Below are 57,671 nucleotides of genomic sequence, written 5' to 3'. Positions count from 1 at the left end.
GCTTCAAACTGAAAATCATCCCAAGCATCGAGGTGAACCGGACTATAGACGCCGCATCCAATGAAACGGGCTCCCCAATCCCAACCGAAATGATAAGCGGCTTTACGCGCATAAATTCGGTCTTCCCCAGGAATGACGATGTCTGTTTTCTCCGCCTGCTGACGCGCGACCAGTATAGCCGGCTTGAATCTGATCAACAGTTCATTCTTCTTCTCCCGGAGTACTGACTTTACGGCGACGCTCCACTGCCGGAACATATTGTCGGCAGTAAGCAATTCGACTCCGTTCAGGCTGACAGTCGCATACGTATCCAAGCCGTCAAGTACCAACTCGATATTTCTGCGCGACAACAACTCGGCGCTTGCATCAAAGCGGCATCGGTAAATCCAGGCAACGCTGTCAATCCAGCCAAGACGAGACTCGTTCGTACCGAAATAAGGGTCTGGAATTCTTCCTGCACGCAAGAGGTCGCGGTGTACCGTGCCGGGAACAATTGCCGGCCACCATTCGGTAGAATCCTGCTGACGGAATTCCCACTGTCCTCCCAGTGTCCAAACAAACTTACCCGGGCGGGCCAATGCCTCCGACAGGAACACCGTGCAGCAGACCAGGGCAAACGCGAACAGCTTCTTCATCCAAGGGCTTGTTTCAGCAACCGGATGAAGGAAGGGTCCGAAACCCCATCCGGGCGATCTTCCGTCAATGCGTGCGCGGCAGGCAGTCGTCGTACGCGCGATCGCTTTGCGGAAAGGTGAATTTCCTTCACGCCTGATTCTTCCACGAGCTGACGAGCATGGTCCGCGGAAACACCGGCACCTGCGAGAATGGCTATACGATCTCCTGCTGCCAGGACCAGCTCACGTATCAACGATCGCCCCTGCCAGGCACTATCGGCCTGACCGGAGGTCAGCAAGCGTGAAAAGCCGAGCGCGATGATTGCTTCCAGGCTCTGCATGGGGTCGGCGGCACGGTCGAATGCCCGGTGAAAAGTGACTGGCAATGGGTTGCAAAGCGTTAACAGCGCTTTACAGTTCTCCTCGTCGACCCGTCCGGATTCCGTCAAGGCTCCGAAGACGAATCCGTCGACGCCGGTTTCCTTGAGAATCCGGATATCGTGCATCATGGATTGAAACTCGGACTCCGTATAAAAAAAATCTCCCTCGCGCGGCCGGATCATGGCAAAGATCGGAAGACGCGTAATGGCACGAGCCTCCAGGGCAAAGCCGGGAGAGGGTGTCAAGCCTCCGGCAGAGAGTGCGGAACACAATTCAATACGGTCAGCACCACCTTCCGCGGCGGCGACCACGGATTCCAGGTTTCCCGCCGCTACTTCGATCAATACACTCATTACTTGTAAAATGATTTTCCGTCGAAGAGTTTGTTCTCTACACGGCCCGACTTGACCGCATAGTTAAAACCGGGCTGCAGGCAATAAGCGCCATATTCACCATGCTTGTTCAAGGCAAGGAAACCAACCTGGATGTTCTTCGACTTTTCCGGCTGATTCTTTACGATCCGTTCAACCGCGATTCGGCATGCGTCTTCGGGAGCATTCCCCTGCCGCATAAGCTCCACCACGAGGTGCGATCCGCAAATGCGGATGACCTCCTCTCCGACTCCCGTAGAAGTGGCAGCGCCGACTTCATTGTCAACAAACAGCCCGGCGCCAATGATGGGAGAATCTCCGACCCGACCATGGAGCTTGTACGCCATACCACTGGTCGTGCATGCGCCGGAAAGGTCACCTTTCGCATCCAGCGCGATCATGCCGATCGTATCATGATTTTCCCAATTGACAACCGGTTTGTATTCGGACGTCTTCAACCATTCCTCCCACGCCTTTTTTGATTCCGGCGTCAACAGTTCTTCCTTCTTGAATCCATGATCCAGGGCGAACTTCAGGGCGCCTTCTCCAACCAACATGACATGCGGGGTCTTCTCCATGACCAATCTGGCTACACTGATCGGATGCATGATATGTTCCAGGAATGCGACCGATCCGCAACCGGCGCGTTCGTCCATGATGCAGGCGTCGAGGGTAACACGTCCGTCGCGATCCGGCAAACCGCCGTAGCCGACGGATTGAACTTTCGGGTCCGCTTCGGGTACGCGCACCCCGGCTTCTACGGCATCGAGCGCTCGTCCGCCTCTCGACAAGACATCCCAGGCCGCGACATTCGCCGGAATACCATGATCCCAGGTTGAAAGTACGATGGGGCCATCAGCAGTTACCAATGGCGATGTGGCCCTGGCCCATGAACGACCGCCTGCCAGAAACGCGGCGGCAAACGAACTCAATTGAAGAAACCTGCGACGTGGAAGTGCCATGTGGAGTATTATTATTCAGCCTGAATTTCATCCGCAAACAACCAGGCAGGTCTGCCGGCACCTGCATTTCCATCCGGGATGACACCGGCATTGCGCGCGACGATGCGGACATACTGCGCAGCGGTCGGCGGAAACTTAATGGTGCACCAACGATCAACCGTTCCGGCAGTTTCCTTCGTCCAACTTCCAACCGGTGTGAAGTTCCTGCCATCCTGGCTGACGGACACTTCAACGGATATCGGATACCAGATCCAGGAACCACGATCTTCCAGAAAGTCAACCGCCACACGCCGGATTTCCTGCGCTACACCAAGATCGATTGTAGCATCCAGGTCGGTTCCCGAGAATCCAAGCCAGTCAGAACCGAACCACGGAATCGGGCCGGTTACTCCGTCCACCAATCGGAACGCGCCACCGTTGGCATATTCCTCCGCAGGCGGATTGGCAAGTTGTACTTTAGAGGCGGTTGCACGATTAAGTCGGTAAACCTGACTGGCAACACTGCCGATACGACGTCCTCCATCAAACATAGCAGCCTTAACGCCTGCTGATTGCCCAATCGGAATCGGACGCTCGTATAAAGGAGATCGCAAATCCGGATCTTTCCCATCCATCGAATAACGAATCTGTCCGGAAGGGTAACTTGAACTAAGGGATACCGCCAGTTGTGATCGTTCAAGTGGGAGTGATTCCAAACGAACATCACAGATCGCCTTACTGTAATTCACCTTGAGCAGGTCGAGTAATTTCATGTGGGACACTAACCTGCGAGAAAAATCCGCGAAGTCCTTTCCGGCTTTCGGCGACCAGGCAACCTCTGCGAGGGCGATCATGCGGGGAAGTGCCATGTACTCGACTTGCCTGAAATTCGGTATGTACTCTGTCCACAAGTTTCCCTGTGTTCCCAGAATGTACTTGCCTTCGCTTGCCGACAAAGCATCGGGAACCGGTTCGAAACGATAGACCATGTCAATTGGAAGGTAACCACCGATCGACAGGGGCTCACCCGGATTGTTGGATTGGTAATAATCGAGGTAACAATAGGCTGTAGGCGCCATGATCACATCATGTCCCTGACGAGCTGCATCCATACCACCTGCATAGCCACGCCATGACATCACCGTAGCGTCGGGAGCTAATCCACCTTCGAGGATTTCATCCCATCCAATGATCCGTTTTCCCTTTGTCGCGACGAATTTTTCCATCCGCTGAACAAACCAACTCTGCAAGGCATGTTCATCTGCAAGACCCAGCTCCTTCATGCGCGCCTGGCAACGCGGGCAGGATTTCCAGCGATCCTTCGGACATTCATCACCTCCGATATGGATGTATTTCCCCGGGAACAGGGCGCACACCTCGGTCAGCACATCCTGCAGGAAGGAAAACGTCTCTTCACGCGTACAGAACACATCCTGAAAAACGCCCCAGGTACGACCGGTTTCAAACGGACCGCCGGTGCAAGACAATTCCGGGTACGCGGCCAAAGCTGCAAGCGCATGTCCGGGCATTTCGATCTCCGGAATCACTTCGATGTGCCGTTGCGCTGCATAGGCGACCACTTCCCGAACATCATCCTGGGAATAATACCCTCCATAACGGATCGTATCGTACCGTTCCGGACTCTCGCTGTAATGTCCGATGCGCGTACCGTTCCGCCATGCGCTTACTACCTGCAACCTTGGATACTTCTTGATCTCGATCCTCCAACCCTGATCTTCGGTCAGGTGCCAGTGGAACCGGTTCATTTTATAGCGAGCCAGGTGATCCAGGTAACGGAAAATCTCCTGCTTAGTAAAAAAGTGCCTGCAAACATCGAGGTGCATTCCCCGCCAGCCGAAACGTGGCACATCTTCTATCTCCACTACCGGCACTTCAGCGCTGATCACTTTCCCGGCCGGCATCAACTGATACAGCGTCTGAAGGCCATAGAAAATACCGGCTGCAGCCCTGGCTTGAATGACCACTTCGCCTGTGGATACCGTCAGTCGATAGCCTTCATTTCCCAATGAAGCGTTTCCATCCAGCGACAGGTAGATTGAGTTGGGGCGGGAAGCTGCGGCTGTTTTTGAGACCGGACGAAAACCATACAGCTGTTCGATCAAGGTCGCAAACAATCCCGCTTCGGAGCCCAGTTTGGCATCCGTGAACAAGAGCTCGGTGTTCGCATTGAAGCGAAATACTCCCTCACCCCGTTTGATGGATTCCGGCCTGGGAACCAGCGGCAAGTCCGCTCCTTGAGCAAAGACAGTATGATCCATGAAGAAGATCCCGAGTGTCAGGATCAGACTAATCATCAACTTTCTGTTTTCCATTCGTTCCAGGCAAGAGAAGCTGCTCCCAGCAAGGCCGCATCGTTTTCGGGCAACCCGCTGGGCAATAGTTTCACTTTATGCTTATAGATATTGAGTAGGTTCTTTTCGAAACTGATCTGCGTGGGATTGAACAACAGCTCTCCTGCCGCTGCGATTCCGCCGAAAAGGAAAATGGCTTCCGGGCTGGTGATCGCAACCGCGTTCGCGAGCGCGAAACCCAGCATTTCTCCGGTGTAATTGAATGCGTAGAAAGCGTCTTCATCGCCGGCAAGCGCTAATTCATAGATCCCCCGAGCGTCGGGTTCGCCATCCGGATGTCTCTTTTCGGCTCCAGTACTGCGCATTATTTCCGCATAGGTCCTGACCAGGCCCGTCGAACTGCAATATTGTTCGAGGCATCCGCGTCGGCCGCAACCACAGGGACGGCCATGCTGGATCACGATGGTATGCCCGAGCTCACCGGCGAATCCGTCGTGACCGTAGACCACTTGCCCATTCACGACGACGCCGCTGCCCAAACCGGTTCCCAGGGTGATGAAGAGGTAATCTTTCATTCCCCTGGCTGCCCCATAATAAAGTTCACCCAATGCCGCAGCGTTGGCATCGTTGGTCAACACTGCCGGCAGGTTCATTCGATCCTGGAACAAACTTGCCAATGGAACAATTCCCTTCCAGAGGAGGTTCGGGGCAAACTCGATCGTACCTTTAAAGTAATTTCCGTTGGGCGCCCCTATTCCGATATGAACCGGAACAGTACCGGGAGTTTGTTTCAGCAGACCCTGAATGGATGCGGCAACTCCTTCCACGAGTCGTTCAGGCGTCGGATGATCGGTTGTCAGTATACTGGTCTTTGCCAGCAAACGCCCCTCGGCTGTTACCAGTCCGATGGCCGTGTTGGTCCCTCCTATATCGATCGCTGCAGCTACTCGTTGATTCATGGAATTCGGATCCGTCCGTAGGAACCCGGTGAAGTCACTTTGCCAAACATCCGAAAAATAGCGACAAGCTGGGAAAAGGCGATCAACCTGTATAAAAAAACGAGCGGGAATCCCTGAGGACTCCCGCTCGTTCAGTGTAGTTTCTGGAATTACTGAATTCGTTTGACGTTGACGGCATTGAGACCTTTACGTCCTTCGGTAACTTCGAATTCTACTCTGTCGTTCTCACGAACTTTGTCGATGAGTCCGCTGTGATGAACGAAGACATCCTTCTTCGATTCATCCGACACAATGAACCCAAAACCTTTGGATTCATTAAAAAATTTAACCGTTCCGGTTTCCATGAATTGGTATTTTACTCACCCTGAACACCATCGCCCGCGAACAGTGATCAGAGCATTGGGTTTTGTTCCTGATATGCGGGCTATCCAAAGGTAATATTCTTAGAATACCGCGCAAGTCAGCCCCCCTAAAAAACTCAATTTCCGGAGAGTAATTCCTTGACGAGCTGCGAAACGAGCTTATTATCGGCCTTTCCAGCCAGTTGTTTAGTGGCCACCCCCATGACCTTACCAAGTTCCCCTGGTCCGGTAGCGCCGACCTGCGCAATGATCGCCTGAAGAGCCGAGCGGACTTCCGCCTCACTCATCAGTGCCGGGAGATACCCCTCGATAACTGCGATCTCTTCACGCTCCGCGACGGCCAGGTCTTCCCTGCCCTGCTGTACGTAGATCTCGACAGACTCTTTTCGTTGCTTAACCAGTTTTTGCAACATCCTGACCTCATCGGCTTCAGCGATGGTTCCGCCACCGCCGGAAGTCTTTGCAAGCAGAATGGCCTGCTTGATCGCACGGAGCCCGCGCAATGCGGCATCGTCCTTAGCGAGCATAGCCGTTTTCAGATCGGCGGTTATTCTTTCTTCAAGTGCCATGATGAATGCTGTCAGGTTTTGTTGGGAATCCCAAAGTTAGAATTTCCACAGGAGACGATGATAAAGGCACGATAAATAAAAAAACCCTCCCTGGGGATGGGAGGGTTTTTACACTGGAAAAACTATTGAAGGAAAGCTACGCGGACGCGGAGTCGGGGTATCGGGGAAGCGGAGTGATCCGGGTCCGGAGTAGTGCGTTGAAAAATCTTAGTCGACGTTATCGTGCAGGAAGGAGTTGTTCGGGCGCAATTCCGATTTCTTACCTTCCTCCTCGCCCGTCAGGGTATATCGGGAGACATTCGATTCACTGGAATGCGGTATCGAATCAAGCTTCACATTACGACGACGGAAAGCCGGCTCACGCTCCAGGTCCGTCACGTTACCATTTCCGATCTTCATGCTGAGCGACTTCAGCTTCGCGATACGCTCCTTGGATTTACGGAGTTGATCGTCCATCGGGTCCTCGTACGGCGTATCGTTCAGGGCGTAGATTGAATTCACACGCTCTTCCTGCTTCTTCTCCGTTTGAGGAGCAGCTACAGCGGTTTCCTGCTGGGGCAATGCCGTCGGGAAATTGAACTCGAAGGTCAACTCACTGCCGGCTACCACCTGGTCAGCTTCCGATTTCAAAACCGGTTCCATGGAATCGATAACCGGAGTCTCTGCAGGTACGGCATCAGCGGTCAGGGGCTGGTCGAGGACATGAACGGTCTTGGCCGACTTGTGCTCGCGCTCGGTTTCGACACCTTGCTCTGCCCGGGTCTTGAAACCGGTGGCAATAATCGTAACACTCAGTTGCTCGCCCAGGCTTTCTTCATGGCAATTTCCCCAAATGATGTCGGCGGTTAAGCCGGCCTGATCCTGGATGTAATCCGTGATATCGCCGATCTCGTCCATGGTGACCTCCTTGGAACCGGATGCGATGTTCATGAGGATGTAACGGGCGCCCTTGATGTTGTTGTCGTTCAGCAAAGGCGAGGAAAGCGCCTGCTCGACTGCCTTGACGGCACGGTTATCACCTTCTGCGATGGCGGAACCCATGATCGCAACACCGGAATTCTGTACGGCTGTCTTCACGTCTTCGAAATCGACGTTGATGTATCCCGTCACGGTGATGATCTCCGCGATGCCTTTCGCCGCGGTGGTGAGAATGTTATCAGCGTTCGCGAATGCTTCGGAAAGGTTGAGGTTGCCGAACATTTCACGGAGTTTCTGGTTGCGGATGATGAGGATGGAATCGACACTCTTCTTGAGCTGCTCGATACCGTCATCAGCTTGTTGTTTCCGCTTCTTGCCTTCGAACTCGAACGGAATGGTGACGATCGCGACTGTCAGGATCCCCATCTCGCGTGCTGCCTGCGCGATGATCGGCGCGGCGCCCGTTCCGGTTCCTCCGCCCATGCCCGCGGTGATGAAAACCATCTTCGCGTTATTGAGCAACAGTCGACGGATATCCTCGATACTTTCGATCGCCGCATTACGGCCAACCTCCGGAATCGAACCGGCACCGCGGCCGTCCGTCAGACTTAGTCCCAGTTGGATCTTATTGGGAACGGGAGACATTTCCAGCGCTTGTGCATCGGTATTGCAGATGATGAACTCCACGCCCTTGATGCCCTGGCGATACATGTGGTTGACGGCATTGCTGCCGCCGCCGCCGACACCGATTACTTTGATGATGGAGGGCTGGTCACGAAGCAGATCGAATTCCATATGGTGTGTTTGTTAAGGTCGTTGATGTACTATATATAAAGAGGTATCAGGTAAGGGGCTGGTCGGAATCGTCCTCGTCGAAGATCTTCTCAAGAATGGACTTGATGAATCCGCGCTTGTTGTTGTCTTCGGTCGGCTGTGCCACTCTTGCTTTATCTTCCTTGGCCGACTTGCCGGCCATGTTCCTGGCACCCGTTTCGGTAACAGTTTGCTGGCTGGCCAACTGCGACTGGCGCTTGCGCTCCAGTTCGTGGAAACCTTTGATGACGAGGCCAACGCCGGTAGCGTACATCGGGCTCTTCAGTTCGTCGGCGCCTTTGGCCAGGTGTTCATTCGGGTAGCCGATGCGGGTATCCATGCCGGTCAGGTATTCAACCAGCTGCACGATATGCTTGAGTTGGGCACCGCCACCGGTGATCACGATCCCGCCGATGAGTTTCTTTTCATAGCCGGAGCTTCGGATCTCCTGGTACACCAGCTCGATGATCTCTTCCATCCGGGCCTGGATGATACTTGCCAGGTTCTTCAGGGAGATCTCCTTGGGCTCGCGGCCGCGCAGTCCGGGAATCGATACGATCTCGTTTTCCTGGTTCTTATCGGCCAGTGCCGAACCGAATTTCACCTTCAGCAGTTCAGCCTGATTCTTCAGGATCGCGCAACCCTCCTTGATATCTTCGGTAATGACATTGCCCCCGAACGGGATCACGGCAGTATGCCGGATGACGCCATCCTGGAAGATGGCGATATCGGTCGTACCGCCGCCGATGTCGACGAGCACTACGCCGGCTTCCTTCTCTTCCTCAGTCAAAACCGCTTCCGAGGAGGCCAACGGCTCCAGAAAGAGGCCCTCCGTCGTGAGGCCGGCACGCTTTACACACTTGTAGATGTTTTTCGCAGCGGTTACCTGCCCGGTAATGATGTGGCAGTTCGCTTCCAAACGCACACCCGACATGCCGATAGGATTCTTGATCCCGATCTCGTTGTCCACGATGTACTCCTGTGGAATGACGTGGATGATCTCCTCACCCGGCGGCATGGCCAGTTTGTACATGTCGGCTACGATGGCATCGATGTCCGCCTGCGTGATCTCGTCGTCCGAACTGGAGCGCGTCCGCATGCCATGGTGTTGGAGGCTTTTGATATGTTGACCAGCAATACCGACGAATACGTTATGGATATCCACATCCGAACGGCCGGAAGCTTCCTCAATGGATTTCTTGATCGAAGCGATGGTATTGACGATGTTCGTCACCACCCCGCGGGTCACGCCAAGCGACTCGGACTTTCCGTAACCCAGGATGTCGATCTTCCCGAATTCATTGCGACGGCCGACAATCGTACAAATTTTGGTTGTACCGATGTCAAGTCCTACTACGATCTCGTTTTCCATTGTGCTGGCCAATATCATTTTAATGCCGTTGGTGTCCCCTTTGTTTGCTACCGTCCCCTTTAATCACGCTTGCGGTCAGTGCGCGGCAACGACCTGGTCGTGGTATTTAAGGTTGATGGTCTTGTATTCCCCCCACCCCTTTTTATTCAACGCTTCGCGGTAGAACCAGCGAAGATTTCGAAACTTCACATCCAACCGGCTGGCGTCACCCAGCAGGATCGTGTGGTTGCCCACCCGTGGGACCAGCTCGATGTCACCGTTCAGATTCACATAGAGTTGTTCCGTCTGCGAAAGCCAGAACGGGTCTCCCTGAAGGAACTGTGCCACCCGGAAGACTTCATCGATCCTTGACCGCTTGATCGACGTGTCGGCCCGCTGCTCTTCCGAATATTGAAGGATGTTTCTTTCCGCTTCCCGATCGAACAAGTAACCGTTTGCAACAGGCACCCGGGCGGTATATTGACCCGAGAGTGGCATGAAAGTCCCTTGTTCGTCGATGTAGAAGCTTTCGCCTAATTGATTGATCACGCGTACGATCGGTGTACGTTGAATCACCTCGACATACAGCTTCCCATCAATGGATGAAAATACCTCGGCTGTTTTCACGAAGGGGTTGTTGCGAATGATACTTTCCAACAAAGCCGTGTTAATTGCATGCAAGGATTTTCCCTCAACCGCTCCGTACTTGTCCCGGATCATCGCTTCTACATCATCGACTTCCACGAAACTGTGACCGATCGTATCCGTAATGTGTACATGAACACCGGTACAGGCCATCGAATCCTGTCGTGAGCCGGTGAATCCGACTGATACGACGAATACGATTCCGAGGGCGGACCAGCCGCTGATGCGGCCTGCACGTTTCCAGTCAATGGATTGAAATCGCTTCCACATAGGCTATAGCTTATTGAGCATATCACGCAATGGTGCCACCAGTTGATCAATATCACCGGCGCCAAGCGTTAACAGTACTTCGGGTTGTTCTTTCTTAACCAAATCTAGTGCTTCATGCTTGCTGACGATCCGTCGGGCCGGAATGGTCATGCGGTCCAGGATCATTTTAGCATTCACCCCCTCAATAGGAAGTTCGCGTGCCGGATAGATCTCCAATAGCAGTAATTCATCCAGCAACGAGAGACTTTCGGCAAAGCCATCAACGAAATCCCGGGTCCTGCTGTACAGGTGGGGTTGAAAGATGCCCGTGATCTTTTTCCCGGGATACAATTCTCTGGCCGACAGAATGCAAGCCTTCAATTCTTCCGGATGATGGGCATAATCGTCGATATAGACGTGTCGGTCCGTGTCGACCTGGTAGTCGAACCGGCGGAGCACACCGGTGTAGGACTCAAGTCCTTTTCGAACTTTCTCTTCCGGCAAGTCCAGTATCCGCGCTACGGTTGTAGCTGCAACTGCGTTTTCGACATTGTGATAACCGGGCAATCGGGTCCACAGGTTCTTCCATTCGGCCCCTAAGCCCGAATAGGTGAAGGTGTATCGATGCGAATCGATACGAATATCCTTTCCGGAGATCAGCGAAGCTTCCCGGATCGCATACGGCACCACCCTGCCGTCGGACGGCAAGGGCAAGCCTTTTCGGTGAATGACCCAGCCACCGGTCTTGACCTGCGCAGCGAATTGCCGATAGGTTTTCACCATTTCCTCCGCATTCCCATAAATATCGAGGTGATCGGGATCCATGGAAGTAACTATGGCGATATCAGGATAGAGGGTCAAAAAGGAGCGATCATACTCATCCGCCTCAACGACCACATAGTGAAGACCTTTATAGGGCTCGCCGATCAGCAGATTGTTGTGGTAATTCTTGGCGATTCCTCCGAGGAAGGCCGTACAGGGAATCCCTGCCGACCGCAACAAATGGGCAACCATGGAAGATGTGGTTGTCTTTCCATGGGTACCTGCTACTGCGATGGTGAAACTGTGTTTCGTGATAAGGCCCAGTACCTGAGAGCGCTTCATGACCGAGAATCCGTTGTTGCGGAACCAGTTCAGCTCTTCATGTTCTTTCGGGATCGCTGGTGTAAAAACAACCAGGGTAGTCGATGGATCGCGAAAATGCTCCGGTATCGCAGCAACCGAATCCTGATAGCGGACCAACATACCCTCGCGCTCCAGTTCCTCGGTCAGCGGCGTGCTGGTCCGGTCATAGCCGCCTACCTGCTTTTCCTCTGCACGGAAAAAGCGTGCAAGGGCAGACATTCCGATGCCTCCGATGCCGACGAAATAGACGCTTTTTATATTGGCAAACTCCACGATCAGGATCCTTTCGATGCGATTGATTTCACTTCCGCTGCGATCCGCTTTGCCGCATCCGGCAAGGCAAGTACGGCAATCCGTTCCGACAGGAGGCGACGCCTTTCCCCATCGGAAAGCAAGGTCAGGGCTTCCCTGACCAGCGATTCCCGCGCATCCTGGTCACGCACCAACACCGCGGCATCGTGCTTCACCAGGGCCATGGCGTTCTTGGTCTGATGATCTTCCGCTACGTTGGGCGAAGGCACAAGAATCGCGGCTTTTCCGGTTAGCGTTAGCTCCGATACAGAACTAGCTCCCGCCCTGGAGACGACCAGGTCGGCAGCCGCGTAGGCCAGGTCCATCCGCGCGATGAAGTCGAACGCCTTGATGCCTTGCTGCTCGAACTGTTTGGCGCATGCCTGCGCGCGACTGAAGAAGGATTTCCCGGTTTGCCAGATAAGCTGAACCTTCGCCCCCGCAAGACGTTCCAGATCATTTTCCAGCGTTTCATTGATGGTCCGGGCACCGAGGCTTCCACCTATGGCCAGTAACACCGGCTTATCCGGTGACAATCCGAAAAATTGCAAAGCTTCCGACCGCTTCCCTTCGATATATTGTATATCGGGCCGGACCGGATTGCCGGTCAGCAGGATCTTATCGGACGGGAAGTATTTTTCCATTCCCTCGTAGGCCACACATATTTTATTCACACGCTTCGCCAGCCATCGGTTCGTGAGACCGGCGAAGGAATTTTGCTCTTGTATCAAGGCGGGTATGCCCATCCGGGTCGCCATGAACAACAACGGCCCGCTGGCATATCCGCCTACTCCCACTGCAACATCCGGACGGAATTCACGAATGATCTTCCGCGCCTTCAGCAGGCTTTGCAACACCTTCCACGGCAAGGTCAGGTTTGAAACGCTCAGGCTGCGCTGGATGCCGCGAATCGGCAAACCGACGATCTTAAACCCTGCTGCCGGTACTTTTTCCATCTCCATCCGTCCTTCCGCTCCAACGAAGAGTATCTCGGTCGACGAATCCGCTTCCTTGAGCGCTTTGGCGATCGAGACCGCGGGGAATATATGCCCGCCGGTCCCGCCTCCGCTGATGATCACCCGCAACTCATCATGCCGTGGCAAGCTCGTCCCCTCCTTCCAACTTTTCCTTTTCGACCTGGCGACTAACACTTAGTACGATACCTACTGCCACACTGGTAAAGATGATGGAGGTACCGCCCATACTGACCAGGGGCAAGGGTTGTCCGGTGACCGGAAACAGGTTCACGGCAACGGCCATGTTGATCATGGCCTGGAATACCAGGGTGAACGTGCATCCGACTGCGACCAGCGTACCGAATGCCATTGGACTATGGTGCAGGAAGCGGACCACCCGGTAGAATAACAGCAAATACAAAAACACGATCAACACGCCACCGATCAACCCGTACTCTTCAATGATGATCGCATAGATGAAATCCGAATAGGGATGCGGCAGGAAATTCCGCTGAACGGAATTACCCGGGAATTTGCCGACAATCCCCCCGGTGGCAATGGCGATCTTGGACTGGTCGGCCTGGTAGTTGTCTTTGTGTTCCTCATCACTGAATCGCTCGATGCGGGCCATCCACGTGTCGATCCTTCCCTTATTCCCGGTCGCAATGGCGATCAGCAGATAAAGTCCGAATCCGGCAATTCCGAGTCCGATCAGCGAGAAGATGAACTTCAACCGGATCCTTCCGATGAACATCAGAAACAAGCAGGAAGCAAAGAGCACGGCGGCTGTACTGAAATTGGCCGGCAGGATCAATCCGCATACCAACAGCACCGGAAGCACGACAGGAAGAAAGGCCGTCCGGAAACTGGTGATCTCATCCTGCTTCTTCGACAATACGCGGGCGACGTACATGATCAACGCGATCTTGGCGAAGTCGGAAGTCTGGAAGGTGATGTTGATTCCCGGAATCGTCAACCAACGGCTGGCTTCGTTCAGATTCGTGCCCAGCGCGAGTGTCAGGATGAGCAAAGGCACTGCGATAATCAGCGCGAATTGCGATACCCTCGAATAGACAGTATACTTCAACAGATGCGCCGCATACATCAGGCCGATACCGAACAACAGCATGGCCAGGTGCTTGAAGAGATAGTACTCCGTATTTCCGTCCTTATACCGGTAGGCAAGGCTGCCGGCACTGCTGTATACTGCCAGCAGCGAGAAGATCGAGAGGATAAAAACGACCAACCAGATCGTCCGGTCCCCACGGAAGTACTTATCAAGCCAGGTGGATTGCATCAGGTAAGATGTATTCGGTGAAATGAATGGTGATCAAAGTGCGCGAACGGCCTTCTTGAACTGACGGCCACGGTCCTCGTAGTTCTCGAAGAGATCGAAGCTGGCACAGGCAGGCGACAACAGCACCGCATCGCCTTTCTTGGCCATCCGATAGGAAGCTTGCACAGCCTCGTCAGCGGAAAGCGCTTCCACTACCGGAACTACTTCCTTGAAGGTCTTGACGATCTTCTTATTCTCTTTGCCAAGGCAAACGATCCCCTTCACTTTCTCGCGAACAAGTTCGAGCAGGGATTCGTAATCGTTGCCTTTGTCCACGCCGCCCAGTATCAGGACGACCGGTTTGGTCATCGACTCCAGGGCGTACCAGGTGGAATTGATGTTCGTCGCTTTCGAATCGTTGATGAACTCGATACCGTGAACGGTGGTAACGTGTTCGAGACGATGTTCGACGTTCCGGAAATCCGACAGGCTTTCGCGAACGGTTTCCTTTCGGATTTCCAATACGCGGGCGGCGATGCCGGCGGCCATGGAGTTGTAGAGATTGTGTTTCCCTTGCAGGGCGAGCTCGTGGATGAACATAGAAAAGTGGTCTTGGTTGATGTGTATGGTTAGTGTGTTTCCGTTTTCAAGAAAGGCGCCCTGCTCCACCGTCGATTTGATGGAGAATGGAAGCAGCCGGGCCTGGAAGCCGACCGTCTCCATATATTCCCGGGTAATCGGATCGTCCGCACAGTAAATGAAACAGTCGTCGGGATGCTGATTCATGGTGATCCTGAACTTGGAGCGGACATAATTCTCCAGCTTGTATTCGTAGCGGTCCAGGTGATCCGGTGTGATATTGGTCAGGATGGCGATGTGGCAGCGGAAATCGCGGATGCCGTCGAGCTGAAAGCTGCTCAACTCCAGAACGTAATAGTCGAAGTCATTCTCCGCAACCTGAAGCGCGAAGCTCTTGCCCACATTTCCGCCGAGGCCCACATTGAAACCGGCCTTCTTCAACATGTGATACATGAGCATGGTGGTGGTCGTCTTCCCGTTGGTGCCGGTAATGCCGATGATCTTCGCACGCGTATAACGACCGGCGAATTCGATCTCGCTGATGACCGGAATACCCGCCGCATGCAATTTCTTGATGAGCTCCGCCTTGTCAGGAATACCGGGACTTTTCACCACTTCGTTCGCATTCAGAATCAGTGATTCCGTATGGTGCCCGGATTCGAAAGGGATCTCATTCTGCTCCAGCATCCGGCGGTACTCCTCTTTGATCACGCCCATGTCGGAGACAAACACATCCAACCCCTTCCGGATAGCCAGAATGGCGGCACCGACACCGCTTTCAGCGGCGCCCAGCACCACCAGTCGCTTACGACCGGATGCGTTGTTCGAGTTGGGGTGTATTTCCGACATGATGACGGTCAGCGGAGTTTGAGTGTTACCATCGTGACGATCGCGAGCATGATCCCGACGATCCAGAAGCGCGAAACGATTTTTGCTTCGTGATAACCAAGTTTCTGATAGTGATGATGCAAAGGCGACATCCGGAAAATCCGTCGGCCTTCACCATATTTCTTCTTCGTGTATTTGAAATAGCTTACCTGCATGACCACCGACAGGTTCTCAACCAGGAAAATGCCGCAGAGGATCGGTATCAGCAGTTCTTTCCGGATCGCAATCGCGAACGTGGCGATGATCCCGCCGAGCGCCAGGCTTCCCGTGTCGCCCATGAAGACTTGTGCCGGATAGGCATTGTACCAGAGGAATCCCACACAGGCACCGACCATCGCCGCACCAAAGACGACCAACTCCCCGGTGTAGGGGATGTACATGATGTTCAGGTAATTCGCGAAAACGGTGTTACCCGATACGTAAGCAAGAATGCCCAGAGTTGCGCCGATGATAGCCGAGGTGCCGGTCGCCAGTCCGTCAATGCCGTCCGTAATGTTGGCGCCATTGGAAACTGCGGTGATGATCAGGATCACGAATGGAATGAAGATCAACCAGGCGAGGTTCCGGTAGCCCGGCCCCGTCCACTTCAGCAATGCGGAATAATCGAATTCGTGGTTCTTGATGAACGGAATGGTGGTCTTCGTCGATTTGACCGGATCCTTCGCATACAGTGCCGCTTCGCTTTGGCGGATATCTTCAATAACATTCGAAGTCTTATGCTCCACGGTCAGCTGTTGCTCGCGGATGCGCTCCTTCACGACGACATTCGGATTGAAGTACAAGGTCAAACCCACAATGAGCCCGAGTCCGACCTGTCCCAATACTTTGAACCGACCGGCAAGGCCTTCCTTGTCCTTCTTGAAAACCTTGATGTAATCATCTATGAATCCGATAAGTCCCAGCCAAACAGTGGTCACGATCATCAGAATTACATAGACATTCAACAGGCGAGCGAAGAGGAGGGTCGGGATCAGGATAGCAGCGATAATGATCAAACCACCCATCGTCGGTGTACCCTGCTTTTCCTTTTGACCGTCCAGGCCAAGGTCGCGTACGGTTTCCCCTACTTGCTTGCGATGCAACAACCGGATGATGCGCTTGCCGAATACCAGGGAGATCATCAACGAAAGGATTACCGCAAGGGCAGCCCGGAAGGAGATGTATTGAAACACACCCGCCCCCGGGAGATCGAACATGCGATCAAGATAGCCAAACAGGTAGTAGAGCATGTTCAGTTTCCGGATTTAAAAAGCTCTTCGATTACTTTCTTGTCATCGAACGGATGACGCACTCCCTTGATCTCCTGGTACTTTTCGTGACCCTTGCCCGCGACCAGGATGATATCTCCAGACCGCGCGAGTGTGACCGCTGTTTTAATAGCTTCTTTGCGATCGGCAATGCTGAGCGATTTGCGGCTGTCGGTCGGTGGAATGCCGCGTTCCATTTGCCGGATGATCTCGGCCGGATCCTCCGACCTCGGATTATCGCTGGTCAGGATGACCTGGTCGCTCAACTCACAGGCGATCCTCGCCATCACCGGACGCTTCGCTGCGTCGCGATCACCGCCACACCCGACGATCGTAATGACGCGCCCTTGTCCGGCCATGACATCGTGAATGGTGCTGAGCACATTCTGCAGCGCATCCGGCGTGTGTGCATAGTCGATTACACCGATCACATTGGCCGGTGACGCGACATAATCGAATCGTCCTTCTACCGGCGCCAGCAGACTCAGGGCGGTCAGGACTTCCATTTTGCTTTCTCCGAGTTGTACGGCTGCAGCGTAGGTAGCGGTCAGGTTGTAGGCGTTGAAACTGCCGACCAGGCGACACAGCACCTCCTGTCCGTCGATGTTCAGGAGCAGTCCGGAAAACTGATTCTCCATCAACCGCGCTTTATAGTCGGCCATCGTCCGCAGCGCATAGGTAAATTTCCGTGCACGCGTATTCTGCAACATCACTGAACCATTTCGGTCATCGGCATTGACAAGCGCGAATGCATCGGATGAAAGCTGGTCGAAGAAGCCTTTCTTGGCTTTGAGGTACTCCTCGAACGTCTTATGATAATCGAGATGGTCGTGTGTGATATTGGTGAAGACACCGCCCGCGAAACGCAGCCCGGCGATGCGTTTTTGCGCGACCGCATGCGAACTCACTTCCATGAACGCGTGCGTACAACCCTCGTCGACCATCGCGGATAGCAGCGCATTCAACTGAATCGGGTCGGGAGTCGTATGGGTTGACGGAATAACCTGGTCGTTGATCTGGTTGCGGACAGTCGACAACAAGCCGACACCATAGCCCAGACGGCGAAACAGTTGAAACAACAAGGTGACGGTGGTGGTCTTGCCGTTCGTTCCGGTTACGCCGACCAGCTTCAGTTTTTCAGAAGGATTGCCGAAGAAATTGGCCGCGATCTGTCCCAAGGCCAGGGCACTGTCCTGCACCCGTACATAGGTTACGCCGGCGACACGCTGCTCCGGAAGTGTTTCACAAACGATGGCGGCTGCACCCTGTTCCACGACACTGGAGATAAAGCCATGCCCGTCTGCCTGCGTTCCGCGCACTGCTACAAAGAGCGATCCGTTCCGCGCCTTTCGCGAATCGAAACAGACATCCACGATCTCGGTATCGGTGGAACCGAAGACATCGAGTATGCCGGCTTTGTAGAGTATGTCCTTCAGCGGCTTCATCAACCCAGTTCAATGACGATTTGTTGACCTTTCCGAACAGGCGTACCCGCGCCAATGGATTGCCGTGTTACACTTCCTTTTCCAGTCACACGAACGAGTAGTCCGGAAGACTCCAGTAAATACAACGCATCCTTAAGACCCATACCGATCACATTCGGTACGGCGCCCTGCGCCACACGACGGGGTTGTAACTCCACCTCATCCTTCCCCCTTGTTGCGCTGACCCACGCCGCCTCTTCAGACGCCGCGTGGTAGCTTACGCCCAATCCCGCCAATACTTGCCGCGTATCCTTTTGCGCACCGGCCCTGACATAAGGAACAGGCGTATATACATTCGAATCAACCGGCACATCGCCATTGTGCAGATCAAGCCGGGAACTGTAGACCTTGTCGGCGATCTCCTTGAAGATCGGCGCGGCGACTGCGCCACCATAGTAAAGACTATTCGAAGGGGCGTTGACGATCACGATGCAACTGTACGCGGGCTTGTCTGCCGGGAAGTACCCGACAAAAGACGCCTGGTATTGGGCATTCCCTTTGTTATACCCGAAGCGACTGTGCGCGATCTGGGCGGTACCGGTTTTTCCCGCGATGCGATAGGGAGAATCCTTCAGCACGTCGCCCGTTCCGTTCTGGACAACGCCCTCGAGCATGATGTGCGCTTTCTGAAGCGCCTCGGCTGAAGCGATCGAGTCACGCATCACTTCCGTTTCGAAGGATTTGACCAATTGGCCGCGATGGCGAATCTCTTTCACCAGCAGCGGCTTGACCATTCGGCCATTGTTAGCGACCGCGTTGTAGAAGGTTAGTGTCTGCAAGGGGGTGATCAGGCACTCGTACCCGATCGACATCCAGGGCAACGAAATGCCGGACCAGCCTTTTTCATTCGCGTTCCGGATGAAGGGAGCACCTTCGCCGTCGATCTGCAGGCCGAGTTTTTCCCCCAGCCCGAAGCTTCGAAGGCGATTCACAAACTCCTGCGGTCGCTTGGCATAGTTGGAAAAGATGATCCGGGAAACGCCGACGTTGGATGAATGTTCGAAGATCTCCTGGACACTCATCCGGCTGCGGCGCGGCGCATGCGCATCACGCATGGTCCCGTTCTTACGGGAATAGACATAAACACCATTGCCGACTTCGACCGTATCCTGGAGGTCGACCAACTGATCTTCAAATGCCACCAACAGGGAAGCCAGTTTGAAGGTGGAGCCGGGCTCGGCAGCTTCCGCGATGGCATAATTGAAGTCTTCCACATAATCACCGCCTTCCGTACGCGAGAGGTTGGCGATCGCCCGGATCTCCCCGGTAGCCACCTCCATCAGTACCGCACAACCGTGATCAGCCTTGTTGAGTTCCAGGTGGCGGCGCAAGGAACTCTCCGCAACATCCTGGATGTTGACGTCGATCGTAGTGTGAACATCATTTCCGTCGTGCGGCTCGATTTCATCCTTGTCCGTTACGGGCATCCAATCACCGCTGGAGATGCGCTGCATCAACCGTTTCCCGCTGACGCCCTTCAGGTAATCATCAAACGCTGCTTCGATGCCGACCGGCTTCACATTGCGAAGCGTCCCAATCGTCCGTGCGGCAAGGTCGAGGTACGGCAGCACACGGACATTCCGCTGCTCCACCAGCAATCCACCTTTATTGCGACCCATGCGAAAAATCGGGAGCGCCTTTACCCGTTGCAGGTCACGATAGCCGACATTTCTCCGAATTAAAAAGTAACGGGCGCCTTCGGCGCGTGCGCGTTTGAGGTCTTGTTTGTAATCGGCACGGGAGCGGTCACCGAAAATGGCCGCCAAACCCATGGCCAGCGAATCGATCTTGGCATCGAACAGCTCCTGCGTCAGACCGTCGGCACGTGTGTCCATGCGGACATCGTAGATCGGCGTGGACATGGCCAGCATCTTGCCGTCGCTACCATAGATATTGCCGCGGGAAGCCTCGATCTGCTGATACTTGAGCGACTGGCTACGGGCGAGGTCCTTCCATTGTTCGCCTTCCACGAACTGGATCCGTACGATCTGCCCGATGATGACCAGACCGAATACGATCAGCAACAGGAACGCGAGGTTGATCCTCCAGAAAATGTCGCGCTTCTTGCTCATACGGCTCGTCCCGATCAGTCGTTCTTTGAAGGTTGTTGATTGATCACAATTTTTCCGGGAGGATCCACCGGTTCCTTAAGACCCATATGCTCCACGGCTTTCGCCACTTCGGAAGGACGGCTGCGGTACATCAATTCAGAACTGGTCGAGATGTATTCGGCATTGAGCTCCCGGATATCCTTCTTCGTCTTTCCGATTTCCCGAACGACCCGCTCAGCGTAATAGCTGTTCGCGATGTATCCGATGGTCAGCAAGGTCACAAAGCCAATGAACGGCATCGCGTGCACGACCTGGTCGCGGTCGAACATGCCGAATACGTTCATCATCTTGAAAAAGCGCCGGGACGACTTTCGGGTGCGCGGTTTACGCTCTCCGGCCTCCGGCTCATCCTCTACTTCTGCACTTTTTCTGAGTTTGTTCTCAGCCATTTTGATCAGTTCGTATTGCGATCCGGAGTCGCGCACTGCGCGCCCGGGGATTTCGTTCCAATTCTTCCGCCGAAGGTTCCAGCGGCTTCCGGGTCAGCGCCCGAAAAGGCGTTTGCGGTATGTTTCCGTAAACATCCTTCTCCACTTCTCCTTCGAATTGTCCGTCCGCGATAAAACGCTTCACCAGCCGGTCTTCAAGAGAGTGGTACGTGATGAACACCAGTCGGCCTTTTGGAGCAAGGAGCTTAGGCGACTGCTCCAGCAGGTCACGCAGCGAAGCGAGCTCGTCGTTCACTTCAATGCGCAAGGCCTGAAACACACGGGCCAGGTATTGCGACTCCCGTGCCCGGTCGGCTACCGTCAACACCACCTCGCGCAATTGCCCGGTTGTCGTCAACGGCTGCAGGTTGCGTGCCGCCAGGATCTTCCTGACCAACTGTCGCGCGTTCTGGATCTCGCCATAATCCGAGAACACCTTGAGTAAGCGGTCTTCCGGATACCGGTTCACGACATCGGCAGCGGTAAGCTCCGATGCGTTCGCCATGCGCATGTCCAGCGGCCCGTCGAAACGGATGGAAAATCCCCGCTCACCCGAATCAAACTGATGAGAAGAAACTCCCAGATCGGCCAGCAATCCGTTCACCGGTAGCGCTCCGTAGTAACGGAGAAACCGCCAGGCATACCGGTAATTGTGCCGGACCCACACGACCCGCGGGTCGTCCGGCAGATTCGCACCCGCCGCTTCATCACGATCGAAAACAAACAACTTCCCTTTCGCCCCAAGCCTGCGCAGGATCTCCCGCGTATGGCCTCCTCCTCCCAAAGTGGCGTCGACATAAATGCCGTCCGCCAGTATATCCAGCGCGTCAACGCTTTCCTTCAACAGTACCGGCTCATGGTAAGAGGTCGCGCTCATCTCCGCCTTTCCGTTTTCCCAGCACCTCTTCCGCCAACTGGCCGTAATCACCGCTTTCTTTCAGCATTTTCTTGTACTCCTCTTCCGACCACACTTCAATCCGGTTGCCATACGCGAACAGGACGATGTCCTTCCGTATGCCCGCATATTCCGTCAACCCCTTCGGCAACAGCAAACGGCTCGTACCGTCCACTTCCAACTCCGTCGCACCGCGGTGAAACTGACGGGCCAACTCCCGGTGCTTGCGCACGAACAGACTGAGATCGTTCACCTCGGCGACGATGCGATCCCACTCTTTGCGGGTGTACATCACCAGGTGTTTCTCAAAGCCTCGATGAATCACAAAGCGCTTCTGCTCTTTGGCCGGAACCTGCTTCTTCAAGCCGGCCGGCAACAGAAATCGCCCTTTATCATCTACTGTACATGGGAATTCCCCGATGAACCCCGCCATGCGCCGCGTTTTTCGTTGCGCTAATGTAATCCAATTTTTCCCACTTCCTACCATTTTTTACCACTTTGTTGAAAAATTCTCCCACCCGGTTGAAAGACCGCCACGGACGCGACGTTCCTTCGCAGGAACCGCGTGGAGGCAACACCCCTGCGGTAATTGTCTTACATTTGGGATATGCAGTACGAGATCAAACGCGACGGCGATTTCCAGTACATCGAAGAAGGACAAGGCAAACCGCTTGTCCTCTTGCACGGCCTGTTCGGCGCACTCAGCAACTGGGTTGACGTGGTGGGACACTTCTCCCAGCGCTACCGCGTCATCATTCCCTTAATGCCGATCTATACGCTCCCGGTGCTCAATACCAATGTGAAAGCACTGGCCGAATTCGTACACGACTTCCTCGTCCACAAACAGCTCAAAGACGTGATCCTGATCGGCAACTCGCTCGGCGGACACGTTACACTGGTCTTTGTGAAGCGCCACGCGGAACTGGTGAAAGCCATGGTGCTGACCGGAAGCTCCGGCCTCTACGAAAACGCCATGGGTGGCAGTTTCCCGAAGCGCGAAGACTACAACTTCATAAAAGCGAAAGTCGAATATACCTTCTACGACCCGAATACCGCCACCAAGGAACTGGTCGACGAAGTGTTCAGCATCGTCAACGACAAAGGCAAGCTGGTTCGCATCCTCTCGCTGGCAAAGTCCGCTATCCGGCATAACATGAGCGAAGACATCAGCGCCATGCGACTGCCGACCTGCCTCATTTGGGGAAAACAGGACAACATCACACCGCCCGAAGTCGCCGAAGAATTCAAACGGCTGCTCCCCGACAGCGAACTGCATTGGATCGACCAATGCGGACATGCCCCGATGATGGAGCAGCCCGTTGATTTCAACCGTATCCTCGATGACTGGCTGAAGCGCCGAGGTTTCTGACCCCAACAATCCCGCTCACGATGCGCCGCCTGATACTGCTCCTGCCGGCCGGGCTATTTTGTCTGCAACTCTGTGCGCAGACGACACCCCCTGCTCCTCCCGCCAAAAAAAACAAGGACCACCGGTTCTATGCCGGCTTCAGCCTTGCGTTCGGACTCCCACAAGCTGAATTCCGGGACAACCTGAATTCCATCGGTATCGGTATCGACGGCATGTTCGCCTGGCAGCCCAGCCACCGTATTCCAGTGGCACTCGGGTTCGATGTGGGCTACATGGCCTACGCCATGCATACCCAACGGCAAACACTGTATGCCGAAGTGAAATCGGGAAACACGGTCATCAGCACCTTGGAAATACCCCTCCGGGTTGAAACGGCCAGTTCGATCGTCGACCCGCAAGTGCTCCTGCGTTTCATCGCTCCCACGAAAAAAGTGGTTCCGTTCGTCGACGCGATCTTCGGCTTCACCTACTTCCGGACCGGGACCAGCATCTACGACGAATCATCCCGTCGGCAGTTGTCGAGTGCGGAGGACGGGCTGATCACGCGCGACACCAACCTCGACGACTGGACCATGAACTACGGCTGCGCATTGGGATTGCAATACGAACTGAAACCCACACTCGCCATCCACGTCCGCTGCGCTTATATCTTCGGCGGTGAGGCCCAATACTACTCCGGCAAACAAGCCGAAAGCTGGGACATCAACCTCACCACCACGCCGACCGATCCCAATAACATCTCCGCGAACGAGCTTGATGTGAATGCAACACCTTACGAGTCCCGAACCGACATGATCAACATCAAGGCGGGCGTAACCTTGAAATTCGACTGATGGCCGGCTATACGATCCGCGATGCGGAATTTATTGTAAGCAACACTTCCGTTGCGAAATGCCCGGCTGCGGACCGGCCCGAGTTCGCATTCATTGGCCGTTCCAATGTTGGTAAATCTTCCCTGATCAACATGCTGACGGTGCGTAAAGGCCTGGCCAAGACCTCTGCTACACCGGGAAAAACGCAGCTCATCAACCACTTCCTGGTCAACAACGCCTGGTACCTGGTCGACCTCCCGGGGTACGGTTACGCGCGCACATCGCAATCCACGAAAGCGGGATGGGATAAGATGATCCGCGATTACCTGCTTAAACGCGAAAACCTGATGACGGTCTTCGTCTTGGTCGACGTCCGGCACGAACCTCAGAAGATCGATGTGGAATTCATCAACTGGCTGGGCGAACAGGGAGTACCGTTCTGCATTGTCTTTACCAAAGCTGACAAACTCTCCAAACAACAGGTCATCCGTTCCGTTGAATCCTACAAAAGGACGCTGCGGACAACCTGGGAAGAACTCCCGATGCTATTTATCACCTCCGCTCAAATGCGGAACGGTCGGGAAGAGATCCTGGATTACATCCTCTCCGTCGCCGCGGATTTCAAGCCGTCACGCAAACCCTGATCAGGATTTGGGCTTTGCAAAAAGTCCGGCCTTATCTCCGAACTCCTTCGCGAAATCACGGATCATCTTCGACAACTCGGCATCGTTCGTGGCACGCATATAGGTGTCGGCCATCGTTGCAAAGTTTTCATAAAAGAACCGCTTCATGTCATCCACCAGCATGTCCTTCGTCCAAAGGTCAATGCGTAGTGTGGCTTTCTCGGCAGGGTCCCAAAGCGACAGCAAAGTGGCGTGACAATTTTTCTTCCCTTCTACGCCGCTGTCGGTTGCCTGCCATTCAATGGTATGCGGGATGAAGTCGTTATCAACGGTAATATCGAAGTGTATCGCGGATTTTTTCATGTTTGTTTGATTGCAGGGTTGCCCTTTCAGGGTTTATGCGGCTTATAGCCCGACTCCTGGTATACCCGGTTGAGGTCTTTTTCTTCCAGCAGTTGTCTGATGCTCACGTCAGGATGACGCTCCATGTAAGATTCGACGATGCGCCATCCGATATACAACGCTATGTTACCGGGCGACTCCTTAGGGAAACCGCCTGTACTCGGACCTTCTCCGGCATATTTCAACAGCACATTCGGGTCAGCACTGAACAACAATTTCTGGTCAATGAAGAAACTCCAGACCTGTTGTTCATTGTTGCCGCACCATTCCAGTTGCGCACCTGAGTAACCACTTAGCAAACTGTCGGGCGTTTCCGGCAATAGAGCATGCAACGCGTACTGTATGCGGCCTTGCGATACCATCCTTTCGATCAGTTTTGCATTGGACTCGTCGATCCCGTAATCACTCATCAACCAGCCTTTCATCGCATCCGGCACCATGTACTCCGGACGCATTTTGCGACGCAGATAATTGGGCAGCGGAGGCTGTAACGTATTATACAAGGGATAGTCGGGCCCCAGATACAAGTCCAGCGAAATCCCAAGCCAGGAGGAATCGCAAACGATGGGGTACGAGAATCCGGAAACCAGTGTCGCTACCTGTGGCACCGCGGCATCCGGCAGATAATAACGGTAGTGCCTGAATGCGTCCGTGAGTCCGGCATTCAAGGGATCCAGCTCCGGAAAAGCAGAACGGCAATCCCGCTCCAACCGTCGGAAATTGGTATCAGAAACGAACTCCCGGAACCGCGCTGCGGTCACTTCGGGATCTGGTCCACCCAGTCGGGTGATCTGGTAGGCGAACAGATCGAAAAGACTACCATACCGCATCCGCAAGGAGTCGAGCCCCACCTCCAGGCTTGAAGTATCGATGGAGAACATATCCGCTTCGAATCGCATGACCCGGATATCCAGGGGAATCGTACTCACGTCGATACGCTCCCGGCGATCGGACCGACAACCGCCGATCCACAGCAGGATGTAGAAAACGAGCAGCAGCGGGAGGGGCCGGGAAGCGGTTTTTTTACCTAACATTGTGACGAATAACAACGCAAAGATGAAAAAGATATTCCGTTTCACGTTTCTTCTCCTCTTCCCGATCCTCACTGTGCAGGCACAATCCTCGGATCCGACATTTCACTTCGGCATGAAGATCTGCCCCAATATGGCCTGGCTCAAGAGCGACACGAAAGGCATCGAATCCGACGGGTCTGTAACCCGATTCTCCTATGGCCTGATAACCGAGTTCCGGATCGCCGAAAACTATGCATTCGCCACCGGTATCGACATCGCCTATCGGGGCGGTAAGCTGAAAGGTGAAACCAGTACGGTCCTGAACGACACCACGACCACTATTGTGTCCGAATCCACCCTGAAGCTTCAATACATCGAACTTCCCCTTACCCTGAAACTAAAGACGAATGAAATCGGCCACCTGCGTTACTACCTGCAGGTAGGTGTCGCTCCGGGCTTCAGCCTTCGCGCCAGGGCTGATGGCAAGTCAACCACCCAAATCCGTTCGACGGGCTATCAGGCCAATTCGACTGCCGAATTCGAAGACCAGGATGTCAAGGACGACATCAACAACATCAACCTCAGCATGGTGATCGGCGCAGGTGTGGAATACAACCTGAGTGGCACTACCAATTTCTTCGGCGGAATCGTCTTCAATAACGGCTTCACCGACGTGTCAGATTCAAAGGACGCCAAATACGTCTCCAACTTCCTCGGCCTGAACCTCGGCGTGCTGTTCTGAGGATACCCGGGAAAGTCCCTACCTTTACCGCCTCTTCCGTTATCGGGAGAGGCGTTTTTTATGCCCCTGCGGATTGCCCTGGCCCAACTGGATGTCGTCATCGGCGACTTTGAAAAAAATGTCGCCCGCATGCGCGAGTACCTGGAACGTGCCAAAGCCGCCGGTGCCGATCTCGTAGTCTTCCCGGAACTGGCGATCTGCGGCTATCCGCCGCGTGACTTTTTAGAGTTCCGCGACTTCATCGAACGCGGACATGCAGCCGCGATGCAACTCGTCGGTGACTGCACCGACCTTGCCGCGATCATCGGACTGCCCACCGTTAATCCGAAGGCGGAAGGAAAAAACCTCTTCAACAGCGCCTGGGTGATCCAGGATGGCAAGGTCACGGCCACTGTGCACAAAGCCCTATTGCCGACCTATGACATCTTTGATGAATACCGCTACTTCGAACCGGCCCGGGAATTCCAAACCGTGACTGTTGCGGGTAAAAAGATCGCGCTCACGATTTGTGAGGACCTGTGGAACGTGGAAGACGACCCGATGTATGTCTCCTGCCCCATGGATGCGCTGATCAGGGAAAAGCCCGACCTGATGGTCAACATCGCCGCTTCACCGTTTTCCTACGATCATGCCGAACAGCGAAAGGCGATCCTGTTGCGCAATGTGAAGCAGTATGGAATTCCGTTGGTGTATGTCAATCACGTCGGCGCACAGACGGAGATCATCTTCGACGGCGGCTCGCTGGCAATGGATCGGACAGGAACCATCGTTTCGGAAGCAGCCTACTTCGAAGAAGACCTGCTGTTGGTTTCACTTGAAAACGATGGGCAACTCACGGCAACTAAAGCAACCGACATAACACGGTCAGCCCCGAAGGAGAAGATCGAACGCATCTACCGGGCCCTGGTACTGGGTATACGCGATTATTTCAGGAAACAAGGTTTTCGAACTGCTACGCTGGGACTTTCGGGCGGCATTGATTCCGCTGTCGTGACCTGCCTTGCAGCCGATGCCCTTGGTCCCGAAAACGTGAAAGTACTGCTGATGCCTTCCGGATTCTCATCAGAAGGATCGGTCACCGATTCCCTCGAATTGATCCGGGCTAACGGCGTGAACCACGAAACGATTCCCATCCAATCGATCTTTGATGCTTATCTGGCCGCACTCCAACCGGCCTTTTCCGGATTACCGTTCAATGTCGCGGAAGAAAACATCCAGGCGCGCATACGAGGCGGATTACTCATGGCCCAATCCAACAAGTTCGGCTCGATCCTGTTGAATACCTCCAACAAGAGTGAGATTGCGGTGGGATACGGAACACTTTACGGAGATCTGTGCGGCGGAATATCGGTCATCGGCGACGTCTATAAAACGGATGTCTTCAAGCTTGCCCGTTTCCTCAACCGCGATCAAGTACGCATTCCGGAAGCAATCATCAACAAGCCTCCTTCCGCAGAATTACGGCCCAACCAGAAAGACAGCGACTCGCTTCCCGAATACGACATCCTCGATCCCATTCTCTTCCAATACATCGAAAAGCGAATGAGTCCCTCAGCTTTGGTTGAGATGGGGAACGATCCCGCCCTGGTAGCCCGCATCCTCAAGCTGGTCAACACCAACGAATACAAACGCTACCAGACACCACCCATTCTACGGGTCTCCCCGAAAGCTTTTGGCATGGGAAGACGACTGCCGATCGTCGGTAAGTACTTGTCATAACGGAAAGACGCGTGTCCGACTTTTCGCTACGAACTTTCGCTTCCGGCCTTACTGTCAATCTCAATTTTCCATTCTTTAAAGCAAGGTTCGATATTGGCTTAAGTTGACCATCGGACTCAGGATATTTTAAAACCGAACAATTCACTCCCCCCTGTTCAACTCTTCGCTAAGTGCCAAACGAATCCTTGGTATAAGCGAATTACCTTTGATGAAAATCTCACCTATGTTAAACAAACTGTTGCTATCCCTGACTCTTCTTTTTCTTTCCATTAACCTACGCGCTCAATCCGACTTCCGCGAAGGCGATAACGTGGTCTCGTTCGGGGTCGGCCTTGGCAGTGCGCTGGGTAGCTTTTCGTCCAATTCGCGCACACCCGGCCTCAGTGTACAGTTCGAACACGGCCAGTGGGAGGTCGGCGGTCCCGGAACGGTATCGATCGGTGGTTACCTCGGGTACAAAGGATTCAAGAATTCCGGAACGTTCCCCTACAATGGCGGTAGCTGGCGCTATGACCAGCACTGGCGCTATATCATCCTCGGCTTGCGCAGCGCTTATCACTACCACGGCTTTGAAGTAAAAAACCTGGACCCCTATGGTGGCCTCATGCTCTCCTACGACATCCTGGATTACTCCTACAGCGACAACCTCCCGAATGTGGAATATGATTACGGTGGCACATACTCCAGCACCCTTTCGCTGACCCTTTACCTCGGTTCACGCTATTACTTTGATTCCAACTGGTCCGCCTTCGCAGAATTAGGCTGGGGCGTTTCCTTCCTGACCGTCGGCATGGCTTACAAGCTATAAGGATAGATTACTAAAAAAAGAAACGGCCACGCAGTGCGTGGCCGTTTCTTTTCTTGGATAGATCCTGTTCAGTTGACGGTCCAGGTTTCTTTTCCGCGCAGCAGCGCGTCAAGGTCACCTGCACCACGCTTGCTGAGCATGGTGTCGATCTGTTCGATCATCTTATCCTCGTAGCAGGGGCGATCTTCGACATAGAAGACGCCGAACGGACGCGGCAAGTGCTTTTCAGACATCGTTCTCGGGTTGTCAAAGAAGCGGGAAAGTATACCGGCTTTCACCCGATCCCGCTCGTCGTGGATCCAGCAATCGTTGACCGAATTTCCTTCCGCCAGGTTCACGACGACCGGCGTAAATCCATCCAACTTGATACCCAATTCGTTGTTCTCCCCGAAGACCAATGGCTTGCCACTCTCCATGAAGAGCGTCTCCTTCTTCTTGCTGGCCTTTTCCGTGAACACTTCGAATGCTCCGTCGTTGAATACGTTGCAATTCTGATAGATCTCCACGAACGAAGCACCCTTGTGCTCGTTCGCCTGCCGCAGCACCGATTGAAGGTGCTTGGGATCACGGTCCATCGAGCGCGCCACAAAGGTCGCATCGGCACCCATGCACAATGCGATCGGGTTGAACGGATGGTCAACCGAACCCATCGGCGTGGACTTGGTGATCTTGCCTTCCTCCGAGGTCGGAGAATACTGGCCCTTGGTCAGACCGTAGATCTCGTTGTTGAAGAGCAGAACGTTTACATTGAAGTTGCGGCGCAACAGGTGGATCGTATGGTTACCGCCGATCGAAAGACCGTCGCCGTCGCCGGTAACGATCCAGATGCTGAGCTCCGGACGGGCCGCTTTCAGGCCACTGGCGATCGCCGTCGCGCGACCGTGAATGGAGTGCATGCCGTACGTTTCCATGTAGTAAGGGAAACGGGACGAACAGCCGATGCCGGAAACGAACACGATGTTCTCGCGCGGGATCCCAAGGTCGGGAATAACCGACTGCGCCTGCTTCAGGATCGAGTAGTCGCCGCAACCGGGACACCAACGGACTTCCTGGTCGGTGACGAGTTCTTTCGACGTATATTTTTCTATGGTGGGGTTATTATTCTCCATGATGATGATTTCCTTTTTATGATCAACCGGTGATTACTTGAGGGTCTCCTCGATCTTCTTGAGAATCTCTTCCGCGGTGAACGGCATACCCTGGATCTTGTTGAATCCGACAGCCGGCACCAGGTACTTGTCGCGGATCATCTTGATGAGCTGACCCGTATTCATCTCCGGGATGATCACCTGGTCAAACGCATACAGCAATTCGCCCAGGTTCTTCGGGAACGGACGGATATGACGGAGGTGGGCATAGGATACGTCCAGCCCCTTCTCACGCGCCTGGAGCACCGCGCTCTTGATGGCGCCGTAGGTGGAGCCCCAACCGAGCATCAAGAGCTTACCCTTGGCGTTACCGATCTCGGGTTTGATCTCCGGAATATAGTCGGCGATCTTTTCCACTTTCGCTTCGCGCATACGGACCATGAATTCATGGTTGGCTGCGTCGTAACTGATGTTACCGGTTTCGTGCTGTTTCTCGAGACCGCCGATGCGGTGCTCGAGTCCCTTGGTTCCGGGAATTGCCCAGGGGCGTGCAAGCCGCTCGTCGCGCTTGTAGGGGAGGAATTTGTCTCCGTTGTTTTTCTCCGTAGCAAACTTCACCGGAATGGCAGGAAGGTCTGCCGCCTTCGGGAATTTCCAGGGCTCGGCGCCGTTGGCGATGTATCCGTCGGTCAACAGGATCACCGGCGTCATGTGTTGCACGGCGATCCGGCAAGCCTCATACGCCATGTCGAAGCAATCGGATGGCGTCGCAGCGGCGATGACCGGAATCGGACTCTCACCGTTCCGTCCGTAAACCGCCTGCAAGAGGTCACTCTGCTCGGTCTTCGTCGGGAGGCCCGTCGAAGGACCTCCGCGTTGTACGTTCACGATCACCAGGGGCAACTCGAGCATGAGCGCAAGTCCCATGGCTTCGGTCTTGAGCGCGATACCGGGCCCGGAGGAAGTCGTCACCGACAAGGCTCCGCCGAAGCTGGCGCCGATCGCCGACGCAATGGCTGCGATCTCGTCTTCCGCCTGGAAAGTCTTTACGTTATAATTCTTGTGCCGGGATAGTTCGTGCAGAATATCCGAAGCAGGGGTGATCGGATAAGAACCCAGGAACAAGGGCAAACCGCTCTTCTCCGCAGCCGCGATCAATCCGATCGCGACAGCCTGGTTACCCATGATGTTCCGGTAGGTGCCGGAAGCGATCTTGGCCGGATTAATCGTGTAGCGGGTGGTGAACTCTTCCCGCGTCTCTCCGAAGTTGTAGCCGGCCTTCAACACTTTCACGTTCGCGTCGCGGATCTCAGGCTTCTTCGAAAACTTGTCTTCGATGAACTTCAGCGTATGCTCCATGTTCCGGTTGTACATCCAGTACAGGAAGCCCAACACGAACATGTTCTTCGCTCGGTCGATCTCCTTCACGCCCAGTCCGCTTCCTTCGAGCGCCGTACGCGTCATCTTCGTTACATCCAGCTTGATCACACGGAAAGAATCCACCGTACCGTCTTCCAGCGGATTCTTGTCGTCGTATCCGGCAAGACGCAGATTCTTCGGATCAAAACCGTCCGTATTCACGATGATGGTTCCGCTCTTGCGCAGGAAGCGCAGGTTGGCTTTCAACGCGGCCGCGTTCATCGCAACCAGTACGTCGCAATAATCACCCGGCGTGAAGATCTCGACACTGCCGAAGTGTAACTGGAATCCTGAAACTCCGGCAAGCGTACCCTGAGGGGCACGGATCTCTGCCGGGAAGTCGGGGAAGGTGCTCAGGTCGTTCCCGAACAGCGCCGCGGTATTGGTGAACTGGGTACCCGTCAACTGCATCCCGTCACCGGAGTCTCCGGCAAACTTGATGATGACGTTCTCCAGCACTTCATTCTGACGTTCCATAGATGGTTGGGGAGAAGTAGTTGAATTCATACAAATATAGGGATTTTTCGGCCTTTTCCTGGAAGCCAAAGATCCCTGAAAAGCCACACCTGCCACATGACAGGGGTCACATCCAGCCCTTTTCGAACAGGTCCCGGGTATGATAGGAAATGATCACATCCGCCCCGGCTCGGGCGAATGCGTGCATATTTTCTACAACAATCCGCTGTTCGTCGATAAATCCGGCTTTGGCAGCCGCTTTGACCATCGAATATTCGGCCGAAACGTTGTAACAGGCCAGCGGCAGGCGGCTGCTCTCCCGGACAGACCGGATGACATCCAGATAAGCCAGTGCCGGCTTGACCATCAGCATATCCGCCCCTTCCGCCTCGTCCAACAGGGCTTCCCGAACCGACTCGCGCCCGTTGCGGAAATCCATCTGGTACGACTTGCGATCCCCTTTCCCGGGCGCAGAATCGGCGGCCTCGCGGAACGGACCGTAATACGCGGATGCGAACTTCACGGAATAGGACATGATCGGTGTGTCGGAAAAACCGTTCGCATCGAGTTTGCTTCGGATCGCCGCGACCCGGCCATCCATCATGTCGCTGGGAGCAACCATGTCTGCTCCGCATTCGGCGTGCTTCAACGCCATGCGTGCCAGCACTTCGAGGGACGGATCGTTTTGGACGTAATCATGCTCGATGAGCCCGCAATGCCCGTGCGTGGTATACGCGCAAAGGCAGACGTCGGTGATGACATACAACTGCTCCCCGAAAGCTCCTTTCAACGCACGTACCGCTTCGGCCACCACACTATGGTCGTGATAAGCTGAATGGGCGTCTTCCGCCTTTGCTTCGCCTACGCCGAACAACAGGACTTTGTCGATTCCGAGTTTCAATCCCGCTTCCACGTCACGTACCAACTCATCCACCGAGAAGCGATGGATGCCCGGCATGGCTTCGATGGCCTGTCGATTCTTGCTTCCCGGAATGACGAAATACGGATAGATGAACTGATGCTTGGACAAGCGGGTCTCCGAGACCATCTCGCGGATGATCGGGTTCTTACGAAGTCGGCGGGGACGTATGGTGAGCATGCGAAGGAGTGGTTTTCAGAATGGAGCGTTGATCCAGATGCTTCGCGTATCAAGCCTGCGCGCTTAGGCCAAAGACGGCACGGGACAAGCCCGCTTCATCGAATGCGTCGGGCAAGTGCGGATGTTGAACACCTTGTTCGCGCAAGGCGGATCGCGTGGCATGCCCCATCGCAATTACTTTGACGGAGGCTGGTAATGTATTTTTGGCGAAGTATGCTTCGACATTCGAAGGACTGGTAAACACATAGATGGAGGCTGGATCCACCGGGGTATCGTTTTTCAGTATCGTCTCGTAAACCACGAGATCGATGGCTTGTCCCTTTTTCACCAACTGCTGCTGGACGGAACGCAAACTGCCTTTCGCTTGTGGGAACAACACACGCGCATCCCCGATCAAAGCGGCAAACTGCTTCCCGGTCAAACGCGTGTCCGTCGAACCACCGATGAAATCGGCCCGATGCCCGAACTTGCGCAATGCTTCCGCAGTCGACTTCCCCACGCAGGCGAAACGTCGACCGTCGACCGTCGGCCGTTGCCGGAAGAAATGCTGTACCGCCTGCTTGCTGGAAAAGAAGATCCACTCCGAATCGGGAAGTGATCCGATTGTTACCGGGTTCGTTTCAATTAATGCCCGGCCATCGACCGTGAATTGACGCGCTTCCAGTATGCGTCGCAAATATGATTCGTGGGTCAGATCCCGGCTGACGAATACTCGTTGCGGTGCAATGCCTTTTATGCGTTGCACAGCCGTAGCGGCCATGGTCTCCGGATGCCTGGATTCGACCGTGACGCCGACGGGACTTTGATCCCAGGACTCCGCCCGGGAGGTGACGAGGCGATAACGTCCTTCTTCTTCGAGTGGTACTGCGTAGGCGCCTACCGGCATATGACAGCCGCCTTCAAACAGGCGCAACACTTCCCGTTCAAGCGCGATGCAGGCTTGAACATCGGGATGGTGCAAGGCTTGCAGGGAGCGATGTAATTCATGGTCTTCAGCCCGAATCTGCAAGGCCAGAACGCCTTGCGCCGGAGCGGGAACAAATTCCGACGGATCCAGCCGCTCGACGTGGAGGTCGGACAAGTCGAGCTCCAGTCGCTCTAAACCCGCCGCGGCCATCAGGATCGCGTCATACTGCCCGTCGCGCAATTTCTGAACGCGGGTAGGAACGTTGCCGCGAAGATCTTCGAGGATCAGGTCGGGGCGAAATGCGAGCAACTGCGACTTTCTGCGTGCAGCGGAAGTGCCGACACGCGCCTGTTTTCGCAACGAGAACTTTTTCCGGTTATCGACGGCTTCCTTCCGGATCAACAAGCGCTCCGATGGATCTTCACGACCCGAAACGGCTGCGATGATCAGGCCCGCCGGCTGTTCGGTGGGCAGGTCCTTGTGCGAATGCACGGCAAGGTCGGTCTCACCGTTCAGCAATGCTTCTTCGATCTCTTTGGTGAAAAACCCCTTGCCTTCGAGCTTGTCGAAGCTGAGGTGCTGGATGCGGTCACCCTGAGTCTTGATGATCTTCAACTCACTGTCGAGACCGATATCCTTCAGCAAGGATTGAACGAATCGAGCTTGCCAGAGCGCGAGTTCGCTTCCCCGGGTACCGATGATCAAAGGATTACGCATAATTGGAAATTCCGGACAGACCGGCGATAAAGATAATCGGGGCGTGCGAATATACCGCCGTCCCGTTGCTCACTGCTTGTTCAGCAGGATCTCCTTGGCCATGACCATCGGGACGCTGATGTATTTCTTTTCAAGGTAGTCGATCACCTTGTCCAATACTTCCCGTGAATGCTCGTCGAGGCCTTCGATGTCTTTGGCAAAAATATCGGATACCGCTTTCTGACGGATCTCGCGGATCTTGTCGGGTACTTCCCGCATCCGGATCTCCAGTGAACGCGTGCGGTGCAGGTCGTCGAAACTGCGGATCGACTCTTCGATGATCCGCTCTGCGTGCAGGAATTCGCCCTGCCGTTCGCTGAGGTTGCGCTCCGCTTCGGCCTTGAGTTCTGCGATGTCGATCAGGTGTACCGGGAACGAGCGGATCACTTCCGCTTCGATATCGGCCGGAATCGCGAGGTCGACCAGGACTTTTTCCGTCAGCTCACCTTGCAGCAGCCGCTCGTAAACGCCCATGGTAATCACCGGATCGGCGGAGCCGGTGCAGGAGATCAGGACGTCGAAGCCGCCCTTATAATTCGAAAGCCCGCTCAGCGCGTATGCCTCCGCTGTGACTGTGGATGTGCGGACCAGCTTGGCAAGCTTTTCAGCATTGGACAACGTCCGGTTAAAAAAGACAAAGCGATGAAATCCCTGCTTGAGCAGGTACTTCACCAGGTTTGTATTCGTTTCTCCGGTTCCGACTACCAGGATGCGCGCGTCTTTGGACAGTTTGCGCTCCCGCAGTTTGCGTTCCGCCAGAGACACGACGGAAACAGGGTTGTTGGCGATCTTCGTTTCCGTGTATACCCGCTTCGCAGTGGTGATCGTCGATTTCACCAGCAGGCGGATCAGGTCGCCGGTCAGGCCTTCTTCCTGCGCTTTCTCATACGACTTGCGGACCTGGGTAATGATTTCCCGCTCACCGACTACCAGGGAGTCCAGGGAAGAAGCTACGCGGTAAATATGCCGAAGAGCGTGTTCACCTTCGTACACCTGTCCATGCCGCAGGGCAAACTCGAGCTCTTCATCGCTCCAGTCGGGTCGGAAGTACTGAAAGAACCTCCGCAGGAAACTTTTGTCGCAGGCAGTCGGGCTGGAAAAGATGAACTCGATCCGGTTACAGGTGGCGAGGTAAAGCAGTTCGTCGATATCAACCGAAAACTTGAGGAATGCGAGGCGTTCCTTCCGGTTCTCCTCATGTAAGAAGAATCGGTTGAGCTCCTTGAGGGGAGTGTTCTTATGCGTGAACGAAATGACCTTCAGGGACTGCAATTCGACTGCTGGTTTTTCCGGCTGCAAAGGTCGGAAAGCGGCCCTCTCCCCTGTCATATTTGTGTCACGAAGGATTTGGTTAACCTGCATGGCGGTAAAGAAACATGGATGGTGAAAGCCGGGACATGACATGCATCACCCGACTTGCAGAGAAGGGTCATCAAAACTGAAGTACAATTCTGAATTCCGTCTGATGTTTGGCAATCAGCAAGATGAAGTTCATGCAAACCACCCGGATCAGGTCATGGAATTGTCATGCTTTCACTCCAGCCCGGTCAAGCGTCCGATTTTATCCTCCAGCCAGCGAATATCGGCCACGCGCCGGTTCTGCGAGATCTCCTGCAGAAGACCCTTCAAGGCAATCGGGTCATCCTGCTTGCGCAAGGTGCGCGAGGCGAACGAGATGAAGTTGCGGTAAATCAGGCGTTGGTAATCCGACACTTTTCTATTACGCGAAAGGAAGGTCCGGAACGCCGATGCATGGTAATCGAAGAGTTCTTCCTCCCCCAATTCGAAATAGACCTTGAGCAGGATCGCGCGCACATCCAGTTGATAGTAGAGGTCGCTGAACTCCACCTGCTGGAAAATCCGGATGGCCGCATGGTACTGTCCCGTATGAAAGAAGTAGTTACCCAGGTTATAGCGCTGTGCATTCGACCGTTCCTTTTCCGGCAACCGCCTCAGTTCACGGTCAAGGAATGCGCGGACCCAATCGTATTCCTTCAGGCGCAAGCCGATCGTCACGATGTTCTTGAACTCGCCTGGAGCCAGCCCGGTCTCGTCTAGCAGTTCCGTTTGCGAGAGATACAACTGATAGATACCGAACAACTCTCCGATAAAGGCACTGGCGCCGGTATTGATCTGTTTCACGCAGTAATTCTTCAGGTAACGGTAGAACTCCTCCTGCTGAGCGACACTGAATCGACCCGACCACTGACTGACGAGTTCTTTCAGGCGTTGAAAATGTGCGGGGGTCTCCGGTTCCGTGAGCGTATCGTAGATGGTGGAGTAGATCGCGATCGCCGGGTCGTGCCGAAAGGGCTCCTCCTGCGCCATTTGCCGGACCTTTTCCATTGCCCTTAATTCTCCCCGCACTTGCATGACATTCCGCGCATTGATCAACTCACACGCGAGCTGAAGTTTTCTGGCAAGATAGAAGGCATCGAGTGGGTCCAGCACAGTCGAGAAATCCAGCTCTCCCTTTCGACCCGCGCCCCGGCTCGCTCGTTCCAGGCGCAGACTGCCGAATGCATGTTGCCAAAACCCGCTATAGGGGTGGATCACATCGAGTTGCTCTGTCGCAGGGAATTTCAGCTCTTCATATCCAGCCGCTTTGTCCGCCTCCAAAGCGATCCAATTCTCCATCCGCAGCCAGGCCATCATTTCAGGATGACGACGCAGCCGGCGCACCGCAAGCCAATCTCCGATCCAACCCACCAGATCCGATTCCGCCCGCCGGTCTTCCGGCTGTTCACCACGCTTCCGGGGCGATTTTTCCCGTTTTTTATAGACGCTCCATAATTCATCGGCGCCACTCCGCTTCAGGTCACGCTCCAGCCACCGCTTTTCAGTGGCCGTCAAGGCGTCGATCAATTCCTGTAGCTTGGATTCCATGCGTAATTATACACAACTATTGTATAGTTATAAACTTGTATTTCAATATTTTATACTTATTTTACAAGAATATAATACTGTAATTATACCAAAAAATGAAATTGCATGCACCTGGCGACTCCAATACATTCGTATCGGGTTAATCCGCCCTCTAAAATTTAACCCCGATAATCAACTACCTTACTTTATCCCGCAGCGCCATGAAACGAATTCTACTCTTCCTGTCCGCCTTACTCGGCCTCATCAACAGCGCACAATCGTCCCACATCATGGGTGGCGAATTGACCTATGATTGGCTCGGAGGAAACGATTACCGTGTCCGCTACACCTTCTATCGGGATTGCGCGGGTATTCCGGCACCTAATTCGGTAGTCATTACCTACGGCTCCGTTGGTTGTGGCGCTACCGGCCTCTCTGCGACGCTTTATCCTACACCGGCTTCACCGGTTCTGGTGGCGCCTGTTTGTCCTTCCGCGATCACAACCTGTCAGGGCGGATTATCCACCGGTATCGAGCAATGGTCCTACGAAGGAACCGTACTGCTGTTCCCTTGTCCGGACTGGGTGATCGAATACACCGAGTGTTGCCGTAACGCATCGATCACGAACCTGGTGAACGCCTCTTCCGAAAATGGGTACTTCAGCGCGTTTCTGAACAACGTGGCCACGCCATTCAACAACCTGGCTCGTTTCGCCAACGCACCGGTTCCTTTCCTCTACACCGGACTTACCAACCAGATCAACAACGGCGCATACGATCTCGACAACGACTCCATCGTAGTCACACTCGCTCCTGCATTATCGGGCCCTGGCACATCGATCCTCTACAACCCGGGCTTCTCTGCCACCACACCCATCATGAGCTCGCCGGCGATGACGGTGGACCCCGCGAATGGCAACATGGTGGTCACTCCTACGCAACAGGATGTGGACGTAGTCGTCTATCAAGTTCAGGAATACCGGAACGGTGTGTTGATCGGCGCCTTCAACCGCGACATCCAGGTCACCATCGTCAACAGCGCCAGTAATCTGCTCCCCGCCCTTTCCGGAATCAACGGTACCCCGTCTTTCAACACCACCGCATGCGCGGGTGATACCGTGCGTTTTTGGATCTATTCCTCGGACCCCAATGCATCCGACAGCACCACGATCAGTTTCTCCGGCAACGCCGCTTCCCTGATCACGTCCTCTTCTTCCGGTGGCGCGCAGGATTCCGTCGAGATCGAGCTGATCACCGATGGTTCGCTCGTCAGCCCACAACCTTACCTCTTGTACGCTACCGTACGCGATAACGCCTGTCCGTATAACGGCCTGCAGACCTACGCCTACACGATCTATGTCAACGGCTGCGGCACCGACGTATGGCCCGGCGATGCAAACAACGACCTCAATTGCAACCTCTACGACATCCTTCCGATCGGCGTAGGCTTCGGCAGCAGCGGTCCGGTACGTAGCGGCGCATCGCTTTCCTGGGTTGCACAACCGGCAACCGACTGGAGCCAGAACTTCGTTTCCGGCATGAACTACAAGTATGCCGATACCGATGGCGATGGTACCATCACCTGGAGCGACACCACCGCGATCGGTCTTAATTACGGACTCAACCACCCTGCCCGCCTCGCACCGCCGACTACTTCAACCGCTATCGGCAACCTTTTCCTGGTAGCGAGTGAAGACACCGTCGGTCCCAGCGGACAAATGCAGGTTGCGGTACAACTCGGCCAAGGCTCGCAGCCGGTTCCGGGCATCTACGGTGTAGCCTTCCGGCTCTCCTTCAATCCGATGGTGGTGGATGCTGCACAATCCAACTTCGCTTTCCTGCCCACCTCCGGTATGGGAACCGTGGGAACGAACCTCCTCACGTTCGTTCGCCCGAATTGGTCGGCCGGCTACGTCGACGCTGTGGCCGTACGCATGGACCACACCAACGCTTCGAGTGATACCACGATCGCTTTGTTCGATGTGGTTATCATCGATAACGTCAGCGCCCGTACTGTTTGCAACTTCGAACTGACCGGTGTTCGCGCCATCACCCAGGCCGGCATCTATCAGCAATTGACCACCTATGCCGACAGCGTGGACGTCAATTCCATCCCGACCGGCGTTTCATCGCCTGCCGCGCTTGCTTCCATCCGTCTCTACCCGAACCCCGCCAACACGCGCCTCAACTGGACTGGCAAGGAAACGGTGAGCAGTATCACCATCGCCGATCATTTGGGCCGCACCGTATCGTACCAGGAAATCGGAGACAACAGCCGCAGCATTTCCCTCGAGACCATTCCGGCGGGATATTACTTCGTCACCCTTCAGACACAATCCGGCGCGACCACACGCCCCCTCTGCATTCAACGATAGTTTTTTAGTTCCATGTTTCCTGTTGGTAAACCGTCCGGCGTTCCCCGGGCGGTTTTTTTTATGAAGAGTGGGTGGGAGTGAATAGTAAACAGTGAATAGTGAATAGCGAATAGCGAATAGCGAATAGCGAATAGCGAAAAATTTTCTAATTACATGTAATAGTTAGAACTTCACCTGACAGACAGGGTTGGTTAAAAGTTATTTCCGGTCTGACGGATTTTTAAGGATCCGTCGCCCGGAATAACTTTTAACCGGTTGCTAATTTATCGAGCATTTTACTTTGCGCCAAGGGTATGCTGTCCAGGAATGTCTCCATTGGTGTTTTACCAAAGCAGTATTTTCCGGTGTGTGTCCTTTCACAGTTGTACTCTTCTATCCACTGATCCAGATCCTTCTGTAATTCCTCCAGCGATCCAAAGACCTTTTTCGGAAGGCAACCGCATAAAACTCGTTCTGGATTGTCCGATGGAAGCGTTCGCAGATGCCGTTGGTTTGAGGATGCCGGGCCTTGGTACGGCTATGATCGATATCCTCCAGTGTCAGATAAAGACTGTACTCATGACTCTCCCGCTTGCCGTTGTACTCTGTACCCCGGTCTGTGAGTACCCGAAGCAGCGGCAAGCCATGCTCCTCAAAGAATGGTAGCACCTTGTCGTTGAGCATATCGGCTGCCGTCAAGGCGTTCTTACGGTCATACAATTTGGCAAAGGCTACTTTGCTGTAGGTGTCGATGAAGGTTTGCTGGTAAATCCGGCCTACACCCTTGATATTGCCCACATAATACGTGTCCTGGGCTCCAAGGTAACCGGGGTGTTCGGTTTCAATCTCGCCAATGGCTTCCTGCTGTTCCCGTTTCTTTTCCATGGCAACCAGTTGCGCTTCGGTGAGAATCAGTCCGTCTTGAGCCACTTTCGCCTCCAAAGCGCTCAGACGCTTGGCAAAGGTCTCCAGATCATGCCGCATCCAGATATACCGTACCCCGGCCGGTGAAACAGAAATCCCCTTCTTACGCAACTCGTTCGATGCACGAAGCTGACCGTAGGCCGGATAGTCGGTGGCCATCTGTACGATGGCGTTCTCCCAGGCTATATCCATCCGATTGGCCAGTATCGGCTTCTTCCGACTGATCTCCTGCAGAGCCGTCTCCCCACCAGTATCGTACAACTCTTTGATCCGATAGAAACTATCCCGTGAATAGCCCATCACTTTGCACGCCTGGGATACATTACCCAATTGTTCGGCTAACTTCAACAAGCCTAACTTGGTTTTGATTAACTTAGCTTCTGTATTCATTGTCTGACAGTTTAGGGGTTATTGTTATGTTTCGTATCCTAAAGATAACCCTTATCTGTCAGATTAAATACTAACTAGTACAAATTACAAATTACTAGTTACCAATTACCAGTTACAAATCCCAATTACACCTTCTGCCAATTTTCGGTATACCTGAAGACAATTAATTGTATTCCTTGAATTCCCGTCTTGCTTTACACCCCATAAATAAAAAAGAGGCCAGTCTGTTTGACCAACCTCTTTACTATTTTACTATTCGCTATTCGCTGTTTACTGTTCACTGTTTACTATTCACTAACCTCACAAATCATCATACTCATAAATATCATCCAGCGGCGTACGCGCCGGCATTTCGCATACAGGTTTGATAATTCCATCCTTTAAGCCGTACACCCAGCCGTGCAGGTTGGGGCGATTGTCGCTCTTCCACGCTTTCTGGATGATGGAGGTCTTCGCAAGGTTCATGACCTGCTCCCGGACATTCAGCTCCACCATCAGGTCGGTTTTCGCTTCTTCATCCGTTACAGCATCTACCAGTTCCCGGTGGAATCGGTAAACATCCTTGATGTTCCGCAACCATTTGTTGATGATACCCATGTTATGGTGCGTCATCGCCGCCTTCACGCCTCCACAACCGTAATGTCCGCACACGATGATGTGCTGCACTTTCAGGTGCGTAACGGCATAGTCCAGTACAGTTAGCAGATTCAGGTCGGTATGGACCACCATGTTGGCAACGTTGCGGTGCACGAAGATTTCGCCCGGCTGGGTGCCGGTAATCTCGTTGGCGGGTACCCGGCTATCGCTGCAGCCGATCCATAAAAATTCCGGGGTTTGCAGATTCGCCAGGCGGCGAAAGAAATCCGGGTCTTCCTGGACTTTTTCCAGAGCCCAGGCTTTGTTCTCGAGCAGCAGCTTTTCGTATGATTTCATGACGGGTAATGGTTAATGGTTAATGATCATCCGGCACCGGAATGGCCGCCGAAAATCCCTGATCCTTGAAATTGCTTCGTTTCAGTTCGACACGAATATTACGCAAGGGAGCGTGCAGCATGAAATCCTCTATCACCTCGACCACATCCCGGTCGATGAAATCCGCACGCGACGCGTCGATATAGATGAAACTATCATCGGGCACTTCTTCCAGTTTGCGTTTGATGATCGGCTTGTTCAGAAACGAGACATCTTTCCGGAGCCGGAAAAGGTAACGGTTCTCGTCGTTCACGACAAAGACTGCTGAACGGAAATTGGAACGCATCACGAAAAACAATCCGATGCAACAGCCGATCAGGATACCAACCAACAGATCGGTGAGCAGGATGGCCAGGACTGTTACGAGAAAGGGTACGAACTGGTCCCAGCCATTTTGATACAGGGAGCGGAAGATGGAAGGTTTTGCAAGCTTATAACCGGTATAGATCAGAATCGCCGCCAGGGAGGCTTTGGGGATCATGTTCAACAACTCCGGAATCAAGGCCACACTCAGCAACAGGAAAACTCCATGAAAGATGGCCGCCCATTTGGTCCTGGCACCTGCGTTGATATTGGCAGATGTGCGTACGATCACGGAAGTCAACGGTAAACCGCCCAACATCCCACTCACGATGTTTCCAACCCCCTGCGCTTTCAATTCACGGTTGGTGGGGGTCACGCGCTTATAAGGGTCCAGTTCGTCGGACGCTTCGATACACAACAAGGACTCCAGGCTGGCTACGATCGCGAGCGTAACCCCGGTAATCCAAACATCCACATTCGTCAGGAACTGTACATCCGGGAAAATGAAAAAGGAAAAGAAGCCGCTCATGGAAGTAGCGACCGGGATTTCCACCAAGTGCTGGCTCTGCAAGGCGAGCTCGGGGAACTGCCGGGTTCCCCATAGATGCAACCAGGTCCCGATCAATACCACTACCAGCGGCGCGGGTAAAATCCGGAATAGTCCACCGCGATTCCCCAGGAATTTCTCCCAAAGGATCTGCACCAGCAACGAAACAATACCGATCAAGGCCGCCCAGGGGAGGATGTATCCGACTGACTGAATAAGATCGGAAAAGGTGTTGTTCCCGTCGTGCGAAAAGGACTCATCCCCTTCGAAGTCCGCATCGTATCCAACCAGGTGCGGAAGCTGCTTGAGGATCAGGATCAACCCGATGGCTGCCAACATTCCTTTGATGACTGAGGAGGGAATGTAATCACCCAATACACCGGCCTTCAACATACCCAGAAGCAACTGAATAACTCCCCCGATCACGACAGACAACAGAAAAGCCTCATAAACCGGCATCTTTCCGATCGCGGCGGCTACAATGGCGGTGAGCCCGGCAGCAGGACCAGAAACAGAGAGCTGCGAACCACTCAGGGTTCCGATCACAATGCCTCCGACAATGCCTCCGATCAAGCCCGCGAACAAGGGAGCCTGTGAACCTAATGCAATGCCCAGGCAAAGCGGAAGGGCAACTAAGAAGACTACGAGCGCGGCGGGTAGATCCGCGCTAAGAACAGGTAAAACGGTGCTTTTTCCAGTACTTTTCACTTGAAATGGATTAAGGGAAGTCCCTAAAGATATGAAAATCGTAGTGGGGCTCCCCTAACAGTAAGCAATACTTAACAAACATTAAGTATTACTATCATTTCATGAAACAAAAAAGGGCAGATTCCAACTCTGCCCTTTTCGATTCTTTCGATTGTGTATGATCAGCCTTCTCCCGGCAGATTCGACTTCGTCGTCTGTGAATAAGGGGTCGTCTGAGGGATGTAATCATCATCCGCGTTCGGCTTACCGTAATCGTACGCCCAGCGGTGAACGGTCGGAATCTCACCGGGCCAGTTGCCATGCAGGTGCTCCACCGGCGCGGTCCACTCTAGCGTATTCGATTTCCACGGGTTCTGTGACGCCTTGCGTCCGCGGTACATGCTGTAGAAGAAGTTGAACACGAAGATGAACTGCGCGAGACCGCCCAGGATCGCGAAGATGCTGACCAGTACGTTGATGTTCAAGGCTGCATCGAATCCTTCATAGGCCGTATAGGCATAGTAACGACGGGGAGCGCCGGAGAGGCCGATGAAGTGCATCGGGAAGAACGTGCCGTATACGCCCACCAGCGTCAGCCAGAAGTGCAGATAACCGAGCTTCTTGTCCATCATGCGACCGAACATGCGCGGGAACCAGTGATAGATACCGGCGAACATCCCGAAGATGGCCGATGAGCCCATTACGATGTGGAAGTGGGCAACGACGAAATAGGTATCGTGAACGTTGATGTCCAGCGCGGAGTCACCCAGGATGATACCGGTCAGACCGCCCGAAATGAAGAACGATACCAGACCGATGGCGAACAACATGGCGGGAGTCAGCACGATGTTTCCACGCCAGAGTGTCGCCAGGTAGTTGAAGACCTTTACCGCGGAAGGAATAGCGACCAGCAGGGTCGTGAATACGAACACCGATCCGAGGAACGGGTTCATACCTGTGATAAACATGTGGTGACCCCAAACGATAAACGAGAGGAACGCGATCACCAACATGGAGCCGATCATGGCCTTGTAACCGAAGATCGGTTTGCGAGACTGGGTCGCAATGACTTCGGAAGCCAGACCGAGCGCCGGCAACAGGACGATGTATACCTCCGGGTGACCCAGGAACCAGAAGAGGTGCTGGAAGAGTACCGGGCTGCCACCGATGTTGTGCAAGGGGGCACCATCGATGAAGATATCGGAGAGGTAGAAACTGGTACCGAAGCTGCGGTCAAACAAGAGCAACAAGGCGGCCGCGAACAGTACCGGGAAAGAGAGAATACCGAGGATAGCGGTGATGAAGAACGCCCAAATGGTCAGCGGAAGGCGGGTCATGCTCATGCCCTTGGTCCGCAGGTTGAGAATGGTCACCACGTAGTTGATACCGCCCAACAAGGCCGAAGCGATGAAGAGCACCATGCTGACCAACCACAACGTCATACCCAAACCGGAGCCGGGAATGGCTTGTGGCAGCGCACTTAATGGCGGATAGATCGTCCAACCGGCCGATGCGGGTCCAGCCTCCACGAAAAGTGAAAGCGTCATGACGGAACACGAGGCGAAGAAGAACCAGTACGACAGCATGTTCAGGAAGCCCGAGGCCATATCGCGCGCGCCAACCTGGAATGGAATCAGGAGGTTACTGAAGGTTCCCGACAATCCGCCCGTCAACACGAAGAACACCATGATGGTTCCGTGGATCGTAACCAACGCCAGGTAGAATCCGGGGTCGAGTTTACCGTCCTTGCCCCACTTTCCGATGATGCTTTCCAGGAAGCCGAATTTCTGATCCGGCCAACCGAGCTGCAGACGGAAGACCAGCGACATCAACATGGCCAACACGGCCATGACGATCGCGGTTACCAGAAATTGCTTCGAGATCATCTTGTGATCCTGGCTGAACACGTATTTGGTCCAGAAAGAATCGTGATGCTCGTGGTGATCGTGCCCCTCGTGGTGAGCGTCGTGGGCATGATCGTGTGCGTGCGTCGACATGCTATGGTTTGGGATTATTCGTTACTATTCTAAATGAAAGTTCCGCATTCAGGACCGAAGCCGTTGTGGCTTCTTATCTGGATGCAATAATTTTCGGGTTTTGAGCGAGAACAGCGGTCTTGCCGGCGGACGAATCAACCGGGGTAGCGGGGGTCGCTGCCGGAGCGGCTTCCTCCGGACGGGCAAACACGTATTGCTGTTCCTTGTACCACTTCTTGAATGCTTCCGGAGTCTCGATCACCACTTTCATGCGCATGTTATAGTGCGCCACCCCGCAGATCTTGTTGCAGAGCAGGACATATTCAAACTTCGGATTGTTGGTGATGATCCGCATGCTGTCGGTCGAGATCGTCGGCTCCAGATGGAACTCGGTGGTCATACCCGGCACACAGTTCATCTGGGCGCGCAGGTGCGGGAAGTAGGCCGAGTGGATGACATCGCGGGAATGGAACTTGAAGACCACCGGCGTATAAGCCGGCAGGTGGATCTCCCGGGTGATCTTGTCGTCTCCGGAAGCCTGGTCCTTGTTGTCTACACCCAGCGGATTCTCATCCGTGATCCACCGGAAGTTCGAATTGCCGAGTTTATTGTCAGCACCTGAATAACGTGCGGTCCAGTCGAATTGTTTGGCATAGACCTCGATCACCATCGCCTCTTTGGGAGCCGGCGCGGTGATGTTGATCCAGAGGTGCAGACCGTACGCGATAAGGCCCATCAGGACCACGCCCGGTACCACCGTCCAGATGAGTTCCAGTTTGTGATTGTCCGGATAGTAAAAAGCCTTCTGGTCCTTACGGTAACGATACTTGTTGGCGAAAACGAATAACAGGATCTGGGTGATGAAGAACACCACGATGATGATCCCGAAATTCACATAGAGATAGTCATCGGTCAGTACGCCGTGCTTGGACGCTGCCTGGGGCAAGAGGTACTTCCTGGCATCCAGGGTGAAGTAGATCATGCCCAGCATACCCAGGATCAGGAACGCGATCAGCCCGCGTCCGGTGTTCCGGTTGTCGGCATCGGTTATATATTCCTCTTCACCGCGCAGTTCCCGGACCAGTTCAAGGATCCGGAGCACACGCCAGACCGTAATGACGGCCAGCACGAGGAGGATGATTGTCAGCAGCTTTATCATGGATGCGAATTAACCGTGTGAATGAATGAAGTGCTCGATCAGATGTGGTGATGCAGCGTTTCCGGCAACATCGGGTGATTTTTCGGAACGAGTGCGGCTTTCGAGAGCTCCCGGAAGGTGCTCCAGAGGAAGAGGCCGAGGAATCCAAGGCCGGTACCGACCTCAATGAAGCCGATGTGCCAATTGGTTCCTACCGTTCCCGGCATGACCATCAGGAACACATCCAGCCAGTGTCCGCAAAGGATGATGATACCGGCAACCCAGACGATGCCGAAACGACGCTTGGCGTCGCGTGTCATCAGCACCAGGAAAGGCGCGATGAAGTTGATGACCAGGTTGAGGATCCAGAGTGAGCGGAAATTCTCCCAGCGAACTTTGTAATACACGACTTCTTCCGGAAGGTTGGCGTACCAGATCAGCATGAACTGGGAGAACCAGAGGTAGGTCCAGAACACCGAGAACGCGAACATGAACTTACCCACGTCGTGGATGTGGTTGTCGTTCACGTGCTGCATATAACCGCGGCCTTTGAGGTAGAGGGTCAGCAGGGCCATCATGGACATGCCGCTCACGAACAAACCTGCGAAGGTGTACCAGCCGAAGAGCGTGGAGAACCAATGACTGTCAACGCTCATCAACAAATCCCAACCGGAGGTGGAAGAGGTGATGGCGAACAGTACGATGAAAATCGCGGAAACGACGACACTGCTGTTATAATACGACAGTCCGCCGTTGATGTCCTCCTGCAGGGAGTTCTTGCGCAGCATGTACGTGAAACCGACCCAGATCGCCGCGTAGGCGACCAGGCGGATGATGTAGAACGTCATGTTGAGGTAACCGCTCTTTCCGGCCAGGATCGCGTCATACTCCGGACTGTTCGGATCGTACAGCTCGTGGTGCGTCCAGTGGTAAAGATCGTGGTGACCACCCAGGAAGGTGATGATCAGGATGGCCATGCTGAACTTGAGGAATCCGCCCATGGCTTCCGCCACGCGTTTGATTCCAACGGCCCAGCCGGCCTGTGCCACGTAGTTGACGGCGACGAAGAAGGTGCCGGCCAGCGCGATGGCGTTGAAGTAGAAACCGTTGGTCAGGAGCGAAGCCCAGGCGCGGGTCTTGTCCGTCATGAAACCGACAGCCACGGCAGCAACACCGACGGCCATGAGGACCAGCGGGAGGACTTTGTTGTTCTGCGTGAGCTCGTATTTTCTATCCGTCATAGCGTTCGGAATTGTCGTAGTGGATTACTTGGTTGCGGATGCCGTAGTCTGAGTGGAATCCTTCGGCGCCGCCGCAGCCTCGCCGTAATGTTGAAGCGTCTGAACGTACTGCACGATCATCCAGCGCTGCGACTGGGTGAGTTGGGATGCGTGCGAACCCATCATGTTCTTACCGTAATGGATCGAATGGAACATTTTTCCTTCGGGCAGCGTCTTCAGCAGATCGGAATTATAAGCCGGAGGCTTCGGACCGTTGTTCGACGGAACAGGACCATCGCCCTGGCCGGAGGTTCCGTGGCATACGAGGCAGTAGTTCTCATACAGGCGCTTGCCTTCAGCAAGGTTGGCCTCGCTTTTCTCCAGCGGATTCTTCAACTCAAGACCGGCCTTCTCGTATCCTTCCGGAGTGGAAGGATAGTTGTCCATGACCGGCAAACGGTCGTAATCATTGTACACCTTATCGCCGCGCGCGATCGTACCGGAAACCGGCTGACGCGACGTCATACTGTCGGCGTACAAGGGGTTGGCCGAATAGGTCTCATACGCCACACTCCGGTACATGTCGGGCATGTACTCCACGTTCGGCTTGGACTTGTCATCCCAACTGGGCACGCAGGATGTCAGCGAAAGCGCTGCCAGGGCCGGCGTCAGGTATAGGAAGAATTTCTTCATGGGTCGGATCAGGCGAATTGAAGCGATTTCAGGAGCACCTCGGAAGCCCCGGCGCTCTTCAGGTTGGCGACGACTTCGTCCATTTTGCCTTCGTCCTTCACATCCACGTGCAGCACGAACTTGTCGTCCGTCAGACGCGGATGCGGGATCGGCGCGGTCACACCCGGCAGCAGTTTGCTGCGGAGCAGGAACGTAATGGCCATACCGTGAGCGGCGCAGAATACGGTGAGCTCGAAGGTCACCGGAATGAACGCCGGAAGGTTCATGTAAAAAGCGAAGTTGGGTTTACCGCCGATGTTGATCGGCCAGTCGTGGATCATCATGTACCAGGTCATCAGCAGGGCCAGTGAGGTACCCGTGATGCCGTACATGAAGGATGCGATGGAAATACGCGTGCGCGGGACGTTGAGCAGCTTCTCGATCCCGTGGATCGGAAACGGGCTTTGCACGTCGCGACACGATACGCCTTTGCCTTTGAGCTGCGGGATCGCGCTCATCAGGATCTCCTCGTCGTCGAAGATGCCGTAGATTCTTCTTGCCATGATCAGAGGACGGATTTTTTCTTGAATTGATTACCGGTCTTCTTCAGGATCGACTTCAATTCTGCAAGTGCGATTACCGGGAAGACGCGGGAGAAGATGAGGAACAAGGTGAAGAACAGGCCGATGGTACCCACGAAGATGCCTACTTCGATGTAGGTCGGGGAGTACATCACCCAGCTCGAAGGGAGGAAGTCGCGGTGCAGCGAGGTTACGATGATCACGAATCGCTCGAACCACATCCCGATGTTCACGATGATCGACAGGATGAAGGTGGCATTGATGCTCGTGCGGATCTTCTTGAACCAGAAGAGCTGCGGCGAGATCACGTTACAGGTCATCATGCTCCAGTACGCCCACCAGTACGGACCGAACATACGGTTCTGGAACGCGTAGGCTTCATACTTCACACCCGAGTACCAGGCGATGAAGAATTCGGTGAGGTAGGCTACCCCGACAATCGAACCGGTCAGGATGATGATCTTGTTCATCAACTCGATGTGCTGCATGGTGATGTAGGACTCGAGTCCCAGCACCTTGCGGGCGATGATCATCAGCGTCAATACCATCGCGAATCCGGAGAAGATAGCACCTGCCACGAAGTAGGGAGGGAAGATGGTGGTGTGCCAGCCCGGAACGATGGACGTGGCGAAGTCGAAGGATACGATGGTGTGTACCGAAAGTACGAGCGGCGTGGAAAGACCGGCCAGTACGAGCGAAACTTCCTCGAAGCGGTGCCAGTCGCGCGCGGTGCCTTTCCAACCGAACGAGAGCAAACCGTAGATGAAACGCTTGGTCGGCGTTACACAGCGGTCACGTACCGTTGCAAGGTCGGGCAGCAGGCCGAGGTACCAGAATACGAGCGAAACGGAGAAGTAGGTCGAGATCGCGAATACGTCCCAGAGCAGCGGTGAGTTGAAGTTGACCCAGAGTGAACCGAACTGGTTGGCCATCGGGACCATCCAGTAGTCGAGCCAGGGACGGCCGGTGTGGAACAGCGGGAACAGACCCGCGCAGATTACCGCGAAGATCGTCATGGCCTCCGCGGAACGGTTGATCGACATCCGCCAGCGCTGACGGAACAGCAACAGAATGGCGGAGATCAGCGTGCCGGCGTGACCGATACCGATCCACCAAACGAAGTTGGTGATGTCCCATGCCCAACCGACGGTCTTGTTCGCGCCCCAGGCGCCGATACCGGTGCCGATGGTGTACGAGAGGCAGAGTAGGCCCCAGATCATTGCGGTCAGGGCGATAATGAACGATACCCACCAATACTTGTTGGCCTTTCCTTCGATCGGCCGGCAGATATCTTCCGTCATCTGGTGGTACGTCTTCTTCCCGAGGATCAACGGGTCCCGGACGACCGATTCATGATTCGCTTGGCTCATTGCGTGTTGGATTCCTTATGAGTTGTGGGATCAGGCTTCTTTTCCTTCTTCGCTGTTGCGCACCTTGGTCAGGTAGAACACGTTCGGCTGAACGTTGAGTTCTTCCAGCAAGTGATAACTGCGTCCTTTCGGATCCCAGAATTTATTGATACGGCTGTTCTTGTCGTTGTAATCACCGAAGACGATCGCGTTGGTCGGGCACGACTGCGCGCAGGCGGTGTTGATGTCGCCGTCCTTGACCGGTACACCGGCTTTCTTGGCTTCCAATTTACCGGCCTGGATGCGCTGCACGCACATGGAACATTTTTCCATGACACCGCGCGCGCGGACCGTCACGTCCGGGTTCAACACCATCTTGCCGAGGTCGTCGTTCATGTGGTAGTCGAACTTGGGATTGTCGTGGTAACGGAACCAGTTGAAGCGACGGACTTTGTACGGACAGTTGTTCGCGCAATAGCGGGTACCGACGCATCGGTTGTAGGTCATCTGGTTGAGACCTTCGGTGCTGTGGCTGGTGGCGATGACCGGGCAAACCGTTTCGCAGGGAGCGTGGTTGCAATGCTGACACATCACCGGCTGGAACACCACGCGCGGCATGTCGCTCGGCACTTCCATCGCGGTATTGTCGCCCTTCTCCCCTTCCTTCGGATCGGCATCGCTTGAGTAGTAACGGTCGATACGCATCCAGTGCATTTCGCGGCTGCGCATCACTTCGTCCTTACCGACCACCGAAACGTTGTTCTCGGACGTACAGGCAACCACACAGGCGCCGCAGCCGATACACGAGTTCAGGTCGATGGCCAGTCCCCAGTGGTGATGACCATCCTGGAATTCATTCCACAGGGATACCTGGCTGGCAGGTTGTTCGGACTTTTCTTTTCCAACGAATACCGGGAAGAGCTCTTCTTCGTTACCCGCCTTCGGATCTTTGGTCCACTCGGCCAGGTTGGTCTCTTTCACGATCGCGCGACCCATCATCGTGTGGTGGGTCTGGGTAGCCGCGAGCGCGTGGTCATCGTCGGCGGTCTTTTGCACGTCGACACCGGCGACAGCGTAGCTGATCTGTCCGTTGGACAAGGAAGTTAGCGGATAAGCATTAACCCCCACCCCGTTGGCCGTCTTACCGGCAGCGGTACGGCCGTAACCGGCGGCGATCGAAACGGTTCCAGGCGTCTGACCCGGCTGGATCACCACCGGGGCCTTGATCGTAACGTTACCCGCTTTTACCTGCACCACATTACCCTGCTTCCACCCTTTTTCACGGGCGTCTTTCGGCGATACGGCGAGGTAATTGTCCCAGGTGACTTTGGAGATCGGATCCGGCAGTTCCTGCAGCCAGGGGTTGTTCGCCTGCTGACCGTTGCCCAATCCGACTTTTTCATAAACCGTCAATTCAATGCCCGAACCTGCTTTGGGAAGCGCGGAAGCGGCGGCGCTGAGGTTGGCCGAGGTCTTCGCGCTGCGCGGAGTGGCTTTCGCCAATTCCACGACACCTTCCTGCAGTGCTTTTTCCCAGGATACGCCTGCCTTCGGGAGAATGGCAGAAGCCCATACCTGCTTCATGTAGTCATGAGCAGCCATGGTGCTACCGGCCCAGGCCAGCAGCGATTCCACAACCGGACGGGTCTGGAAAAGCGGACTGATGGTCGGCTGACCGAGTGAATACGCTCCGCTGCGGGGTTCCGCGTCGGACCAGGATTCCAGTGCGTGGTGATCCGGGCAAACATACTGGCAGCAGGCTGCGGTCTCGTCGTTGCGGTCGGCAAACGATACGGTGAGACCTGCCTTGCGGATCATCTCGCCGACGGCAGTGCCGTTCGGCAGGGTGTATACCGGATTCGCATTGTAAACGAACAGCGCGGCAACTTCACCTTTGCCCAATTCATCGAGCAGGGTGGCCAACGCCGTGTCGTTACCCTGACGCATGCGGTTCGTATTGTCTAGATCTACTGTGGTACCGTAGTTCTCGAGCAGGCTGTTGATACCCGCGACGAGGTGTTGCGTTGCAAGATCGTTGGTGCCGCAGACAACCAGTGATTTGCCCTTGGCAGCCCAGAGTTCTTCCGCGGTCTTTTCAATCGCCTTGGAAAGTTCACCAGCCGAGGGAGCGCTTACCGCCGTAGCGCCGGCTTTCGCGGCGACGGCATTGTACAGGTTGGCGGCAACGGCTCCGGACATCGACGGCTTCATACCGTGACGCTGGTCGGCGTTCGAGCCGGTGAGGCTCAGCGCGGCTTCGTACTGGATATGACGCGACATCGTCTTCTTGCCTTCGTCCAGTTTCCGGGTCTCGGCGTACTGACGGGCATGCTCGATCGGAGAAACCCAGTGCGCGAGGAAGTCGCAATCGATACCGACGATCACATCGGCTTTGGAGAAATCATAGGAAGGAACAGCATTGACACCGAATCCTTCGTTGTGCGCCTGGTGCAGAGCGGAGGCAGAGAAAGCGTAGTATTGTACGTGCTGGGTGGTCGGGTACTTCGCTGCGAAATCGGCGATCGCCTTGGAGACGGTCGGCGAGATAACAGTCGAAGACAGGATGCGGATCTTACCGCCAGCAGCGGCGATCTCAGCGAGTTTGGTCGTGATGGCCTTGTCAACGTCGGCCCAGGCGGCTTCTTTACCCGAAGCAAGAGCAGACTTCAGGCGACCGCTATCGTAGAGCGAGAGCACACTGGCCTGTACGCGGGCGCTGACACCGCCACGGGTGACGGAGCTCAGCGTATTGCCTTCGATCTTGATCGGACGACCGTCGCGCGTCTTGACGAGCACGCTGCAGTAGTCATAGCCGTCGAAATAGGTCGAGGCGTACCAGTTCGGGATACCCGGAGTGATCTGGTCGGGACGGATCAGGTACGGAATCGTCTTCTGCACCGGCGTCTCACAGGCTGCCAGCGAGGCGGCCGCGACACTGAAGCCCAGGAACTTTAAGAAGTCGCGACGGGGCGTCGTGCTGACATCTTCCGCCTTCTTGCTGATCATCGAATCCAGCGGCAGATGCTCGTAGAACTCATTGTTCTTTAGGCGGGCGAACTCCGGATCGTTCTGGAGTTCCTCTACACCTTTCCAGTAGCGTTGGCTCATTGCGTGTACGGCAGATTATGCGCAAACGTCGCGAACCGGAAGGCCCGCGACGGTAACTGTTCTATTAGTAGTGACAACGGGAACATTCCAGACCACCGATCTTGGCTACCGTGATGACCGAGTCGGGTGTATTGCGATCGTGGATAAGCTTGGAATGATCGTAACCGGCATAGTAACCGTTGCCGGCCATTTTCACCGGCGTCTTGCGGTGACAGTCGATACACCAGCCCATGGTGAGCGGTGAGTACTGCGAAGCGACGGTCATGCTGTCCTGTACCGGACCGTGACAGGTCTGACAGGCAACCTGTCCGACTTTCACGTGTTGCGCGTGGTTGAAATAGGCGAGATCCGGCAGGTTGTGCACACGAACCCACTGCAGCGGCTTCGGATTCGGACCGTAGGTGCCCTTGTCGGGATCGTAGTCGAGCGCCTTGTAGATCTTGGCGATCTCCTCGGTGCCCGTTTCCGGACCTTTGCGTACGTACTTGTGACAGTTCATACACACATTGGCCGAAGGAACACCGGCTACTTTTCCTTTTTCAGCACCGCTGTGGCAGTAGATACACTGGATCTGCAGCTTGCCGGCATGCAGTTGGTGCGAATACTTGATCGGCTGTTCCGGCAGATAGCCCTGGTGGATACCGACCGATTGCAAAGCGTACCATCCTTTGACACTTCCGAAGAGCGCCAGGAAAATGAGAATGACCGCGACGAGTTTCTTGTTGTTGCGTGACCAGTGGACGAATGCCTGAGAACGGGTCATGGGCGCCGGTTCCGGCAAGCCCTGCTTTTGACGGACCGTACGGGCAAGCGTGTCCTGTACGCGACGCAACACCATGGCGATGGCGCCGATGATCACGATCGCGATGATCAGGTACAAACCGATCGGCTTCGGTGCTTCCTGAGCAGCACCTCCGGCGGGGCCTTTAGGACCGGCGACGGCATCCGGCTTCTCAGCCTCCGTCTTGATATAAGCCAACATGGCTTTGATCTCGTCGTCCTTCAGATTGAAGGCCGGCATCGCCACCTTGTTATAGTCGTTATAGATCTTGACAGCGTAGTCGTCGCCCGCTTTGACAAGCGTCTGTGAGTTCTTGATCCACTTGATCAACCAGTCTTCGGGACGACGCGTCTCGATCCCCTTCAGCGCGGGGCCGACCAGTTTTTCCTTAACAGCATGGCAACTTGCGCAGTTGGCCTTGAAGAGTGCTTCACCATCCTGGGCTTGGATCGACGAGAAGGAGAGTAACGCGATCAGAAAAGTGCCGACCAGGCGGATCGTCCGGAACGAGGACCAGTGGTTCATGTTTTTTCTATTGGCGGTGCAGGAGCGACATGCTCACAACTAACCGGATCAGTAGACGATGGCAGGCAGGCCCGGCCGTCATCTGACAGTCATATTTTGAACGGGTGCAAATTTATTAGAAAGCCCTTTTTTTAAAAGGATTTGGGAAAAAAATTGTAGAAATGATTAAGGACGGGGCTTTCAGGACTCCAGGAAGAATGCGGTCGTGAATAGGTCTGATTTCCCTAATCTATCATTCAGATTTTTAGGGAGTTGATGGAGGTTTTCTTGAAAAAGTACAAGTGGCAAATGAAAAGCCGGTTCAATCCCGGTTATTGTTCAAACTATTGATAGTTAAATATTTAATTAAAATTAGTTAAAATGCTGGCTCAATAAAATCCATCATTTTATTTGATTAGTGAAAAAAGCAAGGGTTTTGATGGCGCTGCGTCATTCATTATACTGGAAATCTGCAAGTTAAGCAGGTACCAGCCATCGTGAAGCTGGTCCGGGACATAGATCAACTCCGTGATCGTCGCGTCTTTGCGGGTGGCTTCCGGGTAGTGCCAGAAGGCATGATGAGCCGAGAGCTTGCCACCATCGTCCTCCCGATCGACCGAAGGCAGGTCGAGCAACAGGTGCCTGATCCCACGTTCCCGGATCCAGGTCGCGGCCTCGTGTTGCAGGTAGGGCGGATTGGTCCCGGAATAATGATGCGTCCGCTTGCTCTCCGGATTCGGATAGGTGCGGATGATGAGCGCCTCGGGGTGATCCTCTCCCAACGCGGCGGCAAGCTGGTCGGCCTGGATGATGCGATCTTCAAACAACGATCGTGGTGTCACCGAGATCAGACGTGCCATGAAAAAGAATTGCCGGAGGTGTTCGTGAATCGTCTCTTTCTCCTTCGATATATGTCCTACCGTTTCCGTGTGTGTACCGTTCCCGTGCGGATTGAACACCAGTGTATTCACATTGCAGGATCCTCCTTGCAAGACGTCCCCTACAAATCCGCCGGCACGGAAAGGCTCCGACTGTACGAACGGGATGTAAAACGCGTTCACCGCATCCGCGCCCGGTGTCACGGGCAAAGAGATGTCGTGCGGCTTCGAAAGATCAGCGCGGTAGTCGTGGTTGTGCCAGGAGAAGTGGATGAGCATGTAGTAGAGGGACGTGGGACGAGGGGCGAGGGACGAGAGACGAAGTGCGAGGTGCGAGGTGCGAGGAAGGAAAAAACCGGAAACTCGAAACTGGAAGCCCGAAACTTAGAAACCTGCCTGCCGAAGCTTTAGCGAAGGCAGGAAACCTATTCGACCACCAGCTTCGCGAACCTTACTTGTCCTTCGAAATCGAAGCGTAAGGTATAGACACCGGCCGCTGTTTTAGCAGGAAGTGAAACGCGGATCGTGGCGCTACCGATGTCGAGCCATTGCGTACCGGAAGTGAGCAGACGTCCGGAAACATCCGACAATTGGATCTTCAGTTCTCCGGGATGAGCGGCACATAACAGCGCGCGTGTTTCTTCTTTACATGGATTCGGAGCAAGGCCGACGAGCTCGAAGGAAGCGTCGTCGTTGAACAAGACCGCGACCGGACTGGAATACGATTCCGTTCCGTCATAATCGACCTGGCGTAACCGGTAGTAATTGATGCCTGTCACCGGGGCTTCATCCACCCATTGATAATGATTCGTCTCTGTGGTGGTTCCGCGACCAGGAACACGACCGATCGCCTTGAATGACAAACCGTCTTCATTGCCACGGGATACTTCTACGTCGAAGTAGGCATTATTGGTCTCCGAAGCGGTTGACCATTCGCAAAGCACCGAGGCACTACCCTGCTTCCGCGCGCTGAACTCGAGCAGTTCAACCGGCAGCGGAGAAGGTCCGTTACCCGTCAGCGCGAAGCCGGAGAAGGACGTGAGTCCATCGCGACGACCACCCTGCAGGAAGAGGTTGGATACCGAGTACATGGACATACCCGTGTTAACGCTGAGATCCGTACCGGAATGTGTTCCCTGGGTCGTAATCCAAGCCCCCTGGCCGGTGCTGTCGGGCACGGCTACACTCGGACGCTTGACCACGCGCAGTTCCGATCCGCTCAAGCCGTCGAGCGCCATCAGCGCCACTTTATCGCCTACCAGTTGAATATCGTAATCAACCGCACCGAGTGCTCCCGTGCTGATGGCAGGATCACCAGTCACGTTCGGACCGTTGTTCTCCTGGAAGTCCCAATAGTAGTCGCCGATCATATCGATCTCCTTGTTCAGGCAGGTCGAAGCGGTCGGCCCGCCCTGGTCGTCGATCTCGAACGGATTGCCGCAAC

47 protein-coding genes and 1 pseudogene (2 of these 48 cut by a window edge) are annotated in these 57,671 nt (G+C 54.5%); 7 read left to right on the top strand and 41 right to left on the bottom strand.

Translation table 11 applies throughout. From position 1 onward, the window contains the following. The 20 genes from IPJ96_04460 to mraZ all read right to left on the bottom strand — a co-directional run. Window positions 1-635, bottom strand: partial view of a glycoside hydrolase family 2 protein gene (locus tag IPJ96_04460; protein MBK7909602.1) — the beginning only. It extends 1,897 nt beyond the left edge of the window; only the first 635 of its 2,532 coding nucleotides appear in the window; it begins with the start codon at window positions 633-635; its stop codon lies off the left edge, out of view. Then, window positions 632-1,348 carry a copper homeostasis protein CutC gene (locus tag IPJ96_04455; GenBank protein MBK7909601.1) on the bottom strand — a complete coding sequence of 239 codons (717 nt, stop codon included), beginning with the start codon at window positions 1,346-1,348 and terminating at the stop codon, window positions 632-634. Before IPJ96_04455 ends, IPJ96_04460 begins: the two co-directional genes overlap by 4 nt. Then, complete coding sequence (locus tag IPJ96_04450; GenBank protein ID MBK7909600.1) at window positions 1,348-2,328, bottom strand: N(4)-(beta-N-acetylglucosaminyl)-L-asparaginase; 981 nt, start codon at window positions 2,326-2,328, stop codon at window positions 1,348-1,350. The genes IPJ96_04455 and IPJ96_04450 overlap by 1 nt, the downstream gene beginning before the upstream one ends. Window positions 2,329-2,339: 11 nt before the next feature. Further along, window positions 2,340-4,622, bottom strand: a complete 2,283-nt coding sequence (locus tag IPJ96_04445; GenBank protein ID MBK7909599.1) for a family 20 glycosylhydrolase — start codon at window positions 4,620-4,622, stop codon at window positions 2,340-2,342. Continuing rightward, on the bottom strand, window positions 4,622-5,578 hold the full coding sequence (locus IPJ96_04440) for an ROK family protein (protein MBK7909598.1): 957 nt from the start codon (window positions 5,576-5,578) through the stop codon (window positions 4,622-4,624). The genes IPJ96_04445 and IPJ96_04440 overlap by 1 nt, the downstream gene beginning before the upstream one ends. A 149-nt stretch (window positions 5,579-5,727) precedes the next feature. Then, entirely contained in the window at window positions 5,728-5,922 is a 195-nt protein-coding gene (locus tag IPJ96_04435) for a cold shock domain-containing protein (protein MBK7909597.1), read from the bottom strand. Window positions 5,923-6,056: 134 nt separating this feature from the next. Then, entirely contained in the window at window positions 6,057-6,509 is a 453-nt protein-coding gene (locus IPJ96_04430; GenBank protein MBK7909596.1) for a GatB/YqeY domain-containing protein, read from the bottom strand. Between the two features lie 207 nt (window positions 6,510-6,716). Further along, complete coding sequence (gene ftsZ, locus IPJ96_04425; protein MBK7909595.1) at window positions 6,717-8,222, bottom strand: cell division protein FtsZ; 1,506 nt, start codon at window positions 8,220-8,222, stop codon at window positions 6,717-6,719. 46 nt (window positions 8,223-8,268) lie between these two features. Continuing rightward, window positions 8,269-9,612 carry a cell division protein FtsA gene (ftsA, locus tag IPJ96_04420; protein ID MBK7909594.1) on the bottom strand — a complete coding sequence of 448 codons (1,344 nt, stop codon included), beginning with the start codon at window positions 9,610-9,612 and terminating at the stop codon, window positions 8,269-8,271. A 75-nt stretch (window positions 9,613-9,687) separates the two neighbouring features. Next, entirely contained in the window at window positions 9,688-10,506 is an 819-nt protein-coding gene (locus IPJ96_04415; protein MBK7909593.1) for a hypothetical protein, read from the bottom strand. Window positions 10,507-10,509: 3 nt separating this feature from the next. Beyond that, complete coding sequence (locus IPJ96_04410; GenBank protein MBK7909592.1) at window positions 10,510-11,883, bottom strand: UDP-N-acetylmuramate--L-alanine ligase; 1,374 nt, start codon at window positions 11,881-11,883, stop codon at window positions 10,510-10,512. Between the two features lie 2 nt (window positions 11,884-11,885). Further along, a complete protein-coding gene (gene murG, locus IPJ96_04405) occupies window positions 11,886-12,986 on the bottom strand; it encodes an undecaprenyldiphospho-muramoylpentapeptide beta-N-acetylglucosaminyltransferase (GenBank protein ID MBK7909591.1) in 1,101 nt (366 codons plus the stop codon). 4 nt (window positions 12,987-12,990) lie between these two features. Then, window positions 12,991-14,154, bottom strand: a complete 1,164-nt coding sequence (locus tag IPJ96_04400; GenBank protein ID MBK7909590.1) for an FtsW/RodA/SpoVE family cell cycle protein — start codon at window positions 14,152-14,154, stop codon at window positions 12,991-12,993. A gap of 33 nt (window positions 14,155-14,187) precedes the next feature. Further along, window positions 14,188-15,561, bottom strand: coding sequence for a UDP-N-acetylmuramoyl-L-alanine--D-glutamate ligase (gene murD / locus IPJ96_04395; GenBank protein ID MBK7909589.1), 1,374 nt, complete (start codon window positions 15,559-15,561; stop codon window positions 14,188-14,190). Window positions 15,562-15,569: 8 nt separating this feature from the next. Further along, window positions 15,570-16,829, bottom strand: coding sequence for a phospho-N-acetylmuramoyl-pentapeptide-transferase (locus IPJ96_04390; GenBank protein ID MBK7909588.1), 1,260 nt, complete (start codon window positions 16,827-16,829; stop codon window positions 15,570-15,572). A 2-nt stretch (window positions 16,830-16,831) separates the two neighbouring features. Then, entirely contained in the window at window positions 16,832-18,292 is a 1,461-nt protein-coding gene (locus tag IPJ96_04385; GenBank protein MBK7909587.1) for a UDP-N-acetylmuramoyl-L-alanyl-D-glutamate--2,6-diaminopimelate ligase, read from the bottom strand. Beyond that, the gene (locus tag IPJ96_04380; protein ID MBK7909586.1) at window positions 18,292-20,403 is read right to left on the bottom strand and encodes a transpeptidase family protein; all 2,112 of its coding nucleotides are present in this window, start codon (window positions 20,401-20,403) and stop codon (window positions 18,292-18,294) included. The genes IPJ96_04385 and IPJ96_04380 overlap by 1 nt, the downstream gene beginning before the upstream one ends. A gap of 14 nt (window positions 20,404-20,417) precedes the next feature. Continuing rightward, on the bottom strand, window positions 20,418-20,831 hold the full coding sequence (locus IPJ96_04375) for a hypothetical protein (GenBank protein MBK7909585.1): 414 nt from the start codon (window positions 20,829-20,831) through the stop codon (window positions 20,418-20,420). Next, window positions 20,824-21,747, bottom strand: coding sequence for a 16S rRNA (cytosine(1402)-N(4))-methyltransferase RsmH (rsmH, locus tag IPJ96_04370; GenBank protein ID MBK7909584.1), 924 nt, complete (start codon window positions 21,745-21,747; stop codon window positions 20,824-20,826). Before rsmH ends, IPJ96_04375 begins: the two co-directional genes overlap by 8 nt. Beyond that, window positions 21,725-22,198 carry a division/cell wall cluster transcriptional repressor MraZ gene (mraZ, locus tag IPJ96_04365; GenBank protein ID MBK7909583.1) on the bottom strand — a complete coding sequence of 158 codons (474 nt, stop codon included), beginning with the start codon at window positions 22,196-22,198 and terminating at the stop codon, window positions 21,725-21,727. Before mraZ ends, rsmH begins: the two co-directional genes overlap by 23 nt. Before the next feature lie 174 nt (window positions 22,199-22,372). Here mraZ and IPJ96_04360 point away from each other — a divergent pair, with 174 nt between their 5' ends. The 3 genes from IPJ96_04360 to IPJ96_04350 are packed head-to-tail and all read left to right on the top strand — an operon-like array spanning window position 22,373 to window position 24,590. Beyond that, on the top strand, window positions 22,373-23,134 hold the full coding sequence (locus tag IPJ96_04360) for an alpha/beta hydrolase (GenBank protein MBK7909582.1): 762 nt from the start codon (window positions 22,373-22,375) through the stop codon (window positions 23,132-23,134). Between the two features lie 20 nt (window positions 23,135-23,154). Then, the gene (locus IPJ96_04355) at window positions 23,155-23,967 is read left to right on the top strand and encodes a hypothetical protein (GenBank protein MBK7909581.1); all 813 of its coding nucleotides are present in this window, start codon (window positions 23,155-23,157) and stop codon (window positions 23,965-23,967) included. After that, window positions 23,967-24,590 (top strand): YihA family ribosome biogenesis GTP-binding protein, encoded by a 624-nt coding sequence (locus tag IPJ96_04350; GenBank protein ID MBK7909580.1) that lies wholly within the window; start codon window positions 23,967-23,969, stop codon window positions 24,588-24,590. The genes IPJ96_04355 and IPJ96_04350 overlap by 1 nt, the downstream gene beginning before the upstream one ends. On the opposite strand, the gene gldC is transcribed toward IPJ96_04350, so the two are convergent. Further along, window positions 24,591-24,932: a gliding motility protein GldC gene (gldC, locus tag IPJ96_04345; GenBank protein MBK7909579.1), complete on the bottom strand. Its 342-nt coding sequence runs from the start codon at window positions 24,930-24,932 to the stop codon at window positions 24,591-24,593. 26 nt (window positions 24,933-24,958) lie between these two features. After that, window positions 24,959-26,005: a hypothetical protein gene (locus IPJ96_04340; protein ID MBK7909578.1), complete on the bottom strand. Its 1,047-nt coding sequence runs from the start codon at window positions 26,003-26,005 to the stop codon at window positions 24,959-24,961. A 22-nt stretch (window positions 26,006-26,027) separates the two neighbouring features. Here IPJ96_04340 and IPJ96_04335 point away from each other — a divergent pair, with 22 nt between their 5' ends. The 3 genes from IPJ96_04335 to IPJ96_04325 all read left to right on the top strand — a co-directional run bounded on the left by IPJ96_04335 (window position 26,028) and on the right by IPJ96_04325 (window position 29,253). Next, on the top strand, window positions 26,028-26,726 hold the full coding sequence (locus tag IPJ96_04335; protein MBK7909577.1) for a PorT family protein: 699 nt from the start codon (window positions 26,028-26,030) through the stop codon (window positions 26,724-26,726). Window positions 26,727-26,792: 66 nt separating this feature from the next. Continuing rightward, the gene (locus IPJ96_04330) at window positions 26,793-28,445 is read left to right on the top strand and encodes an NAD+ synthase (GenBank protein MBK7909576.1); all 1,653 of its coding nucleotides are present in this window, start codon (window positions 26,793-26,795) and stop codon (window positions 28,443-28,445) included. A 223-nt stretch (window positions 28,446-28,668) separates the two neighbouring features. Further along, window positions 28,669-29,253 (top strand): omptin family outer membrane protease, encoded by a 585-nt coding sequence (locus IPJ96_04325; GenBank protein ID MBK7909575.1) that lies wholly within the window; start codon window positions 28,669-28,671, stop codon window positions 29,251-29,253. A gap of 68 nt (window positions 29,254-29,321) precedes the next feature. Here the strand turns inward: IPJ96_04325 and IPJ96_04320 are convergent, their stop codons facing one another. The 6 genes from IPJ96_04320 to IPJ96_04295 all read right to left on the bottom strand — a co-directional run bounded on the left by IPJ96_04320 (window position 29,322) and on the right by IPJ96_04295 (window position 37,864). Beyond that, window positions 29,322-30,362 carry a 2-oxoacid:ferredoxin oxidoreductase subunit beta gene (locus IPJ96_04320; protein MBK7909574.1) on the bottom strand — a complete coding sequence of 347 codons (1,041 nt, stop codon included), beginning with the start codon at window positions 30,360-30,362 and terminating at the stop codon, window positions 29,322-29,324. A 33-nt stretch (window positions 30,363-30,395) separates the two neighbouring features. Then, entirely contained in the window at window positions 30,396-32,237 is a 1,842-nt protein-coding gene (locus IPJ96_04315) for a 2-oxoacid:acceptor oxidoreductase subunit alpha (protein ID MBK7909573.1), read from the bottom strand. A gap of 106 nt (window positions 32,238-32,343) precedes the next feature. Further along, the gene (hemB, locus tag IPJ96_04310) at window positions 32,344-33,315 is read right to left on the bottom strand and encodes a porphobilinogen synthase (protein MBK7909572.1); all 972 of its coding nucleotides are present in this window, start codon (window positions 33,313-33,315) and stop codon (window positions 32,344-32,346) included. Window positions 33,316-33,364: 49 nt separating this feature from the next. Continuing rightward, on the bottom strand, window positions 33,365-34,939 hold the full coding sequence (gene hemC / locus IPJ96_04305) for a hydroxymethylbilane synthase (GenBank protein ID MBK7909571.1): 1,575 nt from the start codon (window positions 34,937-34,939) through the stop codon (window positions 33,365-33,367). Between the two features lie 69 nt (window positions 34,940-35,008). Then, entirely contained in the window at window positions 35,009-36,250 is a 1,242-nt protein-coding gene (gene hemA, locus IPJ96_04300) for a glutamyl-tRNA reductase (protein MBK7909570.1), read from the bottom strand. A 261-nt stretch (window positions 36,251-36,511) separates the two neighbouring features. Next, window positions 36,512-37,864, bottom strand: coding sequence for a hypothetical protein (locus IPJ96_04295; protein MBK7909569.1), 1,353 nt, complete (start codon window positions 37,862-37,864; stop codon window positions 36,512-36,514). Between the two features lie 200 nt (window positions 37,865-38,064). Here IPJ96_04295 and IPJ96_04290 point away from each other — a divergent pair, with 200 nt between their 5' ends. Beyond that, window positions 38,065-40,218, top strand: a complete 2,154-nt coding sequence (locus tag IPJ96_04290) for a T9SS type A sorting domain-containing protein (GenBank protein ID MBK7909568.1) — start codon at window positions 38,065-38,067, stop codon at window positions 40,216-40,218. 247 nt (window positions 40,219-40,465) lie between these two features. Here IPJ96_04290 and IPJ96_04285 read toward each other — a convergent pair. The 13 genes and pseudogenes from IPJ96_04285 to IPJ96_04225 all read right to left on the bottom strand — a co-directional run. After that, window positions 40,466-41,511, bottom strand: a pseudogene (locus tag IPJ96_04285) (IS481 family transposase). Window positions 41,512-41,811: 300 nt separating this feature from the next. Continuing rightward, window positions 41,812-42,444 carry a carbonate dehydratase gene (gene can / locus IPJ96_04280; protein MBK7909567.1) on the bottom strand — a complete coding sequence of 211 codons (633 nt, stop codon included), beginning with the start codon at window positions 42,442-42,444 and terminating at the stop codon, window positions 41,812-41,814. Between the two features lie 19 nt (window positions 42,445-42,463). Next, window positions 42,464-44,041 carry a SulP family inorganic anion transporter gene (locus IPJ96_04275; protein ID MBK7909566.1) on the bottom strand — a complete coding sequence of 526 codons (1,578 nt, stop codon included), beginning with the start codon at window positions 44,039-44,041 and terminating at the stop codon, window positions 42,464-42,466. Window positions 44,042-44,202: 161 nt separating this feature from the next. Next, window positions 44,203-46,017, bottom strand: a complete 1,815-nt coding sequence (locus IPJ96_04270; GenBank protein MBK7909565.1) for a cbb3-type cytochrome c oxidase subunit I — start codon at window positions 46,015-46,017, stop codon at window positions 44,203-44,205. 73 nt (window positions 46,018-46,090) lie between these two features. Next, complete coding sequence (locus IPJ96_04265; protein ID MBK7909564.1) at window positions 46,091-47,155, bottom strand: cytochrome c oxidase subunit II; 1,065 nt, start codon at window positions 47,153-47,155, stop codon at window positions 46,091-46,093. Window positions 47,156-47,193: 38 nt separating this feature from the next. Next, window positions 47,194-48,375, bottom strand: coding sequence for a quinol:cytochrome C oxidoreductase (locus IPJ96_04260; protein ID MBK7909563.1), 1,182 nt, complete (start codon window positions 48,373-48,375; stop codon window positions 47,194-47,196). Between the two features lie 24 nt (window positions 48,376-48,399). Then, on the bottom strand, window positions 48,400-49,047 hold the full coding sequence (locus IPJ96_04255) for a cytochrome c (protein ID MBK7909562.1): 648 nt from the start codon (window positions 49,045-49,047) through the stop codon (window positions 48,400-48,402). 8 nt (window positions 49,048-49,055) lie between these two features. After that, window positions 49,056-49,589 (bottom strand): DUF3341 domain-containing protein, encoded by a 534-nt coding sequence (locus tag IPJ96_04250; GenBank protein ID MBK7909561.1) that lies wholly within the window; start codon window positions 49,587-49,589, stop codon window positions 49,056-49,058. A gap of 2 nt (window positions 49,590-49,591) precedes the next feature. Next, entirely contained in the window at window positions 49,592-50,977 is a 1,386-nt protein-coding gene (nrfD, locus tag IPJ96_04245) for a polysulfide reductase NrfD (GenBank protein MBK7909560.1), read from the bottom strand. 30 nt (window positions 50,978-51,007) lie between these two features. Continuing rightward, the gene (locus tag IPJ96_04240) at window positions 51,008-54,064 is read right to left on the bottom strand and encodes a TAT-variant-translocated molybdopterin oxidoreductase (GenBank protein MBK7909559.1); all 3,057 of its coding nucleotides are present in this window, start codon (window positions 54,062-54,064) and stop codon (window positions 51,008-51,010) included. A 64-nt stretch (window positions 54,065-54,128) separates the two neighbouring features. After that, entirely contained in the window at window positions 54,129-55,370 is a 1,242-nt protein-coding gene (locus IPJ96_04235) for a c-type cytochrome (protein ID MBK7909558.1), read from the bottom strand. Between the two features lie 386 nt (window positions 55,371-55,756). Further along, window positions 55,757-56,506 carry a cyclase family protein gene (locus tag IPJ96_04230; GenBank protein ID MBK7909557.1) on the bottom strand — a complete coding sequence of 250 codons (750 nt, stop codon included), beginning with the start codon at window positions 56,504-56,506 and terminating at the stop codon, window positions 55,757-55,759. A 146-nt stretch (window positions 56,507-56,652) separates the two neighbouring features. Then, on the bottom strand, window positions 56,653-57,671 hold the end of the coding sequence (locus IPJ96_04225) for a hypothetical protein (GenBank protein ID MBK7909556.1). The gene runs 3,286 nt beyond the window's last position; 1,019 of the gene's 4,305 nt are visible here — the last part of the coding sequence; the start codon falls outside the window, past its right edge; the stop codon is at window positions 56,653-56,655.

Source organism: Bacteroidota bacterium (assembly GCA_016713765.1).
Classification (GTDB): Bacteria; Bacteroidota; Bacteroidia; order AKYH767-A; family 2013-40CM-41-45; genus Pollutiaquabacter; species Pollutiaquabacter aromativorans.
The sequence above is the reverse complement of the archived record's forward strand: the minus strand, read 5'-3'. Positions and strand labels throughout refer to the sequence as shown.

Excerpts from the sequence above, each read along its gene's own strand:
- IPJ96_04455 (MBK7909601.1), bottom strand. The coding sequence starts at position 1,348 with ATGAGTGTATTGATCGAAGTAGCGGCGGGAAACCTGGAATCCGTGGTC.
- IPJ96_04450 (MBK7909600.1), bottom strand. The coding sequence starts at position 2,328 with ATGGCACTTCCACGTCGCAGGTTTCTTCAATTGAGTTCGTTTGCCGCC.
- IPJ96_04445 (MBK7909599.1), bottom strand. The coding sequence starts at position 4,622 with ATGATTAGTCTGATCCTGACACTCGGGATCTTCTTCATGGATCATACT.
- IPJ96_04440 (MBK7909598.1), bottom strand. The coding sequence starts at position 5,578 with ATGAATCAACGAGTAGCTGCAGCGATCGATATAGGAGGGACCAACACG.
- IPJ96_04435 (MBK7909597.1), bottom strand. The coding sequence starts at position 5,922 with ATGGAAACCGGAACGGTTAAATTTTTTAATGAATCCAAAGGTTTTGGG.
- IPJ96_04430 (MBK7909596.1), bottom strand. The coding sequence starts at position 6,509 with ATGGCACTTGAAGAAAGAATAACCGCCGATCTGAAAACGGCTATGCTC.
- ftsZ (MBK7909595.1), bottom strand. The coding sequence starts at position 8,222 with ATGGAATTCGATCTGCTTCGTGACCAGCCCTCCATCATCAAAGTAATC.
- ftsA (MBK7909594.1), bottom strand. The coding sequence starts at position 9,612 with ATGGAAAACGAGATCGTAGTAGGACTTGACATCGGTACAACCAAAATT.
- IPJ96_04415 (MBK7909593.1), bottom strand. The coding sequence starts at position 10,506 with ATGTGGAAGCGATTTCAATCCATTGACTGGAAACGTGCAGGCCGCATC.
- IPJ96_04400 (MBK7909590.1), bottom strand. The coding sequence starts at position 14,154 with ATGCAATCCACCTGGCTTGATAAGTACTTCCGTGGGGACCGGACGATC.
- murD (MBK7909589.1), bottom strand. The coding sequence starts at position 15,561 with ATGTCGGAAATACACCCCAACTCGAACAACGCATCCGGTCGTAAGCGA.
- IPJ96_04390 (MBK7909588.1), bottom strand. The coding sequence starts at position 16,829 with ATGCTCTACTACCTGTTTGGCTATCTTGATCGCATGTTCGATCTCCCG.
- IPJ96_04385 (MBK7909587.1), bottom strand. The coding sequence starts at position 18,292 with ATGAAGCCGCTGAAGGACATACTCTACAAAGCCGGCATACTCGATGTC.
- IPJ96_04380 (MBK7909586.1), bottom strand. The coding sequence starts at position 20,403 with ATGAGCAAGAAGCGCGACATTTTCTGGAGGATCAACCTCGCGTTCCTG.
- IPJ96_04375 (MBK7909585.1), bottom strand. The coding sequence starts at position 20,831 with ATGGCTGAGAACAAACTCAGAAAAAGTGCAGAAGTAGAGGATGAGCCG.
- rsmH (MBK7909584.1), bottom strand. The coding sequence starts at position 21,747 with ATGAGCGCGACCTCTTACCATGAGCCGGTACTGTTGAAGGAAAGCGTT.
- mraZ (MBK7909583.1), bottom strand. The coding sequence starts at position 22,198 with ATGGCGGGGTTCATCGGGGAATTCCCATGTACAGTAGATGATAAAGGG.
- IPJ96_04360 (MBK7909582.1), top strand. The coding sequence starts at position 22,373 with ATGCAGTACGAGATCAAACGCGACGGCGATTTCCAGTACATCGAAGAA.
- IPJ96_04355 (MBK7909581.1), top strand. The coding sequence starts at position 23,155 with ATGCGCCGCCTGATACTGCTCCTGCCGGCCGGGCTATTTTGTCTGCAA.
- IPJ96_04350 (MBK7909580.1), top strand. The coding sequence starts at position 23,967 with ATGGCCGGCTATACGATCCGCGATGCGGAATTTATTGTAAGCAACACT.
- gldC (MBK7909579.1), bottom strand. The coding sequence starts at position 24,932 with ATGAAAAAATCCGCGATACACTTCGATATTACCGTTGATAACGACTTC.
- IPJ96_04340 (MBK7909578.1), bottom strand. The coding sequence starts at position 26,005 with ATGTTAGGTAAAAAAACCGCTTCCCGGCCCCTCCCGCTGCTGCTCGTT.
- IPJ96_04335 (MBK7909577.1), top strand. The coding sequence starts at position 26,028 with ATGAAAAAGATATTCCGTTTCACGTTTCTTCTCCTCTTCCCGATCCTC.
- IPJ96_04325 (MBK7909575.1), top strand. The coding sequence starts at position 28,669 with ATGTTAAACAAACTGTTGCTATCCCTGACTCTTCTTTTTCTTTCCATT.
- IPJ96_04320 (MBK7909574.1), bottom strand. The coding sequence starts at position 30,362 with ATGGAGAATAATAACCCCACCATAGAAAAATATACGTCGAAAGAACTC.
- IPJ96_04315 (MBK7909573.1), bottom strand. The coding sequence starts at position 32,237 with ATGGAACGTCAGAATGAAGTGCTGGAGAACGTCATCATCAAGTTTGCC.
- hemB (MBK7909572.1), bottom strand. The coding sequence starts at position 33,315 with ATGCTCACCATACGTCCCCGCCGACTTCGTAAGAACCCGATCATCCGC.
- hemC (MBK7909571.1), bottom strand. The coding sequence starts at position 34,939 with ATGCGTAATCCTTTGATCATCGGTACCCGGGGAAGCGAACTCGCGCTC.
- IPJ96_04295 (MBK7909569.1), bottom strand. The coding sequence starts at position 37,864 with ATGGAATCCAAGCTACAGGAATTGATCGACGCCTTGACGGCCACTGAA.
- IPJ96_04290 (MBK7909568.1), top strand. The coding sequence starts at position 38,065 with ATGAAACGAATTCTACTCTTCCTGTCCGCCTTACTCGGCCTCATCAAC.
- can (MBK7909567.1), bottom strand. The coding sequence starts at position 42,444 with ATGAAATCATACGAAAAGCTGCTGCTCGAGAACAAAGCCTGGGCTCTG.
- IPJ96_04270 (MBK7909565.1), bottom strand. The coding sequence starts at position 46,017 with ATGTCGACGCACGCACACGATCATGCCCACGACGCTCACCACGAGGGG.
- IPJ96_04265 (MBK7909564.1), bottom strand. The coding sequence starts at position 47,155 with ATGATAAAGCTGCTGACAATCATCCTCCTCGTGCTGGCCGTCATTACG.
- IPJ96_04260 (MBK7909563.1), bottom strand. The coding sequence starts at position 48,375 with ATGACGGATAGAAAATACGAGCTCACGCAGAACAACAAAGTCCTCCCG.
- IPJ96_04255 (MBK7909562.1), bottom strand. The coding sequence starts at position 49,047 with ATGAAGAAATTCTTCCTATACCTGACGCCGGCCCTGGCAGCGCTTTCG.
- IPJ96_04250 (MBK7909561.1), bottom strand. The coding sequence starts at position 49,589 with ATGGCAAGAAGAATCTACGGCATCTTCGACGACGAGGAGATCCTGATG.
- nrfD (MBK7909560.1), bottom strand. The coding sequence starts at position 50,977 with ATGAGCCAAGCGAATCATGAATCGGTCGTCCGGGACCCGTTGATCCTC.
- IPJ96_04240 (MBK7909559.1), bottom strand. The coding sequence starts at position 54,064 with ATGAGCCAACGCTACTGGAAAGGTGTAGAGGAACTCCAGAACGATCCG.
- IPJ96_04235 (MBK7909558.1), bottom strand. The coding sequence starts at position 55,370 with ATGAACCACTGGTCCTCGTTCCGGACGATCCGCCTGGTCGGCACTTTT.
- IPJ96_04230 (MBK7909557.1), bottom strand. The coding sequence starts at position 56,506 with ATGCTCATCCACTTCTCCTGGCACAACCACGACTACCGCGCTGATCTT.